Source organism: Streptomyces sp. NPDC045695 (genome assembly GCF_056432025.1).
In genome coordinates this window covers 1-54,556 of the sequence record NZ_JBWKJU010000020.1, presented here as the reverse complement: position 1 = coordinate 54,556, position 54,556 = coordinate 1, and the positions used below count along the sequence as shown (strand labels likewise).

At 70.8% G+C, this 54,556-nt stretch carries 59 protein-coding genes (1 of these 59 cut by a window edge); 22 read left to right on the top strand and 37 right to left on the bottom strand.

Annotated elements, in window-relative coordinates:
* From resB to hemL, 6 genes are all read right to left on the bottom strand, one after another.
* Positions 1 to 1,733, bottom strand: partial view of a cytochrome c biogenesis protein ResB gene (resB, locus tag AC07DU_RS27320; RefSeq protein WP_479114211.1) — the 5' portion only. The gene continues 58 nt to the left of window position 1, outside the view; the window shows 1,733 of its 1,791 coding nt (coding positions 1-1,733); it begins with the start codon at positions 1,731 to 1,733; its stop codon lies off the left edge, out of view.
* 14 nt (positions 1,734 to 1,747) lie between these two features.
* The gene (locus AC07DU_RS27315; RefSeq protein ID WP_360901609.1) at positions 1,748 to 2,485 is read right to left on the bottom strand and encodes a cytochrome c biogenesis CcdA family protein; all 738 of its coding nucleotides are present in this window, start codon (positions 2,483 to 2,485) and stop codon (positions 1,748 to 1,750) included.
* A gap of 10 nt (positions 2,486 to 2,495) precedes the next feature.
* Positions 2,496 to 3,134: a TlpA family protein disulfide reductase gene (locus AC07DU_RS27310; protein WP_479114209.1), complete on the bottom strand. Its 639-nt coding sequence runs from the start codon at positions 3,132 to 3,134 to the stop codon at positions 2,496 to 2,498.
* Positions 3,135 to 3,212: 78 nt separating this feature from the next.
* Positions 3,213 to 4,439 (bottom strand): polysaccharide deacetylase family protein, encoded by a 1,227-nt coding sequence (locus AC07DU_RS27305; protein ID WP_479114281.1) that lies wholly within the window; start codon positions 4,437 to 4,439, stop codon positions 3,213 to 3,215.
* 237 nt (positions 4,440 to 4,676) lie between these two features.
* Complete coding sequence (locus AC07DU_RS27300) at positions 4,677 to 5,366, bottom strand: histidine phosphatase family protein (protein WP_360901603.1); 690 nt, start codon at positions 5,364 to 5,366, stop codon at positions 4,677 to 4,679.
* On the bottom strand, positions 5,363 to 6,685 hold the full coding sequence (hemL, locus tag AC07DU_RS27295; protein WP_479114206.1) for a glutamate-1-semialdehyde 2,1-aminomutase: 1,323 nt from the start codon (positions 6,683 to 6,685) through the stop codon (positions 5,363 to 5,365). The genes AC07DU_RS27300 and hemL overlap by 4 nt, the downstream gene beginning before the upstream one ends.
* Before the next feature lie 304 nt (positions 6,686 to 6,989).
* Here hemL and AC07DU_RS27290 point away from each other — a divergent pair, with 304 nt between their 5' ends.
* Positions 6,990 to 7,427, top strand: coding sequence for a hypothetical protein (locus AC07DU_RS27290; protein ID WP_360901694.1), 438 nt, complete (start codon positions 6,990 to 6,992; stop codon positions 7,425 to 7,427).
* A gap of 284 nt (positions 7,428 to 7,711) precedes the next feature.
* Here the strand turns inward: AC07DU_RS27290 and AC07DU_RS27285 are convergent, their stop codons facing one another.
* On the bottom strand, positions 7,712 to 8,149 hold the full coding sequence (locus AC07DU_RS27285) for a hypothetical protein (protein ID WP_479114204.1): 438 nt from the start codon (positions 8,147 to 8,149) through the stop codon (positions 7,712 to 7,714).
* A 29-nt stretch (positions 8,150 to 8,178) separates the two neighbouring features.
* Positions 8,179 to 8,946, bottom strand: coding sequence for a restriction endonuclease fold toxin-2 domain-containing protein (locus AC07DU_RS27280; protein ID WP_479114202.1), 768 nt, complete (start codon positions 8,944 to 8,946; stop codon positions 8,179 to 8,181).
* 74 nt (positions 8,947 to 9,020) lie between these two features.
* Here AC07DU_RS27280 and AC07DU_RS27275 point away from each other — a divergent pair, with 74 nt between their 5' ends.
* A complete protein-coding gene (locus AC07DU_RS27275; RefSeq protein WP_479026064.1) occupies positions 9,021 to 9,551 on the top strand; it encodes a GNAT family N-acetyltransferase in 531 nt (176 codons plus the stop codon).
* 204 nt (positions 9,552 to 9,755) lie between these two features.
* Here AC07DU_RS27275 and AC07DU_RS27270 read toward each other — a convergent pair whose 3' ends face one another.
* A complete protein-coding gene (locus tag AC07DU_RS27270; protein WP_360901358.1) occupies positions 9,756 to 10,655 on the bottom strand; it encodes an NADP-dependent oxidoreductase in 900 nt (299 codons plus the stop codon).
* Positions 10,656 to 10,799: 144 nt separating this feature from the next.
* Here AC07DU_RS27270 and AC07DU_RS27265 point away from each other — a divergent pair, with 144 nt between their 5' ends.
* A complete protein-coding gene (locus AC07DU_RS27265) occupies positions 10,800 to 11,216 on the top strand; it encodes a winged helix-turn-helix transcriptional regulator (protein ID WP_360901241.1) in 417 nt (138 codons plus the stop codon).
* A gap of 55 nt (positions 11,217 to 11,271) precedes the next feature.
* Positions 11,272 to 12,000 (top strand): Mut7-C RNAse domain-containing protein, encoded by a 729-nt coding sequence (locus AC07DU_RS27260; protein WP_360901244.1) that lies wholly within the window; start codon positions 11,272 to 11,274, stop codon positions 11,998 to 12,000.
* A gap of 3 nt (positions 12,001 to 12,003) precedes the next feature.
* Here AC07DU_RS27260 and AC07DU_RS27255 read toward each other — a convergent pair whose 3' ends face one another.
* A complete protein-coding gene (locus AC07DU_RS27255) occupies positions 12,004 to 12,543 on the bottom strand; it encodes a hypothetical protein (protein ID WP_479026059.1) in 540 nt (179 codons plus the stop codon).
* Between the two features lie 117 nt (positions 12,544 to 12,660).
* Here AC07DU_RS27255 and AC07DU_RS27250 point away from each other — a divergent pair, with 117 nt between their 5' ends.
* Both AC07DU_RS27250 and AC07DU_RS27245 read left to right on the top strand, forming a co-directional pair.
* Positions 12,661 to 12,996, top strand: a complete 336-nt coding sequence (locus tag AC07DU_RS27250) for a YnfA family protein (RefSeq protein WP_360901250.1) — start codon at positions 12,661 to 12,663, stop codon at positions 12,994 to 12,996.
* Between the two features lie 66 nt (positions 12,997 to 13,062).
* On the top strand, positions 13,063 to 13,824 hold the full coding sequence (locus AC07DU_RS27245) for an SDR family NAD(P)-dependent oxidoreductase (protein WP_479026056.1): 762 nt from the start codon (positions 13,063 to 13,065) through the stop codon (positions 13,822 to 13,824).
* Here the strand turns inward: AC07DU_RS27245 and AC07DU_RS27240 are convergent.
* Entirely contained in the window at positions 13,821 to 14,783 is a 963-nt protein-coding gene (locus AC07DU_RS27240; protein WP_479114200.1) for an AraC family transcriptional regulator, read from the bottom strand. The genes AC07DU_RS27245 and AC07DU_RS27240 overlap by 4 nt on opposite strands.
* Positions 14,784 to 14,925: 142 nt before the next feature.
* Here AC07DU_RS27240 and AC07DU_RS27235 point away from each other — a divergent pair, with 142 nt between their 5' ends.
* Entirely contained in the window at positions 14,926 to 15,642 is a 717-nt protein-coding gene (locus AC07DU_RS27235; protein WP_479114198.1) for an SDR family oxidoreductase, read from the top strand.
* Between the two features lie 105 nt (positions 15,643 to 15,747).
* On the opposite strand, the gene AC07DU_RS27230 is transcribed toward AC07DU_RS27235, so the two are convergent.
* The gene (locus AC07DU_RS27230) at positions 15,748 to 16,941 is read right to left on the bottom strand and encodes an RtcB family protein (protein ID WP_479114196.1); all 1,194 of its coding nucleotides are present in this window, start codon (positions 16,939 to 16,941) and stop codon (positions 15,748 to 15,750) included.
* A gap of 207 nt (positions 16,942 to 17,148) precedes the next feature.
* On the opposite strand from AC07DU_RS27230, the gene AC07DU_RS27225 reads away from it, so the two are divergent.
* The 3 genes from AC07DU_RS27225 (at position 17,149) to AC07DU_RS27215 (ending at position 20,466) form a co-directional block, all read left to right on the top strand.
* Positions 17,149 to 18,015, top strand: coding sequence for a DUF3558 domain-containing protein (locus tag AC07DU_RS27225; protein WP_479114194.1), 867 nt, complete (start codon positions 17,149 to 17,151; stop codon positions 18,013 to 18,015).
* Positions 18,016 to 18,200: 185 nt separating this feature from the next.
* Positions 18,201 to 18,965 carry a DUF3558 family protein gene (locus tag AC07DU_RS27220; RefSeq protein WP_479026046.1) on the top strand — a complete coding sequence of 255 codons (765 nt, stop codon included), beginning with the start codon at positions 18,201 to 18,203 and terminating at the stop codon, positions 18,963 to 18,965.
* Positions 18,966 to 19,119: 154 nt separating this feature from the next.
* Positions 19,120 to 20,466: a DUF2637 domain-containing protein gene (locus AC07DU_RS27215; RefSeq protein ID WP_479114192.1), complete on the top strand. Its 1,347-nt coding sequence runs from the start codon at positions 19,120 to 19,122 to the stop codon at positions 20,464 to 20,466.
* A gap of 79 nt (positions 20,467 to 20,545) precedes the next feature.
* On the opposite strand, the gene lysS is transcribed toward AC07DU_RS27215, so the two are convergent.
* Entirely contained in the window at positions 20,546 to 22,273 is a 1,728-nt protein-coding gene (gene lysS, locus AC07DU_RS27210) for a lysine--tRNA ligase (protein WP_360901274.1), read from the bottom strand.
* A gap of 169 nt (positions 22,274 to 22,442) precedes the next feature.
* Between lysS and argS the strand changes: the two genes are divergently transcribed.
* A complete protein-coding gene (gene argS / locus AC07DU_RS27205) occupies positions 22,443 to 24,203 on the top strand; it encodes an arginine--tRNA ligase (RefSeq protein WP_479114189.1) in 1,761 nt (586 codons plus the stop codon).
* A 131-nt stretch (positions 24,204 to 24,334) separates the two neighbouring features.
* On the top strand, positions 24,335 to 25,141 hold the full coding sequence (locus AC07DU_RS27200; protein WP_479114187.1) for a VOC family protein: 807 nt from the start codon (positions 24,335 to 24,337) through the stop codon (positions 25,139 to 25,141).
* Between the two features lie 26 nt (positions 25,142 to 25,167).
* On the opposite strand, the gene AC07DU_RS27195 is transcribed toward AC07DU_RS27200, so the two are convergent.
* On the bottom strand, positions 25,168 to 25,554 hold the full coding sequence (locus AC07DU_RS27195; protein ID WP_479114185.1) for an ATP-binding protein: 387 nt from the start codon (positions 25,552 to 25,554) through the stop codon (positions 25,168 to 25,170).
* Positions 25,555 to 25,667: 113 nt separating this feature from the next.
* Here AC07DU_RS27195 and AC07DU_RS27190 point away from each other — a divergent pair, with 113 nt between their 5' ends.
* From AC07DU_RS27190 to AC07DU_RS27175, 4 genes are read left to right on the top strand one after another with little or no spacing between them, the layout of a single operon-like run.
* Complete coding sequence (locus tag AC07DU_RS27190) at positions 25,668 to 26,492, top strand: helix-turn-helix domain-containing protein (RefSeq protein WP_479114183.1); 825 nt, start codon at positions 25,668 to 25,670, stop codon at positions 26,490 to 26,492.
* Positions 26,489 to 26,734: a DUF397 domain-containing protein gene (locus AC07DU_RS27185; protein WP_360901283.1), complete on the top strand. Its 246-nt coding sequence runs from the start codon at positions 26,489 to 26,491 to the stop codon at positions 26,732 to 26,734. The genes AC07DU_RS27190 and AC07DU_RS27185 overlap by 4 nt, the downstream gene beginning before the upstream one ends.
* Positions 26,731 to 27,945: a hypothetical protein gene (locus tag AC07DU_RS27180; protein ID WP_479114180.1), complete on the top strand. Its 1,215-nt coding sequence runs from the start codon at positions 26,731 to 26,733 to the stop codon at positions 27,943 to 27,945. The genes AC07DU_RS27185 and AC07DU_RS27180 overlap by 4 nt, the downstream gene beginning before the upstream one ends.
* Positions 27,929 to 28,699 (top strand): alpha-ketoglutarate-dependent dioxygenase AlkB, encoded by a 771-nt coding sequence (locus tag AC07DU_RS27175; RefSeq protein ID WP_479114178.1) that lies wholly within the window; start codon positions 27,929 to 27,931, stop codon positions 28,697 to 28,699. The genes AC07DU_RS27180 and AC07DU_RS27175 overlap by 17 nt, the downstream gene beginning before the upstream one ends.
* Before the next feature lie 8 nt (positions 28,700 to 28,707).
* Here the strand turns inward: AC07DU_RS27175 and AC07DU_RS27170 are convergent, their stop codons facing one another.
* Positions 28,708 to 29,478, bottom strand: coding sequence for a TetR/AcrR family transcriptional regulator (locus AC07DU_RS27170; RefSeq protein WP_479114176.1), 771 nt, complete (start codon positions 29,476 to 29,478; stop codon positions 28,708 to 28,710).
* A 103-nt stretch (positions 29,479 to 29,581) separates the two neighbouring features.
* Here AC07DU_RS27170 and AC07DU_RS27165 point away from each other — a divergent pair, with 103 nt between their 5' ends.
* Positions 29,582 to 30,517: an ABC transporter ATP-binding protein gene (locus tag AC07DU_RS27165; RefSeq protein ID WP_479114174.1), complete on the top strand. Its 936-nt coding sequence runs from the start codon at positions 29,582 to 29,584 to the stop codon at positions 30,515 to 30,517.
* Positions 30,514 to 31,269: an ABC transporter permease gene (locus AC07DU_RS27160; protein WP_360901298.1), complete on the top strand. Its 756-nt coding sequence runs from the start codon at positions 30,514 to 30,516 to the stop codon at positions 31,267 to 31,269. Before AC07DU_RS27165 ends, AC07DU_RS27160 begins: the two co-directional genes overlap by 4 nt.
* A gap of 51 nt (positions 31,270 to 31,320) precedes the next feature.
* Here the strand turns inward: AC07DU_RS27160 and AC07DU_RS27155 are convergent, their stop codons facing one another.
* From AC07DU_RS27155 to AC07DU_RS27120, 8 genes are all read right to left on the bottom strand, one after another.
* Positions 31,321 to 31,593, bottom strand: a complete 273-nt coding sequence (locus AC07DU_RS27155) for a DUF1876 domain-containing protein (RefSeq protein ID WP_360901301.1) — start codon at positions 31,591 to 31,593, stop codon at positions 31,321 to 31,323.
* Between the two features lie 89 nt (positions 31,594 to 31,682).
* Positions 31,683 to 32,339, bottom strand: coding sequence for a contact-dependent growth inhibition system immunity protein (locus AC07DU_RS27150; RefSeq protein ID WP_479114172.1), 657 nt, complete (start codon positions 32,337 to 32,339; stop codon positions 31,683 to 31,685).
* Between the two features lie 13 nt (positions 32,340 to 32,352).
* Positions 32,353 to 32,652, bottom strand: a complete 300-nt coding sequence (locus tag AC07DU_RS27145) for an RNase A-like domain-containing protein (protein WP_209470104.1) — start codon at positions 32,650 to 32,652, stop codon at positions 32,353 to 32,355.
* Positions 32,653 to 32,664: 12 nt separating this feature from the next.
* On the bottom strand, positions 32,665 to 33,240 hold the full coding sequence (locus AC07DU_RS27140; RefSeq protein WP_479114169.1) for a hypothetical protein: 576 nt from the start codon (positions 33,238 to 33,240) through the stop codon (positions 32,665 to 32,667).
* Between the two features lie 19 nt (positions 33,241 to 33,259).
* The gene (locus AC07DU_RS27135) at positions 33,260 to 33,847 is read right to left on the bottom strand and encodes a hypothetical protein (protein WP_479114167.1); all 588 of its coding nucleotides are present in this window, start codon (positions 33,845 to 33,847) and stop codon (positions 33,260 to 33,262) included.
* Between the two features lie 16 nt (positions 33,848 to 33,863).
* Positions 33,864 to 35,669, bottom strand: a complete 1,806-nt coding sequence (locus AC07DU_RS27130; protein ID WP_479114165.1) for an RNase A-like domain-containing protein — start codon at positions 35,667 to 35,669, stop codon at positions 33,864 to 33,866.
* Positions 35,669 to 35,974: a WXG100 family type VII secretion target gene (locus AC07DU_RS27125; protein WP_479114163.1), complete on the bottom strand. Its 306-nt coding sequence runs from the start codon at positions 35,972 to 35,974 to the stop codon at positions 35,669 to 35,671. The genes AC07DU_RS27130 and AC07DU_RS27125 overlap by 1 nt, the downstream gene beginning before the upstream one ends.
* 22 nt (positions 35,975 to 35,996) lie before the next feature.
* Complete coding sequence (locus AC07DU_RS27120) at positions 35,997 to 36,386, bottom strand: WXG100 family type VII secretion target (protein ID WP_479114161.1); 390 nt, start codon at positions 36,384 to 36,386, stop codon at positions 35,997 to 35,999.
* 127 nt (positions 36,387 to 36,513) lie between these two features.
* Between AC07DU_RS27120 and AC07DU_RS27115 the strand changes: the two genes are divergently transcribed.
* Positions 36,514 to 36,858 carry a hypothetical protein gene (locus AC07DU_RS27115; RefSeq protein ID WP_360901313.1) on the top strand — a complete coding sequence of 115 codons (345 nt, stop codon included), beginning with the start codon at positions 36,514 to 36,516 and terminating at the stop codon, positions 36,856 to 36,858.
* A gap of 6 nt (positions 36,859 to 36,864) precedes the next feature.
* Here AC07DU_RS27115 and hemB read toward each other — a convergent pair whose 3' ends face one another.
* From hemB to AC07DU_RS27085, 6 genes are all read right to left on the bottom strand, one after another.
* The gene (gene hemB / locus AC07DU_RS27110; protein ID WP_479025996.1) at positions 36,865 to 37,863 is read right to left on the bottom strand and encodes a porphobilinogen synthase; all 999 of its coding nucleotides are present in this window, start codon (positions 37,861 to 37,863) and stop codon (positions 36,865 to 36,867) included.
* 371 nt (positions 37,864 to 38,234) lie between these two features.
* A complete protein-coding gene (locus tag AC07DU_RS27105) occupies positions 38,235 to 39,902 on the bottom strand; it encodes a bifunctional uroporphyrinogen-III C-methyltransferase/uroporphyrinogen-III synthase (RefSeq protein ID WP_360901318.1) in 1,668 nt (555 codons plus the stop codon).
* Positions 39,899 to 40,867: a hydroxymethylbilane synthase gene (gene hemC, locus AC07DU_RS27100; RefSeq protein WP_360901321.1), complete on the bottom strand. Its 969-nt coding sequence runs from the start codon at positions 40,865 to 40,867 to the stop codon at positions 39,899 to 39,901. The genes AC07DU_RS27105 and hemC overlap by 4 nt, the downstream gene beginning before the upstream one ends.
* Positions 40,864 to 42,540, bottom strand: a complete 1,677-nt coding sequence (locus AC07DU_RS27095; protein WP_479114158.1) for a glutamyl-tRNA reductase — start codon at positions 42,538 to 42,540, stop codon at positions 40,864 to 40,866. The genes hemC and AC07DU_RS27095 overlap by 4 nt, the downstream gene beginning before the upstream one ends.
* Positions 42,537 to 43,346, bottom strand: coding sequence for a redox-sensing transcriptional repressor Rex (locus AC07DU_RS27090; RefSeq protein ID WP_360901327.1), 810 nt, complete (start codon positions 43,344 to 43,346; stop codon positions 42,537 to 42,539). Before AC07DU_RS27090 ends, AC07DU_RS27095 begins: the two co-directional genes overlap by 4 nt.
* 272 nt (positions 43,347 to 43,618) lie before the next feature.
* Positions 43,619 to 43,897: a glutaredoxin family protein gene (locus tag AC07DU_RS27085; protein ID WP_479114156.1), complete on the bottom strand. Its 279-nt coding sequence runs from the start codon at positions 43,895 to 43,897 to the stop codon at positions 43,619 to 43,621.
* 80 nt (positions 43,898 to 43,977) lie between these two features.
* Here AC07DU_RS27085 and AC07DU_RS27080 point away from each other — a divergent pair, with 80 nt between their 5' ends.
* From AC07DU_RS27080 to AC07DU_RS27070, 3 genes are all read left to right on the top strand, one after another.
* Positions 43,978 to 44,952: an HAD family hydrolase gene (locus AC07DU_RS27080; protein ID WP_479114154.1), complete on the top strand. Its 975-nt coding sequence runs from the start codon at positions 43,978 to 43,980 to the stop codon at positions 44,950 to 44,952.
* Positions 44,953 to 45,292: 340 nt separating this feature from the next.
* A complete protein-coding gene (locus AC07DU_RS27075; protein ID WP_361947983.1) occupies positions 45,293 to 46,114 on the top strand; it encodes an ECF subfamily RNA polymerase sigma factor, BldN family in 822 nt (273 codons plus the stop codon).
* 233 nt (positions 46,115 to 46,347) lie between these two features.
* A complete protein-coding gene (locus AC07DU_RS27070) occupies positions 46,348 to 47,550 on the top strand; it encodes a DUF5667 domain-containing protein (RefSeq protein ID WP_479114152.1) in 1,203 nt (400 codons plus the stop codon).
* Between the two features lie 93 nt (positions 47,551 to 47,643).
* Here the strand turns inward: AC07DU_RS27070 and AC07DU_RS27065 are convergent, their stop codons facing one another.
* The 8 genes from AC07DU_RS27065 to AC07DU_RS27030 form a co-directional block, all read right to left on the bottom strand.
* A complete protein-coding gene (locus AC07DU_RS27065; protein ID WP_360901342.1) occupies positions 47,644 to 48,633 on the bottom strand; it encodes a lysophospholipid acyltransferase family protein in 990 nt (329 codons plus the stop codon).
* Positions 48,633 to 49,724 carry an NAD-dependent epimerase/dehydratase family protein gene (locus tag AC07DU_RS27060; protein ID WP_479114279.1) on the bottom strand — a complete coding sequence of 364 codons (1,092 nt, stop codon included), beginning with the start codon at positions 49,722 to 49,724 and terminating at the stop codon, positions 48,633 to 48,635. The genes AC07DU_RS27065 and AC07DU_RS27060 overlap by 1 nt, the downstream gene beginning before the upstream one ends.
* Before the next feature lie 95 nt (positions 49,725 to 49,819).
* Entirely contained in the window at positions 49,820 to 49,918 is a 99-nt protein-coding gene (locus tag AC07DU_RS27055) for a 30S ribosomal protein bS22 (RefSeq protein ID WP_003948845.1), read from the bottom strand.
* 143 nt (positions 49,919 to 50,061) lie between these two features.
* Entirely contained in the window at positions 50,062 to 50,271 is a 210-nt protein-coding gene (locus AC07DU_RS27050) for a helix-turn-helix domain-containing protein (protein ID WP_008738568.1), read from the bottom strand.
* A gap of 114 nt (positions 50,272 to 50,385) precedes the next feature.
* The gene (locus tag AC07DU_RS27045; RefSeq protein WP_479114150.1) at positions 50,386 to 51,216 is read right to left on the bottom strand and encodes a phosphatase; all 831 of its coding nucleotides are present in this window, start codon (positions 51,214 to 51,216) and stop codon (positions 50,386 to 50,388) included.
* 96 nt (positions 51,217 to 51,312) lie between these two features.
* The gene (locus tag AC07DU_RS27040; RefSeq protein ID WP_479114148.1) at positions 51,313 to 52,482 is read right to left on the bottom strand and encodes an acetoin utilization protein AcuC; all 1,170 of its coding nucleotides are present in this window, start codon (positions 52,480 to 52,482) and stop codon (positions 51,313 to 51,315) included.
* Entirely contained in the window at positions 52,433 to 53,650 is a 1,218-nt protein-coding gene (locus AC07DU_RS27035) for an MFS transporter (RefSeq protein WP_479114146.1), read from the bottom strand. Before AC07DU_RS27035 ends, AC07DU_RS27040 begins: the two co-directional genes overlap by 50 nt.
* A gap of 43 nt (positions 53,651 to 53,693) precedes the next feature.
* A complete protein-coding gene (locus tag AC07DU_RS27030; RefSeq protein ID WP_479114144.1) occupies positions 53,694 to 54,359 on the bottom strand; it encodes an HAD family hydrolase in 666 nt (221 codons plus the stop codon).
* Positions 54,360 to 54,556: the final 197 nt, after the last annotated feature.

Genomic DNA, 54,556 nt, shown 5'->3' with positions numbered 1-54,556 from the left:
TCGGCAGGTGCGGCAGGTGCGGCCGGTGCGCTCGGAGCCTGCTCGTGCAGTGCGGCGGCGAGGTCGGAGAGCTCCTGCGGGAGCCTGGCGGACTCGCTGCGGCCGAGGCCCGCCATCTCGACGACGGTCACCCCGTCCCGGCCGCGCACCGCGCGGACCCAGATCCGGCGGCGCTGGATGAACAGCGATCCGGCCAGGCCCCCGATGGCGGCGATCGCGCCCGCCAGAGCGAGCCCGCTGCCGGGCTGGTGGGTGACCGAGAAGGTGGCCCACCGCTCGACGCCCTCGAACTTCACGGTGCCCGCGCCGTCCGGCAGGGTCATCGTGTCGCCCGGCTTCAGCTTCTGCTTGAACAGCTCGCCCGTCTCGTCCTTGAAGGACTGCATCTTGGACGTGTCGAGCTGGTACACGTTCTGCGGCAGGCCCGAGTCCACGCCGAGGCTGCCGTGCCAGGCGTTGAGCATGAGCCGCGGCTGGATCAGCGCCGGGAACTGCGAGAACATCGTTTGCTGGCCATCGCCGGCGAAGGTCGGCACGAAGACGGCGTTGAAGCCGAGCTGCTCCTTCTTGCCGTCCTTGTCCTTGTAGCCGTCGGTGACCTTGACGGCTCCGGTCGAGGTGAGGTTGGAGTCCTGCGGAAGCATCGGCACGGAGTTCTTGAAGATCACCTTGCCGGTGGGGTCGGTGACCGAGAGGACCGGCGCGTAGCCGTGGCCCAGCAGATAGACCTTGGACCCGTCGACGACCAGGGGCTTGTTGACCTGGATCTCACGCTTCTGCGGCGTGCCGTCGGCGCCCTTGGTGTAGGTGACGTACGCCTTGAAGTCGCGCGGCGTGCCCTTCTGCGGGCCGGTCATCTCGTACGTCGCGTCGAACTGGTCCAGGGTGAAGCTGAACGGCGGCAGGTCGTCCGGGTCGAAGAGGGCGCCGGACTTGAAGTCGTCGTACTGCGTGAGGGTGTTGGAGAAGCCGCTGCCGCGCAGGACCAGCTTGCCGCCCTCGGACTTGAAGTACTGGCCCCAGGCGAAGGCCACCAGCATCACGATCAGCGCGACGTGGAAGATCAGGTTCCCTGCCTCGCGGAGGTAGCCCTTCTCGGCGGCGACGTGGTCCGTGCCGCTCTCGGTCCGGAAGCGGTTCGCGCCGAGCAGCGCCTTCGCGTACGAGAGGACCTCGTCAGGGGTCTTGTCCGTGCGCCAGGTGGTGTGGGCGGGAAGCCGGTCCAGCCGCTTGGGGGCGCCCGGCGGGCGGCCGCGGAGCTGGCCGACGAACTGCCAGGAGCGCGGCAGGATGCAGCCGATCAGCGAGATGAACAGCAGCAGGTAGATCGCGGAGAACCACACCGAGCTGTAGACGTCGAAGAGCTGGAGCTTCTCGGCGAGGGTCACCCAGGAGGGGTTGTCCCTCTTCCAGAGGGCGACCTTCGTCGCGTCGACGGAGGTCTGCGGGATGAGGGAGCCGGGGATGGCGCCCAGGGACAGCAGGAAGAGCAGGATCAGCGCCACCCGCATGGAGGTGAGCTGCCGCCAGAACCAGCGGATCCAGCCGATCACGCCGATGCCGACGGGAGCGCTGTCCTCGACGGGGGCGGTGGAGAGCTGGGCCCCGGCCGCGGCCTCGGTCAGGTCCGCCGCCGCCGAGGGTGCGGCGGCGGGCGCCGGCTCGGGCTGGGTGCCGGTGCCGGGCGCCGGCTCGGGCGACGCCTCGGTGGGTGCCTTGTCAGTCGTACTCATGTCCGTGTCAGTCCTCAGATCCCCACCGTGAAGCCTTGGGTCCAGCTCTGCATGTCGCTGACGATGCTGTCCCACAAACCTGTGACGAGCAGCAGACCGGTGAGGACCAGCATGCCGCCACCGATGCGCATCACCCACGCATAGTGCTTCTTCACCCAGCCGAATGCCCCGAGTGCCTTGCGGAAGGCGATCGCGGCGAGGATGAAGGGCAGGCCGAGGCCGAGGCAGTAGGCGACGGTCAGCAGCGCCCCCCGGCCCGCGCTCGCCTGGTCGATGGAGAGGGTGTTGACGGCGGCGAGGGTCGGGCCCATGCAGGGGGTCCAGCCGACGCCGAACAGGACGCCGAGCAGCGGCGCGCCGAGGAGCCCCGCCGTCGGCTTCTTGTGGAAGCGGAACTCCCGCATCGTCAGCCCCGGGATCAGCCCCATGAAGAAGAGGCCGAGGACGATCACCAGGGCGCCGAGGACCCGGGAGATGATCGCCTTGTTGTCCTGGAGGCTCGCGCCGAAGTACCCGAAGAGGGCGCCGGTGGAGACGAAGACGGCGGTGAAGCCCGCGATGAACAGGCTCGCGCCGGCCAGCATCCGCCCGCGCCGGGCCTCGGCGAGGTCGGCGCCGCTGACGCCGGTCACGTAGGAGAGGTAACCGGGAACGAGCGGAAGCACACAGGGCGAGAAGAAGGAGACCAGCCCGGCGAGGACCGAGATGGGCAGGGCGAGCAGCAGGGCGCCGTTGAGGACCGTGGTGTTCACGCCGGCCGGCTCACTTCTCCGCGAGGATCGGGTCGATCATGGAGCGCAGGGTCGTCTCGTCGATCGCGACCAGCGCGCGGGCGGCGATCCTGCCCTCCTTGTCGAGGACGATCGTGGAGGGAATGGCCTGCGGGTTGAGCGTGCCCTTGGGGAAGCGGAGCATCAGCTTGCCGTCGGGGTCGTAGAAGCTCGGGTAGGTGATCCCGAAGTCCGCCTCGAAGGCGGCCGCGTTCTGCTTGCTGTTGTCGCGGGTGTTGATGCCGACGAAGGCCACGTCCCCGGCGCCGTCGCCGAGGTCCTTGGCGACCTTAGCGAAGTACGGGGCCTCCTGGCGGCACGGCGGGCACCAGGAGCCCCACACGTTGAGGACGACGACCTTGCCCTTGAGGGCGGTGGTGTCGAGGGTCTTGCCGTCGACGGTCTCGCCGTCGAGCTTGGGGGCCTCGGCGCGCTCGCCCTGGGCGACGCGGGAGATGCCGGTCGTGCCCGTGACGTAGTTGCCGCCGGCGCTGCCGTTGGCCTTGCCGCCCCCGTCCTCGCACGCCACCAGGGTCAGGGCGCTCGCAAGGGTCACCGCGGTCATCATGAGGGCGCGGCCGCCGGTCGAGCGGCGGCTACTTCTACGGACACGGGCGCGGCTAAGGCTCATGTGAAAAGTTTCGCATGAGCAATTCGCGGATCTACCGCGCCCCCCGCGCGGCTGCCCGCGTCCTGGTCGAACGGCAGGTCAGAGCGGGGTCGTGTACGCGCTCCAGCCCCCGGCCGGCGACTGGCCCGGGCCCAGCGAGCGGAGCTTGGCGAGCACCCGGGGGTCCTGGACGTCCAGCCAGTCGGCGAACTGGCGAAAGGAAACGAGCCGTACGTCCCTTTTGTCCGCCATGCCCTTGAGTGCCTCCTCCACGGCGTCCATGTAGATGCCGCCGTTCCACTCCTCGAAGTGGTTGCCGATGAAGAGCGGCGCGCGGTTGGTCTCGTACGCCCGCCTGAACCCGCCGAGATAGGTGGCCGTGGCCTGGGCGCGCCAGTTCGGGTAGTGGGCGGGCACCCCTTTTGTGGTGTTCTTGGATTGATTGGCCAAGATGTTGTAATCCATGCTCAGCACCTCGAAGGAGTGCCCGGGGAAGGGCAGGGACTGCAGCGGCAGGTCCCAGAGGCCCTCCTTCTTCACCGGCCAGACCTGGAGCCCGCCGGGCGAGCTGGAGTCGTAGCGCCAGCCCAGCTCGCGGGCGGTCGCGAGCAGGCTGTCCCGGCCGAGCAGGCAGGGGGTGCGGGCGCCCGTCAGTTCCCTGCGGTAGTCGAAGGGGAGGGCTTCGACGTCGGTGAAGCCGGTGTGGGTGCGCCAGTTGGTGACGAACGACACGGCCTGGTCGATCTCGCTGCGCCAGTCCTGCGGGGTCCACCTGCCCACGGAGCCGGAGCCCGCGCAGAAGTGGCCGTTGAAGTGCGTGCCTATCTCGTGCCCGTCGAGCCAGGCCTCGCGGACGTACTTCAGGGTGGAACGGATGTTCTCGTCCTTGAGGTACCCGATGTCCGAGGCCCCGACGGGGTTGTTCGGCGGCTGGTAGAGGCTGCGCTTCGACTCGGGCAGGAGGTAGATGCCCGAGAGGAAGAAGGTCATGGCCGCGCCGTGGTCCTTGGCGAGCTTGAGGAAGCGCGGGAAGAGACCGTTGCCGATCTCCCCCGCGCCGTCCCAGCTGAAGACGACGAACTGCGGCGGGGTCTCGCCCGGCTGGAGGGGCACGGGCTCGGCCGGCTGGTTCGGCTGCGGGCCGGTGTCGGCGGTGGAGCCGTCGCCGAGGGGCCTGGCGACCGGCTTCCCGCCCGGCTTGGGGTTCTTCACGGCGCCGGGAGCGCCGGGACCGGACGCACCCGGTGAGCCGCAGCCCGCGATTCCCACCGCGGCGGCGGCCCCGAGCCCGAGCCCCAGCACGCCCCTGCGGCTGATCCCGCCGATCCGGCCGCTGAGCTGACCGGTCTGACCGGTCTGACCGGTCTGACCGGTCTGACTGAAGTCGCGCATCTCACCGTCCCGTCGCCACTGGCCCAGCTCATGCCATCGCCCATATAAACGGACAATTGGTCGGAACTTGCGGCACTGGAACGGTGATTCCCGGCGCGACTTGTATTTATTTAGGTAAAGCTGTAACGGTTCGTAACAGTGCGTTGATCAGACTCCGCCGTCAACGGCCCGTCAGGCGCCGAACGCCTTCGACGCACCCTTGACCGGCTTCGCCCCGGCCAGCAGGTGCGCCGGCACCAGGTCCCGGGCCGGCTCGCTGTAGCCCACCGACACCAGCTTGTCGCCCTGGAAGGTGAAGGACGTCAGCGAGGCGAGCGTGCACTGGCGGCGGCGGGGGTCGTGCCACAGCCGGCGCTTCTCCGCGAAGCTGCGCACGATCCAGATCGGCAGCTGGTGGCTGACCGCCACCGCCTCCCGGCCGCGTGCCGCGTCGCGCGCCGCCTCCAGCGCGCTCATCATCCGGACCACCTGCTCCACGTACGGCTCGCCCCAGGACGGCTTGAACGGGTTCGTCAGGTGCTTCCAGTTGGCCGGCTTGCGCAGCGCGCCGTCACCGACGCCGAAGGTCTTGCCCTCGAAGACGTTCTCCGCCTCCAGCAGCCGCGCGTCCGTCGCCAGGTCCAGGCCGTGCACCTTCGCGATCGGCTCCGCCGTCTCCTGCGCCCGCTCCAGCGGGGAGGACACCACGTAGGCGATGTCCCGGCCCTTGAGGTGCTCGGCGACCCGGTCCGCCATCCGGCGGCCCAGCTCGGACAGGTGGTAGCCCTCGCGGCGCCCGTACAGGACCCCGTCCGGGTTGTGCACCTCACCGTGGCGCACCAGGTGCACGACGGTCAGTTCGGGGGTGGCATCGTTGCTCATGCGGTGGCCTCCGCGGCGGCTCGGGCGGCGGCCGGCAGTGCCGCCGCGATGCGCTCGATCGCCTTCTCGTCGTGGGCGGTGGACACGAACCAGGACTCGAAGGCGGACGGCGGCAGGTAGACGCCCTGCGCCAGCATCGAGTGGAAGAAGCCGTTGAAGCGGAAGCCTTCCTGCTTCTTGGCGTCGTCGTAGTTCCTGACCTCATCCTCCGTGAAGAAGACGGAGAACATGTTGGAAGCGGTCTGGAGCCGGTGCGCCACGCCCTCCTTGGTCAGCGCCTCGGTGACCAGCCCCTGGATCTGCAGCGACACCGCGTCGACCGTCTCGTACGCCGCTTCGTCCAGCAGGCGCAGCTGCGCGAGACCGGCGGCGGTGGCGATCGGGTTACCGGAGAGCGTTCCGGCCTGGTAGACGGGACCGGCGGGGGCCAGGTGGCTCATCACGTCCGCCCGGCCGCCGAAGGCCGCGGCCGGGAAGCCGCCGCCCATGACCTTGCCGAAGGTCATCAGGTCGGGCTTGACCCCGTCGACGCCGTACCAGCCGGCGCGGGAGGTACGGAAGCCGGTCATCACCTCGTCGGAGATGTACAGGGCGCCGTTCTGACGGCAGATTTCAGCCAGCCCCTGGTTGAAGCCCTCGGCCGGGGTCACCACGCCCATGTTGCCGGGCGCCGCCTCGGTGATCACACAGGCGATCTCGCCGGGGTGCGCGGCGAAGGCCGCCCGTACCGCCTCGATGTCGTTGTAGGGGAGCACGATCGTGTCGCCGGCCTGCGCACCCGTCACACCGGGGGTGTCCGGCAGCGCGAAGGTCGCGAGCCCCGAACCGGCGGCGGCCAGCAGCGCGTCCACGTGGCCGTGGTAGCAGCCGGCGAACTTCACGATCTTGGCGCGGCCGGTGAAGCCGCGCGCCAGGCGGATCGCCGACATGGTGGCCTCGGTCCCGGAGGAGACGAGCCGCACCTGCTCGACGGGCTCGATGCGCGCCACGATCTCCTCGGCGAGCGCCACCTCGCCCTCGCCGGGCGTGCCGAAGGAGGTGCCGCGGGCGACGGCCGCCTGGACGGCCGCGATCACCTCGGGGTGGGAGTGGCCGAGGATCATCGGCCCCCACGAACACACGAGGTCGACGTATTCGCGACCGTCGGCGTCGGTGAGGTACGGACCGGTCCCGGACACCATGAACCGGGGCGTACCGCCCACGGCGCGGAAGGCGCGCACGGGAGAGTTCACGCCGCCGGGGGTCACGAGGGAGGCGCGCTCGAAGAGCGTCTGCGAAACTGGGGCTTCATACGGGTACGGGTAGCTCACACCAGCCATGGTCTCAGAGGCCGCGACAGACTTGCGGGCGGGCGTTTCACCGCGTCGCCGCGGGGGAGGTCACTGCCATGATGATCAGGCTGCGTGGCGGGGGTCACGGGGCCGGGGCGAGTAAGACCAGTCGGGTGGAGATATGCAACGCGGTGGTGGACCGGGCGAGGGTACGGATGGCCTCGATCCGCAGCGCGCCCGCGAATCCCGCGAGGCCCGCCGCCGGGGCAGGCACCGCCGCCGTTCCACCGAGGCGGCCGACGCCGTACCCGCGCCCACGACACCGGCGGACGACCTCCCCAGGGGCCGCGGCATGGGAGTGACGTACAAGTACTTCGGCGCCCCGGACGGCGCCACGGCGGCCCGGGTCCCGGTCACGATGCGCCCGGAGGAGCTCGGCGGCGACGAGCTCGGCATGGGCGGCCTCTTCACCAAGATCAAGCCGGAGACGATGGCCGCGATGGTCCTCACCGGCATCGAGGGCATACCCCTCCACGAAGTGCCCCCGCTGGAACTGGTCGTCCTCCACCCCGACTACGCCGTGGTCAAGCTCCCGATGACGGTGGTCGACCCGCTGCGCGGCGTCGGCGAGGAATCGGTGGGCGCGGCGGCCTTCATCTGGTCCACGGTCCCGGACCGCGGCGGCCCGCGCGACGCCTTCAACGTCTACCAGTTGCTCCACGAGTGGCAGGACTTCTCCCACCGCCTACACGAGGCGGGCCACCAGCCGTACTGCCTGGTCTGGCCCTGACCTGGCCTTTCGTCACTCACGGGCGGCTCTTTGCGGGGGCTGCCCGCCTAGCTCGGGAGTCGCCCGTCAGGCGGCCAGCGCACATTGAGGGCACACGGCTGAGGAATGTCCCCTCTCCGAGCACGGCCGCCTGCAGTGCGGGGCCTTACGGCTCGCACCGGACGCCACCTCGTCCGCCCGGCGGCCGCCTGGTCCGAAACCACCACCGCCTCGCCCAGTGGGCCAGCGGATCCCACCCTCCGCCCCTTCTCGTGCGAGGCGGCGGCTGCACCGCCCTGGTGCACTCACTCCAGGCCGGTGGCTTCGAGGTGGGTGAGGAAGGCGGCGATGAGCCGGGGCCGCGTCACTTCGGGGACGGAGGCGTCCGGCAGATCTTCCTCCAGCCCCCACCCGGTGTTAAACGTCATCGCCACCCCCTCCGGGACGACGTGCTCCCGGAGCCAGCCGACGAAGTTCGCCGCCGCTTGGGCGGTGGCGTCGAGGATCGAGATGCCTTCCGGCTGCACGCGTGCGTACCCTTCGAGCTCTTCGCCTTCGAGGGTGATGCCGTACTGCATGGCCGAGCCGTGGATCTGCCCGCCTTCCTGGATTCGGATGAACTCGTCCGGATCGCGCTCCAGGAGCCTGGCCTTCAGGCTGTCGTAGGTCAGCCCCCAGGTCTGCCCCTCTATGGGGGTGAAGACGTACATGGTGCGCAGTTCGGCGAGCTGGGACGCGTCCACGGGTGTACTCCTTGGCGGTGCAGGGTGGGTCAGGGAACGTAGCGGGCATAGCCCTTGACGCCATATGCCGCCATCATCACGCGCCAGTAGGCGACGGAGTCGGGATTGTTGGTGACCGTCTCCACACCCCGCATCTCAGTGTTGCGGGGGTCGTTCAGTGCGGCGGCGTACTTCTGCAGCTCGTTCCGGTCGGGGTCGAAGAGGAACTCCTTCTTTCCCGTCTGGTGGTTCGCACGGAGCTCTTCGAGCGACCGGTAGCACTTCTTGCCGGGATTGTTCACGTACTTGGCCTCGACGGCCATGCCGTCGCTGTCGCGGAAGCCGTCCACCATCAGCGTCGTGCCCTTGCCCGTGCCGGGGGCGATGGGGACTTCGTACTCGGGATAGCCGGCAACGCGCAGTTGATAGGCGACCTCGGCGGGCCTGCCGCCTGAGACGTCGCCCGCACGCAGCGAGTTCAGCCAGGTCTGGAAGTTCTGCTGCTGCGGTGCCGTGAGGGGAGGGAATCGCGGGCTGGGCGGCGTCGGTGGCGCTATCGGCTGGACCCGTGGCCCGTTCGCGGGGCGGTACGCAACCGGGACCAGCAGGGGTACACGGGTGAAGGGCGCCAGGAAGGGTGGCAGCGACGGCAGGAAGCCGCCTCCGTCGGGCTGCGGCATGGGAACGCGGGCCTGGGAGCTGTCCATGGCGGGCGGGATCTTGCCCAGGCTCGCTATGCGCATGTCGCCCGAGACCAGCTCGTGCAGCCCGCCGTCGTGACCGTCGCCGCCGAAGCGGGCTCGGTCCCAGGGCAGCAAGGTGTCGCCTGTGATGGGGCTCGACTCTTCGGGGGCCTCGCTGGGGCGGGCGCGCGTCGCATAGCGTGAGCCGGATGGAGACATCTGTGCGGCTGGAGCCGTGGGGGGCCGGGGACTTCTGGCTCCTGGAGCGCAAGAACGAGCCCGTGATGACCGAGCACCTGGGCGGCCCCGAGTCCGAGGAGAGGCTGGCCGACCGGCAGTGCCGGTACGAGGCCATGAGCGTGCGGGAGCCCGCCGCCGGGCGGATGTTCCGGGTGGTGCTGGAACCCTCCGGGGAGAGCGTCGGCACCGTCGGCTTCTGGGAGCGGGAGTGGCAGGACGAGCCGGTCTACGAAGCGGGCTGGGGCATCCTGCCCGAATTCCAGGGGCGGGGCCTGGCGGTGGCCGCGCTGACAGAGCTCCTCACGTACGTGCGCACCCACGGCACCCGCGCCACCGTCCACGCCTTCCCGGGCACGGCCCACGCGGCCTCCAACGGCGTCTGCCGCCGGGCAGGATTCGAATGCCTCGGCGAGGTCGACTTCGAATACCCACCCGGCGTCCCCCACCCGAGCTACGACTGGCGCTACGAGCTCCACCCTTCCAGCCCCGCCGGCGCTTGAGGCGCGGGGGCCCGGGGGCAGCGCCCCCACCTCCAGCCCCGCCGCACCCTCCAGCCCCGCCGCACCCTCCAGCCCCGCCGCACCCTCCAGCCCCGCCGCACCCTCCAGCCCCGCCGGCGCTTGAGGCGCGGGGGCCCGGGGGCAGCGCCCCCGCAACGGCGCCGCACCCGCACACCACACCGCCGAACCCCCGGCAGGGAACCGTCACGCCACCGTCAACACGACCCGCCCCCGCGTCCCCGGCACCGCAAGCCGGTCATGCGCCTTGGCGGCGTCCGCCAGCGGAAACGTATCCGCGACCCGGAGCGTGAGCTCACCCGCGTCGACCAGCGACACCAGCCGCGCCAGCAACGCCCCGTCCGGCGCGACCTCCTGCTCCAAGACGCGGATCCCGCGCTCCGCCGCCGGGGCGTGGTTCGGGATCAGCCCGACGTACACCCCGCCGTCGCGGACGAAGCCCAGCGCGGGCTCCCCCAGTACGGCCGCGTCCAGGACCCCGTCCACCGGCCCGGCCCCCGCCGCGCCCCGCGGGACGAAGGCGGCCGCGCCCAGCGAGCGTACGAAGTCCTCGTCCGCCGCACCCGCCAGGGCCGTCACCACCAGACCGGCCCGCGCCGCGAGCTGGACCGCGAGGCCGCCGACCACGCCCGCGGCGCCGGTGACCAGGACCGAGGAGCCGGGCGCGAGCCCCAGCTGCTCCACGGCGCGGGCGGCGGTGAGCCCGCTCAGCGGGAGGGCCGCCGCGCTCACCTCGTCCACCGTGGAGGGCGCGGCGGCGATGGCGGTGGCGTCGAGGACCACGTACTGCGCGTGCGTACCGGCCGGCTTCACCGCCCCGTAGTGCAGCCCGACGACCTGCTGCCCGACCGCCCAGCCGGCCACCTCCGCGCCGACCGCGTCGATCTCTCCGGCCACGTCCCAGCCGAGGCCGATCCGCTGGCCGGCGCCGCCGAAGACGCCCGCGCGGACCGCTCCGTCCACCGGGTTGACCCCGGCGGCCCGGACCCGGACGCGGACCTGGCCCGCCGCCGGCCGGGGCACCGGGACCCGGGCCAGTTCGACCCGCTCCGGTCCACCGAACTCCGTCACCACTGCCGCCAGCATCGTCTGCTCGCTCATGTCGCCTTCTCCTACTGCCAGTTGCCGTTGTCGCGTTTCCGCGTTCCCGATGGCACTAACGTAAAGAGAGGTACTATCTTTTCGTAAGTACGCACTCGGAAGTGCGTACCCGACCCGGAGGTAGGCGCCATGGCCACCAGCACCGCCGCAGCCCGCCGCGAGGACGCCCGCGCCGCCTACGACGCCTTCCTCAAGGAGTGCCCCACCAGCCAGCTCCTGGCCCGCATCAGCGACAAGTGGGTCGGCCTCATCGTCAGCGCCCTCGGCCAGGCCGAGGACCGCACCATGCGCTACAGCGACCTCGGCCGACGGATCCCCGGCGTCAGCCAGAAGATGCTCACCCAGACCCTGCGCGCACTCGAACGCGACGGCCTGGTCACCCGCACCGTCACCCCCACCGTCCCCGTCCGCGTCGACTACCGGCTCACGGACCTCGGCAGCAGCCTCGGCTGCCTCCTGTCCTCCGTGAAGCTCTGGGCCGAGAACCACTTCGACGAGGTCAGCGCCCACCGCCAGAGCTACGACGAGACCGCCGCGACCTCGTGAGCGCGACCTCTTAAACCCGGCGCGGCCACCAGCCCGGCAATGGCATGCTGACAGGGTGAACGGACCCGGCATTCAGCTCACCCTCGCCCCCGAACTGCGCCTCTTCGCCCCGCCCAGCCGGCGCGCCGAGCGCGTACCGACCGCGACCGACGGCGCCTCCAGCCTCGGCCACGTCGTCGAGTCCGTCGGCGTCCCGCTCACCGAAGTCGGCCGCCTCCTCGTCGACGGCCACGAGGTACCCGTCTCGTACGTGCCCCAAGAAGGCCAGAACGTCGAGGTGTTCGGGGTCGACCGCCCCCAACGCGTCACCGGCGCGCCGCTCCGCTTCCTGCTCGACGTCCACCTCGGCACCCTCGCCCGCCGCCTGCGCCTGCTCGGCGTCGACGCCGCCTACGAGAACGAGGACATCGGCGACCCCGCCCTCGCCACCCGCTCCGCCACCGAGCGGCGCGTCCTGCTCTCGCGCGACCGTGGCCTGCTGCGCCGCCGCGAGCTCTTCGCCGGCGCGTACGTCTACAGCGACAATCCCGACGAGCAACTGCGCGACGTCCTCAGCCGGTTCGCGCCGGCCCTCGCGCCGTGGACCCGCTGCACCGCGTGCAACGGGCCGCTCCACGAAGCCGACAAGGACAGCGTCGGCGACCGCCTGGAACACGGCACGCACCGCTCCTACGACGTCTTCGCCCAGTGCGCCGCGTGCCAGCGCGTCTACTGGCGCGGCGCCCACCACGCCCGCCTGGAGCGGATCGTGGACGAGGCGGTCATGGAGTTCGGCACCACCTGAGCCTCAGAAGGCGTAGGCGTCCCCCGTGTCCAACGCCAGCACCACGTGCTCGTTGTTGGCGTGGTTGCGGTCCGTCGCCCCGCCGTTCCACCACGTGTCGACGCGCACCACCACCTCCGACGGCCCTTCGCGCAGCTCCAGCACCATCCCGATGTGCCGGCCCCGCCCGTGCAGCGGCAGCGGGCCCGTCTCGCAGACCACCTCGCGCAGACCGGCCCGCGCGCAGCCCTCCGCCAGCTGCTGGTGGTCCCCGAGCTCGGCCGACAGCCGCACCCGCACCGTCGCGTTCGGCAGCGCGGCCGGCCCGTCGTTCTCCGGCACCATCCAGATCCGCAGCTGCGACCCGGTCAGGGCCACCCGGCCGTGATAGGCCACATCGGCCTCCGGCCCGGCCGACTCCCACCCCGGTCCCGGCGCCGACTCCCACCCCGGTCCCCGCGCCGGCTCCCACCCCGGATCCGACGCCGACCCCCACGCGGGCGTACCCGCGCCGAGCGCCAGCACTCCCGCCACCACCACACCACGCACGGCACCACGGCGCACCGACACCACCTCCTCGCGCGAACCCTAGCCACCACCACCCCCGACCGGTCGGACCATCACACGAACGAGGGCGCGCCCACCCCCGTCCGCCGCGCCGTCCGTACGTACCTTTGAGCCATGCTGATCGCCCGCTCCGCCGCCCTGTTCACCCTCGCCGCCCTCCTGGAGATCGGCGGCGCCTGGCTGGTCTGGCAGGGCGTCCGCGAGCACAAGGGCTGGGCCTGGATCGGCGGCGGAGTCATCGCACTCGGCCTCTACGGCTTCGTCGCCACCCTCCAGCCCCAAGGCGACTTCGCCCGGGTCCTCGCCGCCTACGGCGGGGTCTTCGTCGCCGGATCCCTCGCCTGGGGCGCCGTCGCCGACGGCTACCGCCCCGACCGCTGGGACATCGCCGGCGCCCTCGTCTGCCTCGCCGGAATGGCCGTGATCATGTACGCCCCGCGCGGCCGCTGAGCCCCGCCTATGCTGGCGGGGAATCGCCCGTACGAACGACCCGCGCACGACCGAGGAGCCCCGCACATGAGCACGGCCACCAAGACCGCCGTCGTCACCGGAGCGAGCAGCGGCATCGGCGCCGCCACCGCCCGACAGCTCGCCGCGGCCGGCTACCACGTCGTCCTCACCGCCCGCCGCAAGGACCGCATCGAGGCCCTCGCCGCCGACCTCACCGGCGCCGGCCACTCCGCGACCGCGCACGCCCTCGACGTCACCGACCGCGCCGCCGTCGACGCCTTCGCGTCCTCCCTCGGCCGCTGCGACGTACTGATCAACAACGCGGGCGGCGCGATCGGAGCCGAACCCGTCGCCACCGGCGACCCCGCCGACTGGCGCACGATGTACGAGGTCAACGTCATCGGCACCCTCAACGTCACCCAGGCCCTGCTCCCGGCCCTCACCGCCTCCGGCGACGGCACGGTCGTCGTCCTCTCCTCCACCGCGGGCCACTCCACGTACGAGGGCGGCGCGGGCTACGTCGCCGCCAAGAACGGCGCCCGCGTCCTCGCCGAGACCCTCCGCCTGGAGATCGTCGGCCAGCCCGTGCGCGTCATCGAGATCGCCCCGGGCATGGTCAAGACCGAGGAGTTCGCCACCACCCGCTTCCGCGGGGACACCGAGAAGGCCGAAAAGGTCTACGCGGGCGTCGCGAACCCCCTCTCCGCCGACGACGTGGCCGACACCATCACCTGGGCGGTGACCCGCCCCAGCCACGTCAACATCGACCTCCTGGTGGTCCGCCCCCGCGCCCAGGCCTCGAACACCAAGGTCCACCGCGAGCTCTAGACCAGCCCGCCTCCGCGGGCTTCATCGCCCGCCGTCCCCGCCGTCCGGGCCTGCTTGCGGTAGGCCCCCGGCGGCGATCCGAAGTGTCGTTTGAACGCCTTGGCGAAGGCGAACTCCGAGGTGTACCCCGTGCGTTGCGCGATGGTGCTCAGCGGGGCCGGCGATCGGTGCAGCAACCGCGCCGCGGTGGCCATCCGCCAGTTGGTCAGGTACGTCAACGGCGGCTCGCCGACCACCGAGGCGAAGCGGCGGGCGAACGCCGCCCGGGACAGCCCGGCGCGGGTGCCCAGCGACTCCACGGTCCAGGGATGGCCCGGATCGTCGTGGATCGCCTTCAGGGCCGGGGCGACCGCCGGGTCGCTCAGCGCGGCCGTCCACCCGTGGGTCCGATCCTTCGGCAGTTCGGCGAACCACGAGCGGAGGATGTACAGCAGCAGCAGATCGATGAGCGCCGTGACGACCGCGTCCGAGCCCGGCTGCGGCGCGTGGAACTCGGCGCACAGCTGATCGACCGCCGAGCGCAGCACCGGGTGGCGGCCCGGAACCGCGGGGAGGTGGATGACCTCCGGCAGATCGCTGAACAGCGGATGCGGGCGATCGACGTCGATGGCGTACGCGCCGCACACCAGCACCGTGTGCGCCCCCGACCCCTCCACGGTGACCTGGCCGATCGGCGAGGAACGGTCCACGCGCTCCGGCACGAAGTCCACCGGATCGCGGCCCGGCACATCGCACAGGGTGTGTCCGCTGCCGCGCTGGAGGAACACGATGTCGCCCGGGCCGAGCGCGAGCGGTGGGCCGTGCGGGGGCAGCAGGTGGCAGTGCCCTTCCACGACCACGTGGAACCCCGCTCCTGAGAGGGGCTGGAACTTCAGGGCCCACGGGGCGTGCGCGTCGGTGCGGGTCACCATCGGGCGCCCCGTCCGCAGGACTTCGAGGGTGTCGCTCAGGATGTCCACAACGCCACCCTAGCGCCATCACCGCAAGACGATGTGACAGGAAGTCGAGACCTCTAGCCATTCATCGTCTCGACGCCGAGACATACGTTCTTGCCATGGCGGCGGCCGGACCCGGCACCGCATCGACGAAGGAACGGATCCCATGTCCCTGGCCGGCAAGAAGATCGTGATCATCGGCGGAACCTCCGGCATCGGCTTCGCGGTGGCCCAGCAGGCCGTGGCGGCCGGCGCGGACGTCGTGGTCGCCTCCAGCAATCAGGACCGCGTGGACGCTGCGGCGAAGCGGCTGGGCGGGCCGGCCGAAGGCCGCCGCCTGGACGTCGCCGACGGCGACGCCATCGCCGCGTTCTTCGAACACCTCGGAGCGTTCGACCACCTCGTCTACACCGCGGGCGAATCCCTGCTGATCAAGCCGTTGACCGACACCACCCCGCAGGAGGCCAAGGCGCTCTTCGAGCGCCGGTTCTGGGGCGCGTTCCTCTCCGCCAAGCACGCCGCACCGCGCCTGCGCGACGGCGGCTCGATCACCTTCAGCTCGGGCGTCCTCTCGGTCCGCCCCCTGTCCGGAACCGCGCTCACGGCAGCCATCACCGGCGGCATCGAGGCCCTGTCCCGGGCACTCGCCGTCGAACTAGCCCCTCTGCGGGTCAACGTGATCCAGCCCGGCGTGATCCGCACCGAGCTGTGGGACGCCAGCGTCCCGGACCCGGAGGCCTTCCTCCAAGGCGCCGGGTCCGAACTGCTCACGCGGCGCGTCGGCACGGCCGAGGAAGCCGCGGCGGCCTATCTCTTCGCCCTGTCCAACGCCTACGTCACCGGCACCACACTCGCGATAGACGGCGGCGCGGCCCTGGTGTGACGGCCGCACCGACGCGACGCCTTCCAGGAAGACGATACGGAGGAGCCCGGCCCGATCAGGATCGGCCCGGGCTCCTCCATTCCCCCGAACAACCGCACGCAGGCGTCAGCCCTTCACGCAGATGACCTGCTTCAGCTTCGCCACGACCTGCACGAGGTCGGTCTGCTGGTCGATGACCTGCTCGATGGACTTGTACGCGCCCGGGATCTCGTCCACCACGCCGGAGTCCTTACGGCACTCCACGCCCTTGGTCTGCTCCGCCAGGTCCCGCGCCGAGAACTTCTTCTTCGCCGCCGTCCGGCTCATCTTCCGGCCCGCTCCGTGCGAGGCCGAGTTGAAGGACTTCTCGTTGCCGAGCCCCTTCACGATGTACGAGCCCGTACCCATGGAGCCGGGGATGATCCCGTAGTCACCGCTGCCGGCCCGGATCGCGCCCTTGCGCGTGACCAGCAGGTCCATCCCGTCGTACCGCTCCTCCGCCACGTAGTTGTGGTGGCAGCTGATCTCCCGCTCGAAGGAGACCTTCGCCTTGCGGAACTCCCGCCGGACGACCTCCTTGAACAGGCTCATCATCGCCGCGCGGTTGTACTTGGCGTACTCCTGCGCCCAGAAGAGGTCGTTGCGGTAGGCATCCATCTCCGGGGTCGCCGCCAGGAACACCGCCAGGTCGCGGTCGACCAGGCCCTGGTTGTGGTCCAGGCTCCTGGCCACGGAGATGTGGTGTGCCGCCAGCTCGTTGCCGATGTTCCGGGAGCCGGAGTGCAGCATCAGCCAGACCGAACCTGACTCATCCAGACAAAATTCGATAAAATGATTACCGGAACCGAGCGTTCCGATCTGCTTCGTGGCGCGTTCCTGACGGAATTTGACCGCATCGGTGAGGTAGTCGAAGCGCTCCCAGAGACTTTCGTAGCCGTCGACCGAGAAGCCGTACAGGCGCGACGGGTCCACGGCCTCCTTGTGCAGGCCCATGCCCACCGGAATCGCCTGCTCGATCTTCGAGCGGAGCTTGGACAGGTCGCCCGGCAGGTCGTTGGCCGTCAGTGACGTCTTCACCGCCGACATGCCGCAGCCGATGTCCACGCCCACCGCCGCCGGACAGACCGCGTCCTTCATGGCGATCACCGAGCCGACCGTGGCGCCCTTGCCGTAGTGGACGTCCGGCATGACGGCCAGGCCCTTGATCCACGGGAGCGTGGCGACGTTGCGCAGCTGCTGCATCGCGCCGTCCTCGACCGACGCCGGGTCGGTCCACATGCGGATCGGGACGTTCGCCCCGGGCACCTCTACATACGACATACGGATCAATCCCCCGGAAACCACACGAAGCTCAGAAAGCTCACAAAGTTCAGAATACGCAAAAGCCTCGCTCTTGATCCCAAATACGACAGGGGACCGGCGCCAGCACCAGCGTGTGCGATAGACATTGTGTCCATCCGCGCCCAAGTCGCGGCAACGCATTTTCCTGACCGTCGGGGGTCCGCCGGTCGAAGGGAGCCAGTGGACGTGCAGCGCAAGGCGGTACGGCGAGGATCGCGGGTCCTGCCAGGCATCGCGGTGCTGGTCGCGCTCGCGGCCGGTGCGGCCGGTCTGACCGGCTGCACCGGCGGGAGCGGCGGCGGCAGCCCCAGCGACTCGAAGGCGGGCGGCAGCACGCCCGCGCCGGCCCAGCCGGGGAAGTACCGCAGCCTGCCCGCGCCCTGCAAGGCCGGCGTCGACAGCAAGAAGCTCAAGGCCATGCTCCCGGCCGCGCCGACCCTCACCCCCGAGCAGCGCGACCAGCTGTACGCCGGCGTCGCGGACGCCTCGTACGACGGCGACCGGCACGTCGGCTGCCGCTGGACCGCGCAGACGCCCGAGGAGACCCGGCTGCTGTCGGTCGGCTTCGAGCGCGTGGTCTCGTACGACCGGGCCGCATCCAGCGACGACGACAAGGCCAAGCAGGTCTACGTGCGCCGGCTCACCGACGCGCACCTGCCCTTCCCCGGCCCCACCGGGAGCCCGACCCCCACGCCCGCCGGCGCCACCACCCCGCCGCCCGCGGCCCCGCCCGCCGCCGGTGCGCCCTCGCCCGGCGCCCCCTCGCCCGGCGCGCCGTCCCCGAGCACCAGCCCGGCGCCGCCGGTCGAGCTCGGATCCCGCGTGCTGGAGGACCTCGGCACCCAGGCCTTCATCGAGGACAAGCTGAGCCCGGCCGGGGCCACCGCGGCGCAGACCCGCACCGTGCGGATTGTGTTCCGCACCTCGAACGTCATCGTCACGGTCGAGTACAGCGTGCAGCCCGCCCTGCCCGGTACGGTCCCGCCGAGCACCGAAACCCAGGACAAGGCGCGGCAGTTGGCGCAGGCGCTGGTCGAGCGTTTCAACGAGTGAGCGGTGCGCGCCGCGCCCCGGCGTGACGGCGCGCACAGCACGCGCACGCCCGCTCGGGCTACCGTTGCCAGGGTCCCGCGCCCGAAACAGCGCCCGAAACAGCGTCCGAAACGGCGCCCGAACGGCCTCCGAATGACCGCCCGAAGCAGGGTCCGCATCGGACCCACGAACGTACCGAAGGAATCATGCACCGATCAGCCTCGCGCCTCACTCGCGTTCTCGCCTGCGCAGCCGTCCCGGTGATCCTCACCGTCGCCGGGTGCTCGTCCGACTCGGGCAAGGACTCGGGCTCGAACGGCGGCAAGAAGTCCGATTCCTCCTCTTCGGCCAAGCCCAACGCGAAGGCCTCCGCCGCGCTGGAGAAGGCGGCGTTCGCCACGCTGCCGGACCCCTGCAAGTCGGTCCAGACGGCGACGATAGAAAGCCTCGTCCCGGAGGCGAAGGACAAGAACGGCTCGGCGACGAAGTCGAACGACCTGACCACCCGTGCCAGCTGCTCCTGGAACGGTCTGGACGAGGACGGTCTGAAGGGCTCGCAGTACCGCTGGCTCTCGATCTCGCTCTTCCGCTACGACTCGCACGCCTCCCTCGGCGGCGCCGGCAAGCGCGCCGAGGAGCAGTACAACAAGCAGCTTGAGGCGGCGAAGGCGACCGAGGGCGCGGAGAACGTGAAGGCCGAGCCGGCGGGCGGCATCGGCGACCAGGGCACGTCGGTCGTCTACACGGCGAAGAAGGACGTGGACTTCTTCAACACGACGATCGTGGCGCGCACCCAGAACGTGGTGGTGACGCTCGACTACAACGGTGCGGCGTACGAGGGTGCGGGCGCTCCCGACCAGGCCAAGCTGCTCCAGGACGCGATCGCGGCGGCGAAGGAAGTCGTGGCCTCGGTCGACGCCGCCAACCAGAAGCCCGCCGAGCAGCCGCAGTCGCCGCAGCCCCAGCAGTGACGGCGGCGCCACGGCGGGACCTCCTGGAGCGCTGACATCCAGTCACCCGTACGCTGTGCCTGCTGCGGCTTGGTAAAGGCTCGGTAAGCACGCAGCGCCAGCACGCAGCACCAGCACGCAGCACGCAGTACTCAGCAAGGAGAGGGGATCGCGGGTGGCCGCGATGCAGCTGACTCGTACGCACCGAATACTCATCGGCGTCGTCGTCGCGGGAGCCGTGGTCATCGCGGGCATCGGCTTCGCGGGCTCGTACGCCGCGGTGCGCACCCTCGCGGAGCAGAAGGGCTTCGGCAACTTCTCGCTGGTGTTCCCCATCGGTATCGACGCGGGCATCTGCGTGCTGCTGGCCCTGGACCTGCTGCTGACGTGGATGCGCATCCCCTTCCCCCTGCTGCGCCAGACGGCGTGGCTGCTGACGGCGGCGACGATCGCGTTCAACGGTGCGGCGTCCTGGCCGGACCCACTGGGTGTCGGCATGCACGCCGTGATCCCGATCCTGTTCGTGGTGACGGTCGAGGCCGCCCGGCACGCGGTGGGCCGGATCGCGGACATCACCGCGGACCGGCACATGGAGGGCGTGCGCATCACGCGGTGGCTGCTGTCCCCGCTCCCCACGTTCAAGCTGTGGCGCCGGATGAAGCTGTGGGAGCTGCGCTCGTACGAGCAGGCGGTCGCCATGGAGCAGGACCGGCTGATCTACCAGGCCCGCCTGCAGGCGCGGTACGGGCGCTTCTGGCGGCGGAAGGCGCCGGTGGAGGCGTTGATGCCGCTGAAGCTGGCCCGGATCGGCGTGCCGCTGAAGGAGACGGCGCCGGAGGCGCTCGCGGTGACGGGCATCGAGCCGGCGGTGCTGGCGCCACTGGCGCAGCAGAACCCGGCCGCCGCCGCCTCCGCCCCGGGCGCCTTGGAGCTCGTCCAGCAGCCCGCGCAGTCGCCGTCCCCGTCGCCGTCCGGGCCCCTGGCGGCGCCGCCGGCCGCCGCGACGCACGCGCCGCCGCCGTTCGCGGTGGAGCCGACGGCGATGCCCGCGGCCCACAACAGCGCCTGGTTCGCGGCGCCGCTTGCGCCGCAGGCGGCGTACGAGGGCGGTTACAACCCCCAGTACGTCGAGGGTCTGGAGCCGACGCCGGTGCTGCCTCCGATGGGTCCGGAGGAGCAGCAGCAGGTGCAGCCCGACGTTCCGATCCCGGCTCCCCGCCAGGAGCACGCCCAGCCGGACCCTGGTGCGCAGGCCCAGGCCCAGCAGGCCGCGCAGCCCCACGAGGCTCCCGAGGAGGGTCCGGCGACCCCGGACGAGGCCGAGTTCGCCGAGGTGGCCTACAAGGTGTTCTGCGCGCTGGCCGACGAGAAGCAGGACTGGCCGTCGATCGAGGCCCTCGACATACACCTCTCGGACCGCTACGGCGTGACCCACCCGCGCAGCGGCTCCCTGCTCCGCCGGATGATCCCGGCGTTCAAGCAGCGCTACAACAAGGACCGCGCGGCCGAGCACATCGCGTAGCAGCGGCGGCAGCCGGTACGTGAAAGGGCCCGCACCCCCCGAGGGGTGCGGGCCCTTTCGCGTACGTGCTTGACGCGACTCAGACCGCGAGCAGCTTGCGCACCCGGTCGGCGCCGACCGCCAGCAGCAGCGTGGGCAGGCGCGGACCGGTCTCCCGGGTCACGAGCAGCCGGTACAGCAGCGCGAAGAACGTGCGCTGCGCGACCTTGAGCTCCGGCGTCGGCTTGGCGTCGGGCTCCAGCCCGGCCATCACCTTCGGCACGCCGTAGACGAGCGTGGTCAGCCCGTCGAGGGACCAGTGGGAGTCGAGGCCTTCGAGGAGCAGGCGCAGCGACTCGCGGCCCTCGTCGTCCAGGGACGACAGGAGCTCCGTGTCCGGCTCCTCGCGCACGAGGGTGCGCTGGTCGGCGGGGACCTGGGTGGTGATCCAGTTCTCCGCGCGGTCCAGGCGCGGCCGTACCTCGTCGAGGGAGGTGAGCGGCTTCTCCGGCTCCAGGTCGCTCAGGATCCGCAGGGTCTGCTCGTCGTGCCCGGCGGTGATGTCCACGACCGAGGCGAGCGTGCGGTACGGCATGGGCCGCGGGGTGCGCGGCAGCTCGCCGGCCGCGGTGCGCACGGCGCGGCTGTGCGCGGCGGCGTCGGCGGGCAGGACGGAGCCGTCGGCGACCTTGGCCTCCAGCTTGTCCCACTCGTCGTAGAGCCGCTGGATCTCCTGGTCGAAGGCGATCTTGAAGGACTGGTTCGGGCGGCGGCGCGCGTACAGCCAGCGCAGCAGCTGCGGCTCCATGATCTTCAGGGCGTCGGCCGGGGTCGGCACCCCGCCCTTGGAGGAGGACATCTTCGCCATGCCGCTGATGCCGACGAACGCGTACATCGGTCCGATCGGCTGCTCGCCGCCGAAGATGTGCACGATCTGGCCGCCGACCTGGAAGGACGAGCCGGGCGAGGAGTGGTCGACGCCGGAGGGCTCGAAGATCACGCCCTCGTAGGCCCAGCGCATCGGCCAGTCGACCTTCCAGACGAGCTTGCCGCGGTTGAACTCGCTGAGCTTGACCGTCTCGGTGAACTCGTCCTCGGTGCAGACGTAGGTCATCTCGGTCGTCTCGTCGTCGTACGAGGTGACCTTGGTGAAGTCCTTGCCGCACTCGCCGCAGTACGGCTTGTACGGGAAGTACCCGCCCTCGCCGGTGCTGCCGTCGTCCTCGGCGGCGGCGCCGGAGCCCTCGGCGGCCTCCAGCTCGGCCTCGTCGACCGGCTTCTGCTGCGGCTTCTTGCCGCCCGGCTTCTGCTTGGTGCGGTACTGGTCGAGGATGGCATCGATGTCGCCGCGGTGCTTCATCGCGAACAGCACCTGCTCGCGGTACACGCCGGTGGTGTACTGCTCGGTCTGGCTGATGGGGTCGTACTCGACGCCCAGCTCGGCCAGTGCCGCGGTCATGGCGGCCTTGAAGTGCTCGGCCCAGTTCGGGTACGCCGATCCGGCCGGGGCGGGCACGGCGGTCAGGGGGCGCCCGATGTGCTGGGCCCACGACTCGTCGACGCCGGGGACGCCCGCAGGAACCTTCCGGTACCGGTCGTAGTCGTCCCAGGAGATGAGGTGGCGGACCTCGAAGCCCCGGCGGCGGATCTCGTCCGCGACCAGGTGCGGGGTCATGACCTCGCGGAGGTTGCCCAGGTGGATCGGGCCGGAGGGGGAGAGTCCGGACGCGACGACGACAGGTTTGCCGGGTGCTCGGCGCTCCGCCTCGGCGATGACCTCGTCCGCGAAACGGGAGACCCAGTCGGTCTCGGTGCTGCTCTGAGCCACGACACGTCCTTCTATCTCGAATGCTGGCTTCAGCCATTCTCCCAGACGAAGCGGGTCGCTCCGAGGTTGCTTTTCCCACGGGAAACGGGTTGCCCCCACGTGGGATACTCGGCACTTGTCGGAACAACCAAGTGCACCCACCGGCACGACCTCACAGGAACGGCAGCTCATGGCCTCGGTCCCTTCCCTCGCTTCCTCCGTCAACCAGCGCGTCGCGGACGCCCTTGCCTCCGCCCTGCCGGAGGCCGGTGGCGCGGACCCGCTGCTGCGACGAAGCGACCGGGCCGACTTCCAGGCCAACGGCATCCTGGCGCTCGCGAAGAAGGCGAAGGCCAACCCGCGCGAGCTGGCGACGACGGTGGTCGAGGGCATGGCAACCGGTGACCTGATCCAGGAGATCGAGGTCTCGGGTCCGGGCTTCCTCAACATCACCATCACCGACAAGGCGATCATCGAGACCCTCGCGGCGCGGGCGGGCGACGACCGCCTCGGCGTCCCGCTCGCCGCGAACCCGGGCACCACGGTGATCGACTACGCCCAGCCGAACGTCGCCAAGGAGATGCACGTCGGCCACCTGCGCTCCGCCGTGATCGGTGCGGCGATGGTGGAGATCCTGGAGTTCACGGGCGAGAACGTGGTCCGTCGCCACCACATCGGCGACTGGGGCACCCAGTTCGGCATGCTCATCCAGTACCTCCTGGAGCACCCGCACGAGCTGGACCACAAGTCGGACGCGGAGGTCTCCGGCGAGGAGGCCATGTCCAACCTCAACCGCCTCTACAAGGCCTCGCGCGCGCTCTTCGACTCCGACGAGGAGTTCAAGACGCGGGCCCGGGCCCGGGTGGTGGACCTCCAGGCGGGCGACCCGGAGACCCTCTCCCACTGGCAGCGGTTCGTGGACGAGTCGAAGATCTACTTCTACTCGGTCTTCAACAAGCTGGACATGGACATCCAGGACCCCGACGTGATCGGCGAGTCCGGCTACAACGACATGCTGGTCGAGACCTGCAAGCTGCTGGAGGAGTCGGGCGTCGCCGTCCGCTCCAACGGCGCGCTGTGCGTGTTCTTCGACGACGTCAAGGGGCCGGACGGCAACCCGACCCCGCTGATCGTGCAGAAGTCGGACGGCGGCTTCGGCTATGCGGCCACCGACCTGTCGGCGATCCGCGACCGCGTGAGCAACCTCGGCGCGACCACGCTGATCTACGTGGTCGACGCGCGGCAGTCCCTGCACTTCAAGATGGTCTTCGAGACGGCCCGCCGGGCGGGCTGGCTGGGCGACGACGTCAAGGCCGTGCAGCTGGCCTTCGGCACGGTCCTGGGCAAGGACGGCAAGCCGTTCAAGACCCGCGAGGGCGAGACGGTGCGGCTGGTGGACCTGCTGGACGAGGCGATCGACCGGGCGGCGGCCGTCGTGCGGGAGAAGGCCCAGGACCTGTCCGAGGCCGAGATCGGCGAGCGGGCCGTGCAGGTCGGCATCGGCGCGGTGAAGTACGCGGACCTGTCCACCTCCGCCGCGCGCGACTACAAGTTCGACCTGGACCAGATGGTCTCGCTCACCGGTGACACGTCCGTGTACCTCCAGTACGCGTACGCCCGGATCCAGTCCATCCTGCGCAAGGCCGGGGACGCGCAGCCCGCCGCCCATCCGGAGCTGGTCCTCGCCCCGGCAGAGCGCGCGCTGGGCCTGCACCTGGACCACTTCGGCGAGCTCATCGCCGAGGCGGCCGCGGAGCACGCCCCGCACAAGCTGGCGGCGTACCTCTACCAGCTGGCCTCGTTCTACACGACCTTCTACTCGGAGTGCCCGGTCCTGAAGGCCGAGACCCCCGAGCAGGTCGAGAACCGCCTCTTCCTGTGCGACCTGACCGCCCGCACCCTCACCAAGGGCATGTCCCTCCTCGGCATCCGGACCCCCGAGAAGCTCTGACACGCGGCGTGTGACCGGGCCGGCGCGCGGTTCGCCCGTGTGCCGGGCCGGTCACCCGAACGGCCCGGTTCGGTGTGTACGGCACGGGTAGGGGACGGCCCGTCCTTCCCCCTCCGAACGGGAGAGCCCCCGTGCCCGACAAGAACGGCCCCTACAAGCCCGGCACCCCGTGCTGGATCGACCTGATGGTCCCCGACCAGCAGGCGGCCCTCGACTTCTACTGCGGCCTCTTCGGCTGGCAGGGCGAGATCGGCCCGCCCGAGCAGGGCGGGTACTCCGTCTGCACCCTCAAGGGCAAGCCGGTCGCCGGAATCATGAAGGCGATGAACCCGGACGGCACCATCCCCGACCCGATGCCGCCGACGGTGTGGACGACGTACCTGTCCACCGACGGCATCGACTCCACCCTCAAGTCCGTCACCGCCGAGCGGGGCCAGGTCATGATGGGCCCGATCGACGTCATGGACCTGGGCCGGATGGCCGTGGTCGCCGACCCGACCGGCGCCGTCTTCGGCCTGTGGGAGCCGGGCACCTTCCCCGGCGCGGGCATCGTCAACGAGCACGGCGCGCTGATCTGGAACGAGCTCAGCACCGGCGACCCCGAGGCCGCCGGCGCGTTCTACTCCGCCGTCCTGCCGATGACCGTGACCGCCTCCGAGGAGGAAGGCGGCCAGCCGTACACGGAGTTCAAGGTCGGCGGCCACGTGGTGGCCGGGATGATGAGCCTGGACCGGATGCCGCCGGGCACGCCCCCGAACTGGCTGCCGTACTTCCACACCGACGACGTGGACGCCACCGTGGCCGCGGCCGGTGAGGCGGGCGGCAAGGTCATCGCCCCCGTCTTCGACACGCCGGTGGGCCCCATGGCCGTCCTGGCCGACCCGCAGGGCGCGCCGTTCGCGGTGATCACGGTGCGCGAGCCGGACCGGCCCGCCTGACGCCGCGACCCCGCCCGCGCGGCAGCTCAGCGGAGCTCGCACCACACCACCTTGCCCGGCGCCCGGGGCAGCACCCCCCAGGCGTCGGCGAGGCCGGCCACGAGCGTGAGCCCCCGCCCGAGCGGCCGTCCGGTGATCCGGGAGAACCCGGGCCCGCTGTCGTGCACCTCGACCCGGACGGTCCCGTCCTCGAAACCGAACAGCCGCAGCAGGTACCCGCGGCCGCGCGGGACCCCGTGCCGCAGCGCGTTGGTCGCCAGCTCGCTCACGCAGAGCAACGTGTCGTCGAGGCGTTCGGTCGCCCCCCACGCCCGCAAGGTGTCACGTGTGAACTGGCGCGCAGCTGCGACGGATCGGGGTGAGCGCAGGTAGACCCGCTCGCGCATGAGCGCCGCCTGAATAGTTGGATTCACGGGACGATCGTCGCGTTCCGTGACTAGCGTGTGGCTGAGCGCCGACCCGTACTCCTTGATGAGTACGGGTCCGCACGGGGTATTCCGCCTACGTGGGTGGGGAGTTCGCTGTCATGCCACCGAGAAAACGAGTACGGCCGAACGCGACGACCATGAAGATGGTCGGCGCGATGGTGGCCGCCGCCCGCATCGCCAAGAACCTGACCCAGAAGCAGCTGGGCGAACTGGTCCGGCTGGACGCGGAGACCATCGCTTCGATCGAGCAGGGCCGCCGCGCGCTGATGCCGAACGTCGCGGAGTTGATGGACTTGCACCTGGGCCTGCCGGGCCTGCTGACCGTGGCGGCGAACGAGATGCCGACCATCGACGCGACTCCGCCGTGGGCCGAGGAGTACATGGGCCTTGAGGCAAGCGCGATCGCACTCTCCTGGTTCGACAACCAGGTGGTGCCGGGCTTGCTCCAGACGGAGAACTACGCCCGGGCCGTCTTCAGGTGCCGAGTCCCGGCGCACCCTGAGGCGGAGATCGAGGCGCTGACGGACCGCCGCATCGTGCGCCAGCAAATTCTGCGCCGCAGTACGCCACCGACCCTGAGCTTCGTCATCTCGGAGGCCGTACTCCGCGACAGGCTCGGAGGAGACGATGTGTACGAGGAGCAGCTGCACCACCTCCGCGCCTGCGCCGACCTGCCGGATGTGAGCCTCCAGGTGATGCCGCTGGGCCGGACCTCACACGCCGCTCTCGACGGACCGTTCATCCTCCTGGAAACGCCCGACCACCAGCACCTCGGCTATACCGAAACCCAACGCGGTAGTCAGCTCATCTCTGACCCCGATGAGGTCAGCATCATGGCGCGCAAGTATGCAATGCTGCGGACTCAGGCCCTCAACACGGAGCAGACGCGGGGCCTGTTGAGCCGCCTGCTAGGAGAGACATGAGCGCCGCGACCTCACTGAAGTGGTTCAAGTCCAGCTACAGCGGCAGCGAAGGCGGCGCCTGCCTGGAAGTCGCCGTGGCCTGGCGCAAGTCCTCGTACAGCGGCGGCGACGGCGACGCCTGCGTCGAGGTGGCCCCCGGCCGGGACACGGTCCACGTCCGGGACTCGAAGGTCCAGGACGGGCCCGTCCTGACGCTCGCCCCGGCGAGCTGGGCGGCGCTGACCGGCTGGGTGGCTCGATGACGGAAGCCCGCATCGATGAGGCGGGCAACATCCTGGTCACGCCGTCGACGTTGCGCGGCAACGACCTGGTCAGGGACTTCTTCGGGTCCGTGATCACACCGGAGGACCTCGCCTCCGGTTCGCCCGACCTCGCGCGGAAGACCGTCTACCTGTGCGGCGACGTGTCCGGGATCAGCCGCCGCCAACTGGGCGCTGCCGACCGGGTGTTCGTCATCCGGGAGCTGTCGCACGGTGACGACGGGGGCGTTGACACGCCTTGGACCCCCGTCGGTGTCGGCCGGGTTCCCGTCCGGGTACACGGTGCCGGCGTGTTCTACCGGCGCTTCTTCGACCTCGACGGCTATCACTTCGGACGGATCCGCGCGGAGCACGCCTTCCAGTCCCTGACGGAGTCCACCAAGCCCGGCACGGCCCATCGCAGCGGCATCTACCTGACGCCCGTCGAGCAGAACGGCGACGAACTGCATTTCCGCCTGCTCCGGTGCTCCACGAATCTCTCGGGGCCGACCGAGGGCTTTCGCCCGACTGACACCCACATCGTCGAGGCTCTGAATCGTGAGGCCGCCGCCGTCTTCCGGAACCAGGCACCGCTGAACCATGTCCTCGCGCAGATCTACCACAACACCCAGGCCACGGCGGAGCGCAAGCAGTCCAAGGCCCGAATATCGGCCCATGCCGACAAGACCAAGGACATGCCCGGCAATGGCGTCATGGCCTTCTGCACTTTCTATGACGGGCTCGAAAAGCTGCAGCCTATGGCCGAGGACGCCTTCGACTACGGTGTGAAGCGTGCCAGCGGGCTGACCAGGCTCCACTTTCGCCTCAAGGAGCCGATCGGGGAACGCGACGGGGTCGCGCTCCCCTCGCAATTCGCGCTGACCCTCTACCCGGGTTCCGTTTTCTTCATGCCGCTGTCCACCAACCGCCTTTATACGCACGAAATCCGGCCTTCGACGTTGGGCGCCGAGATGCTTCCGACCCGTCTGGGGTACGTGGTGCGCTGTTCGGGCGCCGAAGCCGTTCGCAAGGACGGCCACACGTTCCTCAAAGCGGCCGGGGAGCTGGTCAAGCTGGGGCCGCCCACACCAGAGGGCATGGCCGAGCTGCGCAGGCTGTACGCCGAGGAGAACCAGACCTCGTCCTTCATCGACTACGGCGACGCATTCCTCTTCAGCATGAACACGGGAGACTATCTTGCCCCCCGCGTCTAGGATCTCGGACGCCGTCATCTCGCTCTCGTTGCCGGCCCATGAGGATCTCTTCACGGAGCTGTCCACGTCGGCGCTTCTGGAAGACGTGGGAAAGGGCCGGCGAGGTGCCGTGCTCACCCGTGTCGACGAGGCTGAGGGCGTGCCTCTCGTACGCACCACCACTCGATACGGCAACCCGGCGCAGCGTTTCCGCGCGGTGCACGAACGGCTGGCGCAACAGGTGCAAGAGCGCACGGCGATCCCGGTCGGCTTCAACAACGCTCTCATCGAGAGCTATACGAACGCGTACAGGACCATGGGCAGCCATAGCGACCAAGCCCTGGACCTGGCCGAAGGGTCTTTCATCGCCGTCTTCTCCTGCTACCGGCATCCCGAAGCGGGCCCACCACGGAAGCTGGTATTCGAATCGAAGGGGTCGGGAGCCGACACGTTCGAGGTCCCTCTCGCCCACCACAGTGTCGTCGCGTTCTCCGTCGACTCGAACCGGCGGTTCAAGCACAAGATCGTGCTGGACGCGCCCGTCCCGATGGCGGACAACTCATGGTTGGGCGTGACGTTTCGGACGTCGAAGACCTTCGTCCGGTTCCGTGACGGACAGGCGTACCTCCCGCAGGGCGCACGCCTCACGTCGGCCGACGACGAGCAGCGGCGCGAGTTCTACCGACTACGGCGCCGCGAGAACGATGAAACGGACTTCATCTACCCCCCGATGACGTACACCGTCAGCGAGAGTGATCTACTGCCGCCCCTCTGACCCCGACCTCAGGGCGATGAGGGCCTGCGCCCCGTCGCCAGCGGGGCCAGGCCGTCCAGGATGCGGTCCAGGCCGAAGCGGAACTGGAAGTCCGGCTCGCCGGAGCCGGAGAACGCGTCCGAGGCCAGCAGTCGCGTCACCGCCGGGTGGCTGTCCGGTCCGGTCATGAGCCGCAGCGTGCGGACGTACTGGCCGAGCGCCTGCTCCGGGGCGGTCCCCGACTTCATGATGGCGTCCATCATGTCGGCGGCCATCGTGGCCTCGTTCCGTACCAGGCCCCCGATCAGGATGATCGTTGAGAGCTTCTCGCTCTCCTTCAGGGCCGTACCGGCCATCGACGCGAGGCCCCGGTCCATCCAGGCGAGCTGGTTCGGGGAGACAGGCGCGGCGGTGATCGGGATGCGCAGGATCCAGGAGTTGGCCATCAGGACGGCCCGCTGCGCGTACGCCCAGTTCGTCAGCAGTTCGCGCCAGTCCCATGCCTGTGCCTCGGGCGGCAGCGGCGGCGGGGTGCCGACGCCCGCGTCGGCCATGAGGACGTAGAGCTCCTCCTTGGCGGCGACGTAGCGGTAGAGGGACATCGTCGAGACGCCCAGTTCCTTGGCCACGCGGCCCATGGAGACGGCGTCCACGCCCTCGGCGGCGGCCAGGGCCACCGCCGCATCAACGATCTTCGGCAGCGTGAGCGTGGGGCGCGGCCCCTTGCCGGGGCGTTCGCGCAGGCCCCAAGCCATTTCCAGGCTCGCAGGGAGCCCTGTCCCGCTGTCCTCGTCCGCCATGACCGCCCGCTCCTCGATTGACCCCCATCCTAGTTCTGTGTATTACTTACACAGAAGAGCGTAAGGCATACGCAGAAAGAGCCCGGGAAGGGAGCACATCCCCATGACCCCGCACGCCTCCGGTGACCTCGGCATCCACGCCACCGGCCTGACCAAGGCCTACGGCGACCTCCGCGTCCTCGACGGCATCGACCTCGCCGTCCCGCGCGGCAGCGTCCTCGCCCTCCTCGGGCCCAACGGCGCCGGAAAGACCACCACCGTCCGGATCCTCGCCACCCTCACCGCGGCCGACGCCGGAACCGTCCGCGTCGCCGGACACGACACCGTCACCGCACGGGCCCGCGTCCGCGAACTGATCTCCCTCACCGGCCAGTTCGCCGCCCTCGACGACCTCCTGACCGGCATCGAGACCCTGCGCATGATGGGCCGGCTCGCCGGGCTCTCCCCGCGTAAGGCCCGCGCCCGCGCCGACGAACTCCTCGCCCGCTTCGGCCTCACCGAGGCCGCCGGCCGCACCGCGAAGACGTACTCGGGCGGCATGCGGCGGCGCCTCGACCTCGCCGCGAGCCTCGTCTCCCGTCCCGAGGTGGTCTTCCTGGACGAGCCGACCAACGGCCTCGACCCGCGCAGCCGCCAGGACCTGTGGGACCTCGTCCGGGAGCTGCGCGCCGACGGCACCACCGTCCTGTTGACCACCCAGTACCTGGAGGAGGCCGACCGGCTCGCCGACCGCGTCGCCGTCCTCTCCGGGGGCCGCATCGCCGCCGAGGGCACCCCGGCCGAACTGAAGTCGCGCGTCGCCGGACACCGCCTGGACCTGACCCTCGCCACCGGCGCCGCCTACGAGGCCCTCGCCCCGCGCGCCGTCCACCTCGACCCGGACGGGCTCACCCTCGGCCTGCCCACCGACGGCACTGCCGCCCACGTCCGGGCCCTGCTCGACGAACTCGACCCGGACCGCACCGCCGTGGACCGCTTCGCCGTCCGCAGCGCGACCCTCGACGACGTGTTCCTCACCCTGACGGGAGCCGACCGATGACCGCCGTACCCGTGAGCGCCCTCGCCCTCGCCGGCCGCAGCCTGCGCATCAGCAGCCGCCGGCCCGACGCCCTGATCGCGGCCCTGATGCTGCCCGTCATGCTGATGCTGATCTTCGTCTACTTCTTCGGCGGCGCCATCGACACCGGGACGGCGTACGTGACGTACGTGGTCCCCGGCGCCATGCTGCTCTGCGCGGGCTTCGGCGCGGCCTCCACCGCCGTCAGCGTCGCCGAGGACATGACGAACGGCGTCATCGACCGCTTCCGCTCCCTCGACGTCGGCGGCATCCCCATCCTCGCCGGACACGTCACCGCCTCGGTCCTGCGCAACCTGATCTCCACCACCCTGGTCCTCGTCGTGGCCCTCGCGATCGGCTTCCGGCCCCAGGCGGGCCCGGCCGCCTTCCTCGCCGCGGCCGGCCTGCTGCTGACGTACATCACGGCGATCTCTTGGCTGGCCGCCGCACTCGGCCTGCTCGCCAAGTCCCCGGAAGCCGCGGGCGGCTTCACCTTCCTGATGATGTTCCTGCCGTACCCGTCCAGCGCCTTCGTCCCCATCGACACCATGCCCGGCTGGCTGCACGGCTTCGCCGATCACCAGCCGCTGACCCCCGTGATCGAGTCCCTGCGCGCCCTGCTCCTGGCGCAGCCCGCCGGGGACGCCCCCTGGGTGGCCCTGACCTGGTGCGCGGGCATCACGGCCGCGGCCGTGGCCCTGTCCTCGGTCCTGTTCCGCAGCAGGACGCGCTGAGGGGCTCCTCGCCAGGAGAAGCCCCTCGGCACACCGACGCCGCGTACCCGCTCAGCCGTTGAGCGGGTAGGAATGCCGGCCCGTCGCCTCGTCGATCTCGGCGTGGGCCTTCTGCAGCATCTGCGACGCGAGATCCATGAGCGCGCGAGCACCCGCGATCTCTTCCCCGACCCTCAGCTGCTCCGGGTCGGAGGGGTGACGCAGGGCGTAGCCCCGCGCCTTGATCTCGGAGCCGTCCCCGAGTCTGACCAAGGCCGCCGCACTGGTGCGGTGGCCGTCCTCGGTGAATTCGAGCTCCACATGCCACCCGACGAGCGTGGACATGGTGCATCACCTCCAGGGGGTCACCCTTCCCTCCAGGGTGCGCCCACGGGGGAGGCGGCGCGAGCCGGACGCACGCGGGCCCCGAGCCCTCAGCCGCCGGTCAGAGCCGCCGCCACCGCCAGGAACCACGCCCCGTACGAGAACGGCTCGGGCGGGTTGACCTCCATGCCGAGTTCCGCCGCGGCGAGGGCGTAGTCGCCTTCGTCCATGGGGAGAGCGAGGAGCTCGTGGAGTTCCCCCACCAGGCGGGCGACGAGCTGGGGGTCGGTGGTGGCGGCGTAGTCCGCGACGGCCGCCTCGTGGTCGGGGAACTCGTCGACGATGTCCTGCGAGAACCAGCCCCCCAGCAGCTGCGCCGTCTCCGGGAACCGCGCGTGCCACTCCCAGTGGGTCTGCGGGGTCGCCGGCGGCGGCGCCTCGCCGTCCTCGACGCTCTGCTTGAGGTGGTCGGCGAGCACGAGGAGCCAGTCACCGATCGCGGACTGCGGGATCCCGACGTCGGGGACGGCGTAGAACTCGCCGAGGTCGATCCGCAGGCGCCCCGGGGGGTTGCGGCCGTACTCGCGCAGCTGACGCTCCGCCTCCGCGATGGCCCAGGGGCGGGTGTGCCAGGTGTGGCGCAGATAGGCGTCCAGGGCTCGGCTGCGGCGCTCGGCCGTGTCGTCGGCGCTCTGGCCGAGGTAGGCGCGCAGTACCTGATCGAGCTCGCCGTAGCGCCGGTCGTGCTCAAGGGGCTTCATGGACACGGTCGCACTGCCTCTACGGGTAGAACGGGACGGTGGTCTGGACGACGAACCCGTACGGGCTGTCGGGCTCCCGCCGCAGGACGACGCGCGCGGCGCGGACGTCGAGCGGTTCCTGTCCGGCGAGCAGCATCGCCTCCAGCAGCACCCGGCCGACGGGCTCCTCACGGGACGGCCATGCGGCCTCGATGGTGAGGCGGGCCCGGGTCCCCTGGGCGAGCCAGCGGTGGATGACCTGCTCGTTGGCGGTCACCACCTGCTGGGTGGCCCACTGGGCGGTCTCCCGGTCGGGGTAGGTGGCGGATCGGGTCAGCATCGGATCATTGTCTCAATTCGCGTTGAACGACCAGAAGACCCCGACCTCGTCCGCGGACACCGCGATCAGGCCGAGATCCATCATGTAGCCGGTGAAGGGGTGGCCGCCTTCGAGGTCCCGCGCCAGGAAGTCGGGCGCGTCGGAGCCACGGGCGAGATCGGAGGAGGTCCAGAACACCGCATCGGGACCGAACCGGCCCAGCAGGGTCCGGGCGTCCGCGAGCACCGCGTCGCGGTCCTCCCGGGACCGGATTGGAGAGCCCTCGAAGAACCACTCCTGCGCGAGCGAGGCGAGCAGCTCGACGGCAGCACCGGCCGTGATCGGCCGGAGGCCGGCGCGGAGGTCCTCGGCGGTCATCGCACGGAACGGGTGGGAGCGGAAGCCGGCCTCCCGTCCCTCCTTGAACGTCTCCGGGTCCAGGGCGAACCAGCCCCGTGGATCGGCGACCGACCGCTCCAAGACGGCGAGGACATCTTCGGCCCAGTCCTCGTGCAGCCGGGGACCGCTCCTGGCAAAGGTGAAGACGTCCTCCAGGAGCCGTAGCAGCGCGGCTTCCCAGCTGACGGCCTCGGTGGGTTGCGTCGGCATGGATTCTTCCTCGCAGGCCTCAGATGTCGCCGAATGCCCAGAACAGCCCGACCTCGGTGCCGGAGACCACGACCAGGCCGCAGTCCTCCCCGTAGAAGGTCATCGGCGTCCAGCCCACGGGTTTTCCTCCGAAGTCCAGCGTGCCAATGTGCCCGATGGAGCTGACGTTGGTGTGACAGGTGAACGCGTCCCCGTAGCGGGCGAGGATGGTGCGGGCCAGGTCCTGAAGCTCGTCGAAGCTCTCACTGAACCTTGCGACGTTCCGTAGGGTGCAGCCGTCCTCGGTGAGTGCGAGCAGGAGGTTCTCGGCGCTCGCGCGGTCGATCTCCTGCATCCGTTCCCCGATGTCGGCCGGGGTGAGGGGGCGGGACGGATCGTCCCTGAAGGACGGGCGGCAGAACGGGAAGGCGGGCGGTTCCGTAGACCGTTCGTTCGCGAGGGGGTCGAGCCCCGCCCAGCCGCGCGGGTCGGGGACGGCGCGTTCCATGACGGCGAGCACGTCGGCCCGCCAGTCCTCGTGCTTGCGCGGACCGGTGGCGATGAAGGCGAACCCGTCCTCGTACAGGTGCTGTACCGCGGATTCCCAGGATTCCTGGTCAGTGGGCATTTTCGAAGGGCCTTTCTCACAAAGCGCTGGGCATGGACGTCATGACGGTGAACGGAGGATTGCGGCTGCTGTCGTACTTGATCCTCGTGTCGATGCCCTTCACGTCGACCGCCTTGGCGTTCATGCCTCCCTGCTTGTATCCGGACAGCGGATCGGTGTCGTCGGTCAGCTTCCTGCTCACACTGCGGCCGCTGACCTCGCCATTGGGCGCTGGCGCCAGGAAGGGCTGTACTTTGCCCTCGGCCGGTGGCGGCGGACCCTTGATCCATGCCTCGATCGCCGCAGCGTTGTAGTTGAGGTTGTATTCGGTGAGTTCCTGCGCCCGCTTGTAGTTCGGGAAGGCCGAGGAGCCGCTCAGCTTCGGCTTGCCGTGCGGCCAGGCCTGGGTCGGGCCGTTCTCCTGCTGGTCGCGCAGGCGCTGCGCCAGCTGCTGGTCCGTCTTGCCGACGTGCTTGTCCAGTGTGTGGCCGTCGTTCATGTACTCGTTGGCCGCCAGGTCCAGCGTGTACTTGCCGGTGGCCGAGTCGATCTTCAGCCAGGTCTGCGAGGTGCTCTTGAAGTCTTCCAGGGAGCGGGCGCCGAACCCGTGCGCGCGGGCGACGCCGGCCTCGAACTTCGGGGCGCTCATGTGCGCTTCGTTCAGGACACCCTCAAGCGCGTTCATGCGCGTGGTGAGGCCGTCCACGATGCCGGTGTACTTGTCCACGATCCGGTTCAGCTTGGGCTGGTCCAGCTTCAGGACCGTGTTGACGTCGAACTTCAGCAGCATTCCGGTGACCCCGCCGACGCCGCTGGCCACGCTGGTGACCGCGCCGACGATGCTCTTGACGCTCGGCTTGTCCTTGGCCTTCTCCAAGTCCTCGATGATGCTCATGGCGGCCTTCTTCATCGCCCGCTTGAGCTCTTCGAAGACGTCGTGGTTGAGCTCGACGGCGGCTTCCGCGTACTCGCGCAGGCAGTCGCTGATCTTGATCGCCACGTCGTTCAGGACGGTCATCACCGGCTGACTGCCCGTGGCCACCTTGGAGCCGTGCGGGCCCGTGGTGTGCGCCCACTGGTAGCCGTGCCGGGACGGACCGGACTGACCCCAGTCCGTCGCGCCCCACAGCGCGCTGCAGAACGTCCGCATGGCGGATTCCCAGTCGGCCTTCTGGTGGTTGGTGATGGTGCCGATGATCCTCGTCAGCTCCCCTGCCGTGTTGCCCGGGACGACCGAGGCGTTCATCCAGCTGTGGCAGTGCGAGTTGAGGTAGTGCTGCTGCGGGAAGGGGTGTACGTCCGCCACCTTGCCGACACGGAAGATGTTCTTCGCGACGGGCTGCAGGACGTCCCGGACGATCTCCGGTATGCCCTCCATGGCACCGCGGATCAGGTCGTCGCCACCGTCGTCGTCCCCCCACTTGATGTCGGGGACGCTGGCGAACTTGGGGTCCTTGTCGATGACCGTCGGCAGCGGGCGTTGCTCCGGGGCCTGCCCGGGCTTGGGGTGGGCCGCCGCGTCGGCCTTCGTGTAGGCGTTGGCGGTCTCCGTGAAGCCGACGGCGACACCGCCGATGCTGACCACGCTCTTGCCCAGCACCTCCAGCCAGCGGTTGCCTATCTTCTTGTAGGCCTGCGCGAACTGCTCGGCGCTGGTGCCCGCCCCACCGGCGTCCGGGTACTTCTGCAGCTCCTGCACGAGCGTGTTCCCACCACGCATCATGGGATCCTGCTGACCCGCGACCTGTCCGGAGACGGTCCACAGGCTCGACGGCTTGACGTCGATGTTGCCGCTCCCGGCGGGCGGCTGCGCCGGGCCGGGGCCCGGGGTGGGTCCGGCCATCAGGCGCCGCCTCCCCAGCCCTGGAGCACGGACCTGTTCGCCGCGGCGTAGTTGAGGTGCCCCTTGACCACGACCTCGTGCAGCCACGCCTGCGCCGCTTTGAGGTCCTGGGCCGAGCGGTCCCACTTGTCCAGCTCGTCGATGAAGGCCTCGCGGGCCTCGCCGTCCCAGCTCAGCACGGCCTTCTTGGCCCGCCCGTACAGCAGGTCCAGCTTCTCGTTGAGGTCCTTGAGGATCTCCTCCAGGTCCCCCGACAGGCGCTGCAGGGTGGCGAAGTCAACGGTAATCCGGTCGTCTTCCGACATGGTGGTGCTGATCCCCCTGCTCTCAGATGTCCTGCAGTCGACTGTGCGGAGCCGCTGGCGCCTGGTCCGGCACGGTCAACTCCTCGGCGGCCGCCGCCACGTCCTCCCGGCTCTGCACGCGCTTGAACGCGGCCAGGACCTCAAGCTCCTGGGCCGTGAAGCCGTCACGCGAAGCCCTGGTCGCCCGTTCCAGGAGGGAGAGCACCTGCCGGATCCGCACGGCGTCCTCGGCGGCCCCCCGGTGCAGGGCGCGGTACGCGGTGGCCGTGGGCCCTTGCCAGCCCGCCGCGATGCTGTCGACCACCCGGTCCATGTTCCGGATCTGGCGCTCCAGATGGCCCTGCATCTCATCGAGGTCGTCCGCGAGCTTGGTGAGGCCGTCCTCCGAGACCCTGAGATCGCCGTCCTGCATGTCCACCTCTCTTCGGCGCTGGCGTGCCAAGTACGCACGTACGCCTACGAGGTTCGCAGGGCATCGAGCCGGACACCTGAGTACGCGCACTCATGTTCGGGCTCTTCTCGCGGAGTTCACTGGACCCATGACCCCGGACACCACACGGCACCGGCGCGCCTTCGTCGCGCCGCTCGTCTCCACCCTGCTCACGCTGCCGATGGCGGCCGTCGCGTTCTTCTTCGTCGGGCTGTCCCCGATGGCCTGCGACTCGTGCAACGGCGCCGCGAGCGACCGTTTCGACGCCTCCTACGAGGTCGCCTTCCCCGTCTTCGGGAGCGGCCTGCTGGCCGTCCTGGTCCTGCTGATCGCCGCGTGGGGCCTGCCCTGGCAGCGGCGCCACGCCGCCGCCAGGGTGTGGCTGGCCGTCATCGCCCCGGCGGCGGTCGTCCTCGACGTCCTCGTCTTCCACGGCCTCGTCGACTGGCCGTAGAGGGGATCAGGCGTTGCGCAGCCAGCCCGCGACCTCGGTCGCCCAGTACGTGAGGATCGTGTCGGCGCCCGCGCGCTTGATGCCCAGCAGGGTCTCCAGGATGGCCCGGTCCCGCTCGATCCAGCCCTTCTCCGCCGCCGCCTCGATCATCGCGAACTCGCCGCTGATCTGGTACGCCGCCACCGGTACGTCCACGGCCTGCGCGACCCGGTACAGGATGTCGAGGTAGGGCCCGGCCGGCTTGACCATCACCATGTCGGCGCCCTCCTCCAGGTCGAGGGCCAGCTCCCGCAGGGACTCCCGGGCGTTCGCCGGGTCCTGCTGGTACGTCTTGCGGTCGCCCTGGAGCGAAGAGGCGATGGCCTCCCGGAAGGGCCCGTAGAAGGCGGACGAGTACTTGGCGGTGTACGCCAAGATGGACACGTCCTCGTGCCCGGTCTCGTCCAGCGCGTCACGGATGACTCCGACCTGGCCGTCCATCATCCCGCTGGGCCCGACCACGTGGACGCCCGCGTCGGCCTGGACCTGGGCCATCTCCGCGTACCGCTCCAGCGTGGCGTCGTTGTCCACGCGCCCGTGCTCGTCCAGGACGCCGCAGTGCCCGTGGTCGGTGTACTCGTCCAGGCACAGGTCGGACATGATCACCAGATCGTCCCCCACCTCGGCCCTCACGTCGCGGATCGCGACCTGGAGGATCCCGTCCGGCTCCGTACCCGCCGTCCCCCGCGCGTCCTTGTTCTCGTCGGCCGGAACGCCGAACAGCATGATCCCCGCGACCCCCGCCTCGACCGCCTCCACGGCGGCCTTGCGCAGCGTGTCCCGCGTGTGCTGGACGACGCCCGGCATCGCGGAGATCGCCAGGGGCTCGCTGATGCCCTCCCGCACGAAGGCCGGGAGGATCAGGTCCGAGGGATGCAGCCGGTTCTCCGCGACCATCCGCCGCATCGCCGGGGTGGTCCGCAGCCGCCGGGGCCGCGAGCCGGGGAAGGATCCGTACGCGCTCATTCGTCAGTCGCCTCTTCGAACATCGAGAACAGTCCCAACCAGCCTAGGCCCCCGCCGCCCGCGTTCGGCCGATACAGACCGAAGCCGCCCGGGGCCGGGTGAGTGCCGGGGTGACCCCGCAGGGCGCCGAACACACCACCGCCGCACCCCCCGACCCCCCGCCACGTTCGGCGCCCGAGGAGACACCCCGGCGCGCGCCCGGCCCCACCACAACCGCCCCCCGGCCCGGACCACCGCGCCACCGCCACCGCCACCGGAACGAAGGGCGGGGCCCGGCGCACCCGCACCGAACCCCGCCCTCGCACCGCTCAGCCCGCACCGCTCACCCCGTACGCCAGCGGCAGCGGCAGCGCCAGCGGCACCGCCCACCGCTAGGTGGTACGACGCCGCCGCGCCCCCGGCCGCCGCTCGCTCGGCCGGAACACCGTCTCGCCGGCCTCCTTGGCCGCCTCGCGGCGCGCCGCACCGTACTCGGCCAGCGCCTCCGCCAGCTTCGACACCGACGGCTCCGGCGACAGCACGTCGACCCGCAGCCCGTGCTCCTCCGCCGTCTTGGCCGTCGCCGGCCCGATACAGGCGATGACGGTCACGTTGTGCGGCTTGCCGGCGATGCCGACCAGGTTCCGCACGGTCGAGGACGACGTGAACAGCACGGCGTCGAACCCGCCGCCCTTGATCGCCTCGCGCGTGTCCGCCGGCGGCGGCGACGCCCGCACGGTCCGGTAGGCCGTGACGTCGTCGACCTCCCACCCGAGCTCGATCAGCCCGGCGACCAGCGTCTCGGTCGCGATGTCGGCGCGCGGCAGGAACACGCGGTCGATCGGGTCGAAGACCGGGTCGTACGGCGGCCAGTCCTCCAGCAGTCCGGCCGCGGACTGCTCCCCGCTCGGCACCAGGTCCGGCTTCACGCCGAACTCCACGAGCGCGGCCGCGGTCTGCTCGCCCACCGCGGCGACCTTGATCCCGGCGAAGGCACGCGCGTCGAGCCCGTACTCCTCGAACTTCTCACGGACGGCCTTCACCGCGTTCACGCTGGTGAAAGCGATCCACTCGTAGCGGCCCGTCACCAGGCCCTTCACCGCGCGCTCCATCTGCTGCGGGGTGCGCGGCGGCTCCACGGCGATCGTCGGCACCTCGTGCGGCACCGCGCCGTAGGAACGCAGCTGGTCGGAGAGCGAGGCGGCCTGCTCCTTGGTACGCGGTACGAGCACCCGCCACCCGAACAGCGGCTTCGACTCGAACCAGGACAGGTCCTCGCGCCGCGCGGCGGCGCTGTGCTCACCGACCACGGCTATGACCGGCCGGGCGCCTTCGGGCGAGGGGAGCACCTTGCCCTGCTTGAACACCTGGGCGATGGTGCCCAGCGTCGCGGACCAGGTCCGCTGGCGCGTGGTGGTACCGGCGACCGTCACCGTCAGCGGGGTGTCGGGCTTGCGCCCGGCGCCCACCAGCTCGGCCGCGGCGGCCGAGACCGTCTCCAGCGTGGCGGAGACGACGAGGATGCCGTCGCTCGCGCCCACCTCGCTCCAGCAGCGCGCCGAGGCGTTCTTCGCGTCGACGAACCGCACGTCCGCGCCCTGCTTGTCGCGCAGCGGGACACCGGCGTACGCGGGTACGCCCACCGCGGTGGCGACACCCGGCACCACCTCGAAGGGGATGCCGGCGGAGGCGCAGACGAGCATCTCCTCGGCAGCGTTGCCGTCGAGCCCGGGGTCGCCCGTGACGGCACGCACGACCCGCCTGCCGGAGCGTGCGGCCTCCATGACAAGATTGGCCGCGTCCCGGATCACCGGGACCCCGGCGGCTGCTGACGCTTCGTCAGCAACCGTCAGCTGCGGCGTGTCTACTCCCGCGCGCGCATGCGTCCGTACGACTTCGAGCACCTCGGGCTCCGCGATCAGTACGTCCGCGGCGGCGAGAGCCTCGACGGCGCGCAGCGTCAGCAGACCCGGGTCGCCCGGGCCGGCACCGAGGAAGGTGACGCGTCCGTGGGTGGCGACCGCCGGAAAAGCGGAGGTGGTCGGACTTGAGGGGTTCAAAGCGATCGCTCCCCCATCAGACCGGCCGCGCCCTTGGCCAGCATCTCGTCCGCGAGTTCGCGGCCGAGCGCCATGGCCTCGTCGTACGACTGGGGCACGGGACCGGTGGTGGACAGCTGCACGAGCGTGGTGCCGTCGAGGGTTCCGACGACGCCGCGCAGGCGCATTTCATTGACAGTCTGTCCGTCGTCCAAAAGATCGGCGAACGCCCCTACGGGTGCGCTGCAGCCGGCCTCCAAGGCGGCGAGCAGGGAACGCTCGGCGGTCACGGCGGCCCGGGTGTCGGGGTCGTCGAGTGCGCCGAGCGCGGCGATGAGGTCCGTATCGGACGCGAGGCACTCCACGGCGAGAGCACCCTGGCCGGGAGCCGGCAGCACGCTGTCGACGGACAGCAGGTCCGTCGCCTCGTCGCCGCGGCCGATCCGGTTCAGCCCGGCGGCCGCCAGCACCACGGCGTCGAGCTCGCCGTTGTGTACGTAACCGATCCGGGTGTCGACGTTGCCGCGGATCGGCACCGTCTCGATCCGCTTGCCCAGGGACAGCGCCAGGTGGTTGAGCTGCGCCGCCCGGCGGGGCGAACCAGTACCGATCCGGGACCCGTCGGGCAGCTGCTCGAAGGTCAGGCCGTCCCGCGCGACGAGCGCGTCCCGGGGGTCCTCGCGCAGCGGCATGGCCGCGATCACGAGGTCGTCGGGCTGGGCCGTCGGCAGGTCCTTGAGCGAGTGCACGGCGAAGTCGACCTCGCCGCGCAGCAGCGCTTCGCGCAGGGCTGTGACGAACACGCCCGTCCCGCCGATCTGCGCGAGGTGCTCGCGCGAGACGTCGCCGTAGGTCGTGATCTCCACGAGCTCGACGGGTCGGCCGGTGACCGCCCGTACCGCGTCGGCGACGTGGCCCGACTGGGACATGGCCAGCTTGCTCCGCCGCGTACCGAGCCGCAGCGGCTGGTCGGGACGTGTGTTCATGATGCCCGTCCTGGGTCGTCGTCGTTCATCGGATCGGCCGCGTCCGCCCGGCTGACGGCAGCAACCGTCTGAGGGTCGAGGTCGAAGAGTTCGCGCAGTGCGTCCGCGTACCCGGCGCCGCCGGGCTCGCTCGCGAGCTGCTTCACGCGCACGGTCGGCGCGTGGAGGAGTTTGTCGACGACGCGGCGCACGGTCTGGGTGACCTCGGCCCGCTGCCGCTCGTCGAGGTCGGGGACCCGGCCGTCGAGCCGCGCCACCTCCATGGCCACCACCTCGGCCGCCATGGCCCGCAGGGCGACGACGGTGGGCGTGATGTGCGCGGCCCGCTGGGCCGCACCGAAGGCGGCCACTTCCTCGGCGACGATGCCGCGTACGGCGTCGACGTCGGCGGCCATCGGCGCGTCGGCGGACGCCTCGGCCAGGCTCTCGATGTCCACCAGCCGCACGCCGGGGATCCGGTGCACGGCGGCGTCGATGTCGCGGGGCATGGCCAGGTCGAGCAGGGCCAGCCGTACGGCGGACCCGTCGGCCTGCGTACGGGTGCTGCGCCGGGGCTGCCGCTGAGCGGCGGCCTCACCCTGATCGGCCCAGGTCCCGTGCAGTTCGAGCGAGTTGGCGTCCACCCCGGTCAGCGCGGCCCGCCCGTCGGGCCCGACGGGGCACCCGTCGGCCTCGACCGGAGTGGCGATGGTCCGCGCGGCCCCGGCGTCGGCCAGCCGCCCGCCGTCCCGCGCGGCCGCGACCAGCTTGGCCACGACCGCGGAATCCGGCAGATCCAGCCCCGCCGGGGGCACATCCAGCCCCGCCGGCGTTTGAGGCGCGGGGTCTGGGGCAGCGCCCCAGGACACGGCGGCCAGCACGTCATCGGCGGTCAGCACCAGCCCGGTCGCACCCGTGCAGGACACGACCACGTCGACTCGCGCCAGCTCATCCGCCACCGAAGCCATCGGCACCGCGGAAGCCTTCACCCCGGTGCCCGAGGCAACCAGAATCTCGGCGAGCCGCTCCGCCCGGTCGGCGGTCCGGTTGGCCACGACGATCTCGGCGACACCGACCCGCGCCAGCGTCGCCGCGGCCAGCGAGGACATCGAGCCGGCACCGATGACCAGCGCCCTCTTGCCGGCCGCCCACTCCCCCACCGGGAGGTGGACGGCGAGCTGCTCCAGCCCGAAGGTCACCAGCGACTGGCCCGCCCGGTCGATCCCGGTCTCCGAGTGCGCCCGCTTGCCGACCCGCAGCGCCTGCTGGAACAAGTCGTTGATCAGCCGGCCGGCGGTGTGCAGCTCCTGCCCCAGCGCCAGCGCGTCCTTGATCTGGCCGAGGATCTGCCCCTCGCCCACGACCATCGAGTCCAGGCCGCACGCCACCGAGAACAGGTGGTGCACCGCCCGGTCCTCGTAGTGCACGTACAGATACGGAGTGAGCTCTTCCAGAGCCACCCCGCTGTGCTGTGCCAGCAGCGTGGACAGCTCGGCCACACCGGCGTGGAACTTGTCCACGTCGGCGTACAGCTCGATCCGGTTGCACGTGGCGAGCACCGCCGCCTCCGTCGCCGGCTCGGCGGCGAGGGTGTCGTGCAGCAGCTTGACCTTGGCATCGGCGGACAGCGAGGCGCGCTCCAGCACGCTCACGGGTGCGCTGCGATGGCTCAGCCCTACGACGAGCAGACTCATGCCGGCATCACCGCCGGCACGTCGCCCTCGGGGCCGCCCTTGCGCGCCTCGGCGGCACCCCGTCCGGCCGGCGGCACCACGGCCGCGGCCGGTGCGGCGCCGCCCACGGAGGAGCCGCCGACGGCAGCGGCGGCGGCCGCTTCCTCGCCGGCCTTGCGCTGCTCGTGGAACGCGAGGATCTGGAGCTCGATCGACAGGTCGACCTTGCGCACGTCGACGCCGTCCGGCACGGACAGCACCGTCGGCGCGAAGTTCAGGATGGAGGTGACACCGGCCGCGATCAGCCGCTCGCTGACCTGCTGCGCCGCACCGGCCGGCGTCGCGATGACGCCGATCGAGACGCCGTTCTCCTCGATGATCTTCTCCAGGTCATCGGTGTGCTGCACCGGGATCCCGGCGACCGGCTTGCCCGCCATCGCGGGGTCGGCGTCGATCAGCGCGGCCACGCGGAAGCCGCGCGACGCGAAGCCGCCGTAATTGGCGAGCGCGGCGCCGAGGTTGCCGATGCCGACGATGACGACCGGCCAGTCCTGGGTCAGGCCGAGCTCACGGGAGATCTGGTAGACGAGGTACTCGACGTCGTAGCCGACGCCGCGGGTGCCGTACGAACCCAGGTACGAGAAGTCCTTGCGCAGCTTCGCGGAGTTCACTCCGGCGGCGGCCGCGAGCTCCTCGGAGGACACCGTGGGCACCGATCGCTCGGAGAGCGCGGTGAGGGCACGCAAGTACAGCGGAAGCCGGGCGACAGTGGCCTCGGGAATACCTCGGCTGCGGGTCGCCGGTCGGTGAGTTCGGCCAGTTGCCACGATGCTCCTGCGGGATGAGCGGGGCTGCAGGCGGCCTCGTGTCGCAGGACCGCCCCGTCGACAGCAGGCTATGCCTTTGTGAACGCGTGCACAAAGATTGTGTCCGTTTTGTCCGTGCAAAGTGACCGGGGTCACGCAACCTCGCCGCGCAAACCGGGAACCGGCGGGACGCCGAACCCGTTCAAATCCCAAAGGGGGCAAACCCGCGCACACTCGTCACAGATACGCCCCCAGACCCCACAAATCGCCCATGACGGTAACCGCGAGGACGGTCAGCCGACCAGCGCGCGCCGCAGCCGCTCCGGGTTCACCCGCCAGAAGGTGTGCTGTTCGCCATCCACCAGCACCACCGGAATCTGCTCCCAGTACAGCCGGTAGAGCTCCTCGTCCTGAGAAATGTCCTTCTTCTCCCACTGCGCACCCGTCTCGGCGCAGACACGCGCCACGACCTCCTCGGCCTCGTCGCACAGATGGCACCCCGGCTTGCCGATGAGGGTCACCATCCGGTCGCCGGGACGCTTCTTTTCCTTGCGGCGCAACAAAGGGCTCATGGCTCCATTCTCCCGAAGTGTTAACGCCTCCGTTTCCCCGCGGTTCGGGAACTCCCGAACACAGTGGCTATGCTCGCGTCATGGCCGCTCTGGGATGGCTCACCCCCCGTAGGCGCTCCGCCACCGCGCGCAGCGTGCTGGCAGGCGAGGCCTCTGCGGAGGCCGCCCGCAAGACCGCTCTCACCGGAGCCCCACCGCTCTCGCAGCCCGAGGCGGAAGCCGCGGCCGAGGCCGCGCAGCCCGCGCAAGCGGCACCTGCGGAGCCCGAGTTCCCGGTGGCGGGCGACCACCTCGCCGCCGCCTTCTTCGACCTCGACAACACCGTGATGCAGGGCGCCGCGATCTTCCACTTCGGCCGCGGCCTCTACAAGCGCGAGTTCTTCCAGCGCCGCGAGCTCGCCCGATTCGCCTGGCAGCAGGCCTGGTTCCGGCTCGCCGGGGTCGAGGACCCCGAGCACATGCAGGACGCCCGCGACAGCGCCCTGTCCATCGTCAAGGGCCACAAGGTCTGCGAACTGATGGCCATCGGCGAGGAGATCTACGACGAGTACATGGCCGAGCGGATCTGGCCGGGTACCCGCGCCCTGGCCCAGGCCCACCTCGACGCCGGCCAGAAGGTGTGGCTGGTCACCGCCGCCCCCGTCGAGACGGCCACGATCATCGCCCGCCGGCTGGGACTGACCGGGGCCCTGGGCACCGTCGCCGAGTCCGTCGACGGGGTCTACACCGGCCGCCTGGTCGGCGAGCCGCTGCACGGGCCCGCCAAGGCCGAGGCGGTCCGCGCGCTGGCCGCCGCCGAGGGCCTGGACCTCGCGCGCTGCGCCGCGTACAGCGATTCGCACAACGACATCCCGATGCTGTCGCTGGTCGGACATCCGTACGCGATCAATCCCGACACAAAACTGCGCAAGCATGCCCGGAGCAACGACTGGCGGCTGCGCGACTATCGGACCGGTCGAAAGGCCGTGAAGGTCGGCGTTCCGGCCGCCGCCGGGGTCGGCGCGATCGCGGGCGGCGCGGCCGCCGCCATCGCCCTGCACCGCCGCCGCAGGTAACAACGCCAGGCCCGGGCCCTTCTCCGCCCGGCCCCACGGGCATTCGCTCACTTCTACCCGCGCCCCGGGCGTGGCACTCCGCCCTGCCCGACTCGGTCGTGAGCCCTCTTCGAAGCGTCCATTCCGCGCATCCAAGTGATCAAGAATCGATCACCAACAGCGACCGAATATGCCCTCGACACGCAACAGAAGTGTCGGAACCGGTGATTTGAGCAACTGGGTGTAGCGCTGCCTGTACGAAGCGTTATTCTCCTCAAACGCATGCCTCCGGTCATCTGTCGCCACGATGGGTGAACGGTCCCGCACTGCACGTGATGGAAGCTCTGCCTCTGGGAGTCCCGTGTACCCACCTGTCGGGGTTGACGCCTCGGGCCTGGCTACGCTGCGCGCAACGGTCCTCGACCACCTGCGTGGCTTCGTCCCCACCGCGTACGCCGTCCCCGCCTTCGCCGCCGCGGTACCTGCCGGCCTCGGCCCGGCCGGCCCTTGCTATGCCCTGACCGACGGCGGAGCGACCGTGGGCAGACGAGGCCGCACGTCCGGGGGATCGACCGGCGCCGCCGGCACGAGCACCCAGGCCACGCCCACCCCACGCCGCCCCACGGCGGACAGCGACCAGGCCCGCATGATGGACCTGGTCGAACGCGCCCAGGCGGGCGAGGCCGAGGCCTTCGGCCGCCTGTACGACCAGTACAGCGACACGGTCTACCGCTACATCTACTACCGCGTCGGCGGCAAGGCGACGGCGGAGGATCTCACCAGCGAGACCTTCCTGCGCGCACTGCGCCGCATCTCCACCTTCACCTGGCAGGGCCGTGACTTCGGCGCCTGGCTCGTGACGATCGCCCGCAACCTGGTGGCGGACCACTTCAAGTCCAGCCGCTTCCGGCTGGAGGTCACCACCGGCGAGATGCTCGACGCGAACGAGGTCGAGCGCAGCCCCGAGGACTCCGTCCTGGAGTCCCTCTCCAACGCGGCCCTGCTGGAGGCCGTACGGAAACTCAATCCGCAGCAGCAGGAGTGCGTGACCCTGCGCTTCCTGCAGGGCCTCTCGGTGGCCGAGACGGCCAGGGTGATGGGGAAGAACGAGGGCGCCATCAAGACGCTCCAGTACCGGGCGGTCCGCACGCTGGCCCGCCTCCTCCCCGACGACGCCCGCTGACGGCCCCCGGACACGACACCACCCCTTACACACGGTGACTCCTCGATGACGCTGTGGTCCGATCATCCTTCGTCCGTAACCCAAGTGCCGCGACGCTCGTTGTGCGGAATGCAGGCTCCCTTTGGACACGCCCCACCCGAAGCCGCTCACCCGAATGGGTGGATGCGCTCAAGGAAGGCAACCTTCCGGACACCTTGGGGAGTCGATCGTCATGACGAGAGGAGGTGCCGCCAGTGATCGCGAACGTGACCCCGCACCGGCGGGCGAACGCCTTCGCCCAGGCCCTGGAGGATCGGACCCCGTCCGACCTTCCAGAACCGGACCCGGCGGCCGAGCAGTCCGAGGCACCTGCCGAACCTGCCGACCACGACCGGTTGTTGGCCCTGGCGAGCGTGCTCGGCGAAAGAATGCCGCGCCCAGCCCTGGACCCCGAGGTCAAAGTGGTGCAGCGAGCCCAGCTCGTTGCCGCCATGGAGGCCATGGTGCTGGAGGAGAGGGCGGGGGGCGGTGCCGCCTCGGACCCTCTGGTGCCCGAACAGCGGACCGGCCGCGGCGCCCACCGGGCGACCCCGCTCCGGAAATTGCGGCCCCGCTCCCGCTGGTCCAAGGGCATCGCAGCGGGCGGCCTCACCGTGGGTGTGGCGGCGGGGGCCTTCAGCGGAGTGGCCGCTGCCAGTTCCGACGCCCTTCCCGGTGACCACCTCTACCCCGTGAAACGGGGCATGGAGGACCTGAAGCTCGGCATGGCCGACGAGGATTCGGACCGGGGCGAGCTCTATCTCGACCAGGCCTCGAACCGCCTGTCCGAGGCCCGCAGGCTGATGGAGCGGGGCCGGACGGGCGTCCTGGACCACGAGTCCCTGGGCGAGATCCGCCGCGCCCTGGCGGCCGTGAAGCACGACGCGCAGGAGGGCCACCGGCTCCTCCAGGCCGCGTACGAGCGGGACGGCTCGCTCAGCCCGATCCAGAAGCTGTCGTCGTTCTCCCGCTCCCACCGCGACGCCTGGGGCAAGCTCCGCGAGAAGCTCCCGGCGCAGCTCACGGACGTGGGCGGTCAGGTGGAGTCAGTCTTCCAGGCCATAGACGAAGACGTGGCGCCGCTCCAGAGCCTGCTCCCGAAGCCTCCGGAGCAGACCCGCGGTACCAGCTCGTCCGGGCCCTCCGCCAAGCCGGGCACACCCAGCGGCAAGCAGCATTCCGCCCCTGCGGCGGGTGCCCCCTCCGGCAGCCCGGCGCCGGCGCCCTCGGGCAGCACCACGCCCCCGGCCGGCGGCCTCCTGGGCGGTACGGGCGACCTGCTGAACCCGCCTGCGGGCCAGTCCGCCCCGCCCTCCCCGGGCACCGCGGACGCCCCCCAGCCGGACATCACCCTCCCGCCGCTCCTCCCAGGCCTCCTCCCGGGCCTGGGCCTGAACGCGGAGGACGCAGGGCAGTAGGAACGAAGGCAGGAGCACCGAGGGGGCCGCGCACGGCGCGGCCCCCTCGGCAGTTCCAGGCGCGGGGTCCGGACAGCGCCCCGCACTCCACGGTCAGAAGAAGACCGACCGCCGCTGCACCAGCAGCTTGTACAGCGTGTGCTGGATCTGCTCCCGCACCTGATCCGTCAGGTTGAACATCAGCATCGGATCCTCCGCCGCCTCCGCCGCATACCCGTCCGTCGGGATCGGTTCACCGAACTGGATCGTCCACTTCGTCGGCAGCGGCAGCACCCCCAGCGGCCCCAGCCACGGAAACGTCGGCGTGAGCGGGAAGTACGGGATCCCCAGCAGCCGCGCCAGCGTCTTCGCGTTGCCGACCATCGGGTATATCTCCTCCGCGCCCACGATGGAGCACGGCACGATGGGCACGCCCGCCCGCAGCGCCGTCGAGACGAACCCGCCCCGCCCGAACCGCTGGAGCTTGTACCGGTCCCCGAACGGCTTCCCCAGCCCCTTGAAGCCCTCCGGCATGACACCGACCAACTCGCCGGACTCCAGCAACCGCTGCGCGTCCTCCGCGCAGGCCAGCGTGTGGCCCGCCTTGCGCGCCAGCTCGTTCACCACCGGCAGCATGAACACCAGGTCCGCCGCCAGCAGCCGCAGGTGCCGCTGCGCCGGGTGGTGATCGTGGACGGCGACCTGCATCATCAGCCCGTCCAGGGGCAGCGTCCCCGAGTGGTTGGCGACGATCAGCGCGCCACCCTCCTTGGGGACGTTCTCGATGCCCTTGACCTCGACCCGGAAGTACTTGTCGAACAGCGGCCGCATCAAGGACATCAGGACCTGGTCCGTCAGTTCCTTGTCGTAGCCGAACTCGTCGACCTCGTACTCCCCGGTGACCCGGCGCCGCAGGAACGCCAGCCCGCCGGCGATCCGCTTGTCCCACCCGTCGCCGCCCCGGGCCGGGACGGGAGCGGCCGGCTCCACCGCCTCCACCGGATCGGGCTCGGGCGCCTGCGCGGGCACCGCCCGCACCCGCCGTCCCGCCGCCCGCCGGCGCGGCCGGTCCTCGTCGAACGGAATGACCTTGGCGTCCGCCACTATCGCTTCGCTCCTTCAGCCTCGTCGCCGTCGCTACCGGGTCCGTCCGCACGGCGCCCGTCGACATCGAGCATGGCGGCCACCCGGTCAACAGCCTGCCCGACCCGCTCAGGTGGCAGCAGACCGCTCCCCCGGCTGCGCGCGAAGTCCGCGAACGCCTCGACGGTCGTGTACATGGGTGAGAAGCCGAGGACCTCGCGCATCTGCGTCGTCTCCACGACCCTGCCGTGCGTGAGGAGCCTTATCTGCTCCGGCGAGAAGTCGGTGGCCCCCACCGCCCGCAGCGCCTGCCCGACCCACGTCACCGCGGGCAGCAGCAGCGGCAGCGTCGGCCGGCCCAGCCGCCGCGCGCACTGCGACAGCAGCAGCACTCCGTCACCGGCGATGTTGAAGGTCCCACTGTTCAGCGTCCCCGGCTCCGGCGCCCGCGCCGCCAGCCGCAGCACGTCGAGCACGTCGTCCTCGTGGACGAACTGGAGCCGCGGGTCGTAGCCCAGCACGGTCGGCATCACGGGCATCGAGAAGTACTCGGCGAGCGCCGAGTCCGCGAAGGGCCCCAGGATGTTCGCGAAGCGCAGCACGCACACCGCGACATCGGGCCGCCGGCGCGCGAAGCCCCGTACGTACCCCTCGACCTCGGTGGCGTCCTTGGCGAAGCCGCCCGCCGGCAGCGATTTGGGCTGCGTGGTCTCGGTGAAGACGGCCGGGTCCCGGGAGGTGCCCCCGTACACGCTCGTACTGGACTTCACCACGAGCCGTCGTACCGTCGGCGATTTCTGGCAGGCCCCGAGGAGCTGCATCGTCCCGATGACGTTCGTTTCCTTGACGACGCTGTGACCGCCGCCCACTCCCGCACTGCCCCCGGTGACCGCCAGGTGCACCACCGTGTCCACGGCGTGCTCGGCGAGAACACGGGCGATGGCCGACTGCCTGATGTCCGTACGGACGAACTCCGCGGACCCGAGCCGGTGCGGCGGTGTCACCGCGTCCACCGCGATCACCCGCTCGACCTCCGGGTCGCGCTGGATCCGGCGCACGAAGCGGCCGCCCAGCTGCCGGGCGGCCCCGGTGACGAGTACGACCTTGCCCACGAGCTCAGCGCCTTCCTCGAAGAAGTCCCCCGGCTGCACCGCAGCCCCCCCACCAGCATGGTGGAGGGGCTGCGGAAAACACGTACAGCTGCCGTTTACTTCTTGTTACGGCGCTGGACGCGGGTGCGCTTGAGCAGCTTGCGGTGCTTCTTCTTGGCCATCCGCTTGCGCCGCTTCTTGATAACAGAGCCCACGACTACCCTCGCTCACTTCTTCTTCACTGGTGCGGGGCGTCTGGGCCCACACGACCTACGTCGGCCTAGCCTACCCGCCCGAGCTCTGAGGCCGTAATCCGAGTGCCTCCCCGGAGTTACGAGGGCATCCGCAGCTGTCAGTCTCAGGCCGACTCCACCCCCACATAGGACTCTCGGAGGTACTCGTGAACCGCGTTCTCGGGGACCCGGAAGGACCGGCCCACCCGGATTGCGGGCAGATGACCGTTGTGCACCAGGCGGTACACGGTCATCTTCGACACTCGCATCACCGAGGCAACCTCCGCCACGGTCAGGAACTGAACCTCACTGAGAGGCCTCTCGCCAGCAGCCATGACACACCTTGACCTTCCGCGCATGACGGGCACCGGCTTCCCCTCCGGTTACTCCTCGTCGTCGCACGCTCACTCCCCAGAGTAGGGGCGCGTGATACGAGTGGGGAAGAGGAGCTACGGCCACTCCTGCCGACCCGTCAGACTCGCCCGCCCGAGCACGTACCGGGCGAGGGGCCGGTAGTAGTCCGCGCGCACCGCGTCATCAAGCGGAACAGCCACCGAGACCTGCCCCTCGGCCTCACCGACGAAGAGCGCGGGATCGTCCGTGTCCGCGAGCCCGATCGCCTCCACACCGAGCTGACCTGCGCCGCAGACCCACCCGTGGTCCCCCACCACCAGTTCCGGCAGCGGCTCGCCGGCTTCCGCGAGCGCGCCCAGCGCGATCCGAACCGGCAGCGGCGAATGGGTGTGCACGCCGGTGGCACTCCCCGGCGGCCGCACGCCGGGTTCCCGCACCAGTGCGACCCCCCGTACGTACGCGATGCGATGCGTGCGTACGCCGAACCGGGTCGCAATGTCGACACGCGCCCCCTGCGCCGGAGTGAGGACAACACATCCCGCCGCCGACATCGCCGCGGCCAAACCTGCGTAGAAGTCCAGGAGCCGATGGGGGTGCCCGGTCCCGAACAGCACCGGTAAACGCGCCCGCGCCACCTCGCGCAGCCGCCCCGCGAAGGCCTCCAGCGCCGCCACCGTCCGCTCGGGGTCGATCACGTCCGGCCCGCTGACGTGCGCGGGGTCCGCCGAGACCCCGCACTTCTGCGCCATCAGCCTCAGCAGATCACCCTCGCCCCAGCACCACTCCGGATCGAGCCCCAGCATCACCCGCGGGTCGCGCGCCGCGAACAACCGGTAACTGCGCAGGCTCTCCTCCCGGGAGGTGGCGACGGGCCCGGCCAACCGGGCGGCCAGCAGATGCGCACGCAGCGCGCCGGTGCTCAACACCCTCCGATGCTGCCGCACCCCACCTGCCGGGGCAGCAATTCCACCGAACAGCCCCGCACTTGGCGTAACGATGCTTCAGCGGTGACCTGCGCCGCTTCAGGTCAGCATGCCGCGCAGCGGGAACACCGCCCGCCGGGTGGCCAGTACGGCCTGATCCGTACGGTCGGCCGGGTCGTAACCCGCCTCCCAGTCCCGCCACGACGGCGTCCGCCCGTCCGTCATCCGGGCCGGAGCCAGCTGACGCGTCCGCGCGTACACCTCGTCGCGCCACTCGGCGGGGACCGGCGCCAGCGGATCCACCGGCCGGTGCGCCGCGATCCCCACCAGGTGCGTCCACGACCGCGGTACCACGTCCACCACCGCGTACCCGCCGCCGCCCAGAGCGAGCCACCGCCCGTCCGCGTAGGTGTGCGCCAGCTCGTGACAGGCCTCCTGGACGGCCCGCTGGGCGTCCAGGGAGACCGCCAGGTGCGCCAGCGGGTCCTCGAAATGCGTATCGGCCCCGTGCTGCGTCACCAGCACCTGCGGCCGGAAGTCCGCCAACAGCTCCGGCACCACCGCGTGGAAGGCCCGCAGCCACCCCTCGTCCCCGGTCCCGGCGGGCAGCGCGACGTTCACCGCCGACCCCTCGGCCGCCGGACCACCGGTCTCCTGCGGCCAGCCCGTCTGGGGGAACAGCGTCCGCGGATGCTCGTGCACCGAGACCGTCAGCACCCGGGGATCGTCCCAGAACGCCGCCTGCACTCCGTCGCCGTGGTGGACGTCCACGTCCACGTACGCCACCCGCTCGGCCCCCAGCTCCAGCAGCCGCGCCACGGCCAGCGCCGCGTCGTTGTAGACGCAGAACCCGGACGCCCCGCCCGGCATGGCGTGATGCAGCCCGCCGGCGAAGTTCACGGCGTGCTCCGCCTCACCGCGCCAGACGGCCTCGGCCCCCGCCACGGACTGCCCGGCGATCAGCGCGGACGCCTCGTGCATCCCGCGGAAGGCCGGATCGTCCACGGTCCCCAGCCCGTAGGACCCGTCGGCGGTCCCCGGGTCGGCGGACACCTCGCGCACCGCGGCGACGTAGTCCTCCCGGTGGACGAGCCGGAGCGTCGAGTCCCCCGCTCCACGGGCCGCCCGTACCTCCATCGCCCGGTCCAGCCCGAAGGCGCGCACCAGGCCCATGGTCAGCGCCAGGCGCACCGGGTCCATCGGATGGCTCGGTCCGAAGTCATACCTCGTTACCGCCTCGTCCCACATCAACAACCCGCGGCCGCTCATGCCCGACACCGTATCGGGCCGCCTGCGGTCCGAACGAGCGGGCATGGAACAGCGTGACCAGGACCAGGACCATCGGCACGAGCATCGCGCCGCGGTAGCTCCAGGCGTCACCGATCCCGCCGACGAGCGGCGACCCGATCAGGAAGCCCACGTAGTTGAAGATGTTGAGCCGGGCGATCGCCGTGTCGCAGGCCGCGCCGGGAAAGACCCGCCCGGCGGCCGCGAAGGTCTGCGGCACGATCACGCACAACCCGATCCCCAGCAGGGTGAAGCCGAACATCCCCACCCACGCCCCCGGTGCGGCCGCCACCACGGCGAACCCGCCCGCCGCGACCACCGACCCGCCCCGCACCACGGCGGCGGCACCGAACCGGCGCACCCCGAGATCGCCGACGGCCCGCCCGATGAGGGTGGTCACCATGTAGACGTTGTACGGCACGGTCGCCAGCTGCTCCGAACTCCCCAGCACGTCCTGGAGGTACTTCGCACTCCAGTTCGCGACGGTCGAGTCCCCGATGTACGCGCACGCCATCACCAGACACAGCGGCAGCAGCAGCTTGAACCCGCCGGGCCCCAGCCCCTTCCCGGCCACCGCATCGTGCTCCCGCTGGTCGACGTACCGGCGACTGGCCAGCAGCACGAGGGGCGCCAGTACGGCCACGGCCGGCAGATAGGAGACGAACAGCCCCAGATGCCAGTGCGCCCCCGCCCAGGCGGCCGACGCCCCGACGATCCCGCCGAGGCTGTACGCGGCGTGGAAGCCGAGCATGATGCTGCGCCCGTACGCACGCTGCAGGCTGACCCCGAGCATGTTCATCGAGGCGTCCAGCGCCCCGACGGCAAGCCCGAACGCGCCCAGAGCCAGCCCCACCTGCCACATCCGGCTGCCGGCCCCCACCCCCAGCAACGACAGCAGCACCAGCGGCTGAGCCCACCTCAGCACCACACTGGGAGGAACCCGCTTCACGACGTGCTCGGTGGCCACGCTCGCCACGCCCGCGAGGATCGGCACGGCGGCGAGGAACGCGGGCAGCAGCGCGTCGGATATCCCGTACCGGTCCTGGATGCCCGGGATGCGGGTCACGAGGAGCGCGAAGGCCACACCCTGCGCGAAGAAGCTGAACCCCAGGGCGCCGCGCCCGCGCCGTAGCCGCACATCGTCCGTCATGGCGGCACAGCGTAAGGCCGCGGACTACCCGTGGGTAGAGAGATCACATACCCAGTCCGGCTTCCAGGCCCAGCAGCGCGGTCAGCTGCTTCATGTCCCCGAAGTGCCCGGTGGCGCCGGGGAGCCGGCCGGCGGGCAGCACCGCGGTGAAGGCGTACACGTCCATGCCCGCGGCCGCGGCGGCCTCGATGCCCAGCGGGCTCTCCTCGACCGCCACACAGCGGGCGGGCTCCACCCCCATCCGCCGGGCCGCATGCAGGTACAGATCGGGAGCCGGCTTGCCCTGACCCACGTCCTGCGCGCTGAAGATCCACTCCTCCTCGAACCACCCGTCGAGCCCCGCCGCCCGGTGGCCGACGCGGATCCGCTCATGACTCGCCGAGGACACCAGGCAGTACCCGATCCCACTGGCCGTCAGCGCCCCCAGCACCTCCTCCACCCCGGGGACGGGCCGCAGCTCCTGCTCGAACGCTGCGCAGGTCCGCGCGTCCAGCTGCGCCTCGAAGTCGTCGGGCAACCGCTCCCCGGTCCGCTCCAGGACGAGTTCGCGCACCCGGGGCACGGCGGCCCCCAGGTAGTCACGGAGCGACTCCTCGGACGTGGTGGGGTGACCCAGCTCGGTCAGGTAGGCGGCGAGGATGCTGTTGGCGAGCGGCTCGCTGTCCACCAGCACGCCGTCGTTGTCGAAGATGACGAGGTCGTAGCCCATGACCCAACCCTACGAGCCGTCAGCTCGGCTCTCCGGCAGCCGCGTGCTGGTGATCGGCTGAACATCGGCGATCGCGCGCGGTTCCCGAGCGGGCAGACGCATGGCCCGTAAACGCAGAAAAGCCCCGCACCGAACCCGTAAGGGCTGGTGCGGGGCTTCCGCAATGATTGTTCGGCGGCGTCCTACTCTCCCACAGG

What these genes read in the sequence shown, in the direction of transcription:
- AC07DU_RS27310 (WP_479114209.1), bottom strand. Translation starts at nt 3,134, where the DNA reads ATGAGCCTTAGCCGCGCCCGTGTCCGTAGAAGTAGCCGCCGCTCGACC.
- AC07DU_RS27300 (WP_360901603.1), bottom strand. Translation starts at nt 5,366, where the DNA reads ATGAGCAACGATGCCACCCCCGAACTGACCGTCGTGCACCTGGTGCGC.
- hemL (WP_479114206.1), bottom strand. Translation starts at nt 6,685, where the DNA reads ATGGCTGGTGTGAGCTACCCGTACCCGTATGAAGCCCCAGTTTCGCAG.
- AC07DU_RS27290 (WP_360901694.1), top strand. Translation starts at nt 6,990, where the DNA reads ATGGGAGTGACGTACAAGTACTTCGGCGCCCCGGACGGCGCCACGGCG.
- AC07DU_RS27275 (WP_479026064.1), top strand. Translation starts at nt 9,021, where the DNA reads ATGGAGACATCTGTGCGGCTGGAGCCGTGGGGGGCCGGGGACTTCTGG.
- AC07DU_RS27270 (WP_360901358.1), bottom strand. Translation starts at nt 10,655, where the DNA reads ATGCTGGCGGCAGTGGTGACGGAGTTCGGTGGACCGGAGCGGGTCGAA.
- AC07DU_RS27265 (WP_360901241.1), top strand. Translation starts at nt 10,800, where the DNA reads ATGGCCACCAGCACCGCCGCAGCCCGCCGCGAGGACGCCCGCGCCGCC.
- AC07DU_RS27250 (WP_360901250.1), top strand. Translation starts at nt 12,661, where the DNA reads ATGCTGATCGCCCGCTCCGCCGCCCTGTTCACCCTCGCCGCCCTCCTG.
- AC07DU_RS27245 (WP_479026056.1), top strand. Translation starts at nt 13,063, where the DNA reads ATGAGCACGGCCACCAAGACCGCCGTCGTCACCGGAGCGAGCAGCGGC.
- AC07DU_RS27235 (WP_479114198.1), top strand. Translation starts at nt 14,926, where the DNA reads ATGTCCCTGGCCGGCAAGAAGATCGTGATCATCGGCGGAACCTCCGGC.
- AC07DU_RS27230 (WP_479114196.1), bottom strand. Translation starts at nt 16,941, where the DNA reads ATGTCGTATGTAGAGGTGCCCGGGGCGAACGTCCCGATCCGCATGTGG.
- AC07DU_RS27220 (WP_479026046.1), top strand. Translation starts at nt 18,201, where the DNA reads ATGCACCGATCAGCCTCGCGCCTCACTCGCGTTCTCGCCTGCGCAGCC.
- argS (WP_479114189.1), top strand. Translation starts at nt 22,443, where the DNA reads ATGGCCTCGGTCCCTTCCCTCGCTTCCTCCGTCAACCAGCGCGTCGCG.
- AC07DU_RS27190 (WP_479114183.1), top strand. Translation starts at nt 25,668, where the DNA reads ATGCCACCGAGAAAACGAGTACGGCCGAACGCGACGACCATGAAGATG.
- AC07DU_RS27185 (WP_360901283.1), top strand. Translation starts at nt 26,489, where the DNA reads ATGAGCGCCGCGACCTCACTGAAGTGGTTCAAGTCCAGCTACAGCGGC.
- AC07DU_RS27180 (WP_479114180.1), top strand. Translation starts at nt 26,731, where the DNA reads ATGACGGAAGCCCGCATCGATGAGGCGGGCAACATCCTGGTCACGCCG.
- AC07DU_RS27170 (WP_479114176.1), bottom strand. Translation starts at nt 29,478, where the DNA reads ATGGCGGACGAGGACAGCGGGACAGGGCTCCCTGCGAGCCTGGAAATG.
- AC07DU_RS27165 (WP_479114174.1), top strand. Translation starts at nt 29,582, where the DNA reads ATGACCCCGCACGCCTCCGGTGACCTCGGCATCCACGCCACCGGCCTG.
- AC07DU_RS27160 (WP_360901298.1), top strand. Translation starts at nt 30,514, where the DNA reads ATGACCGCCGTACCCGTGAGCGCCCTCGCCCTCGCCGGCCGCAGCCTG.
- AC07DU_RS27155 (WP_360901301.1), bottom strand. Translation starts at nt 31,593, where the DNA reads ATGTCCACGCTCGTCGGGTGGCATGTGGAGCTCGAATTCACCGAGGAC.
- AC07DU_RS27145 (WP_209470104.1), bottom strand. Translation starts at nt 32,652, where the DNA reads ATGCTGACCCGATCCGCCACCTACCCCGACCGGGAGACCGCCCAGTGG.
- AC07DU_RS27140 (WP_479114169.1), bottom strand. Translation starts at nt 33,240, where the DNA reads ATGCCGACGCAACCCACCGAGGCCGTCAGCTGGGAAGCCGCGCTGCTA.
- AC07DU_RS27135 (WP_479114167.1), bottom strand. Translation starts at nt 33,847, where the DNA reads ATGCCCACTGACCAGGAATCCTGGGAATCCGCGGTACAGCACCTGTAC.
- AC07DU_RS27130 (WP_479114165.1), bottom strand. Translation starts at nt 35,669, where the DNA reads ATGGCCGGACCCACCCCGGGCCCCGGCCCGGCGCAGCCGCCCGCCGGG.
- AC07DU_RS27125 (WP_479114163.1), bottom strand. Translation starts at nt 35,974, where the DNA reads ATGTCGGAAGACGACCGGATTACCGTTGACTTCGCCACCCTGCAGCGC.
- AC07DU_RS27120 (WP_479114161.1), bottom strand. Translation starts at nt 36,386, where the DNA reads ATGCAGGACGGCGATCTCAGGGTCTCGGAGGACGGCCTCACCAAGCTC.
- AC07DU_RS27115 (WP_360901313.1), top strand. Translation starts at nt 36,514, where the DNA reads ATGACCCCGGACACCACACGGCACCGGCGCGCCTTCGTCGCGCCGCTC.
- hemB (WP_479025996.1), bottom strand. Translation starts at nt 37,863, where the DNA reads ATGAGCGCGTACGGATCCTTCCCCGGCTCGCGGCCCCGGCGGCTGCGG.
- hemC (WP_360901321.1), bottom strand. Translation starts at nt 40,867, where the DNA reads ATGAACACACGTCCCGACCAGCCGCTGCGGCTCGGTACGCGGCGGAGC.
- AC07DU_RS27095 (WP_479114158.1), bottom strand. Translation starts at nt 42,540, where the DNA reads ATGAGTCTGCTCGTCGTAGGGCTGAGCCATCGCAGCGCACCCGTGAGC.
- AC07DU_RS27085 (WP_479114156.1), bottom strand. Translation starts at nt 43,897, where the DNA reads ATGAGCCCTTTGTTGCGCCGCAAGGAAAAGAAGCGTCCCGGCGACCGG.
- AC07DU_RS27080 (WP_479114154.1), top strand. Translation starts at nt 43,978, where the DNA reads ATGGCCGCTCTGGGATGGCTCACCCCCCGTAGGCGCTCCGCCACCGCG.
- AC07DU_RS27050 (WP_008738568.1), bottom strand. Translation starts at nt 50,271, where the DNA reads ATGGCTGCTGGCGAGAGGCCTCTCAGTGAGGTTCAGTTCCTGACCGTG.
- AC07DU_RS27040 (WP_479114148.1), bottom strand. Translation starts at nt 52,482, where the DNA reads ATGAGCGGCCGCGGGTTGTTGATGTGGGACGAGGCGGTAACGAGGTAT.
- AC07DU_RS27035 (WP_479114146.1), bottom strand. Translation starts at nt 53,650, where the DNA reads ATGACGGACGATGTGCGGCTACGGCGCGGGCGCGGCGCCCTGGGGTTC.
- AC07DU_RS27030 (WP_479114144.1), bottom strand. Translation starts at nt 54,359, where the DNA reads ATGGGCTACGACCTCGTCATCTTCGACAACGACGGCGTGCTGGTGGAC.